Origin of the sequence: Xanthomonas maliensis (assembly GCF_009192945.1) — a bacterium.
GTDB lineage: Bacteria > Pseudomonadota > Gammaproteobacteria > Xanthomonadales > Xanthomonadaceae > Xanthomonas > Xanthomonas maliensis.
On the sequence record NZ_NSET01000004.1, the window covers coordinates 173,015 to 228,321 of the forward strand.

Annotated in this window: 39 protein-coding genes, 2 pseudogenes and 1 riboswitch (1 of these 42 cut by a window edge); of the genes and pseudogenes, 18 read left to right on the plus strand and 23 right to left on the minus strand. The window is 67.6% G+C overall.

All coding sequences use genetic code 11. The annotated features are described in order from the left end of the window. Together CKY51_RS01400 and CKY51_RS01405 are read left to right on the plus strand one after the other, a co-directional pair. Positions 1-734, plus strand: partial view of an MFS transporter gene (locus CKY51_RS01400; protein WP_022973814.1) — the 3' portion only. 511 nt of this gene lie to the left of the window's left edge; only the last 734 of its 1,245 coding nucleotides appear in the window; its start codon lies off the left edge, out of view; it ends in the stop codon at positions 732-734. A gap of 408 nt (positions 735-1,142) precedes the next feature. Then, complete coding sequence (locus CKY51_RS01405; protein WP_022973813.1) at positions 1,143-3,296, plus strand: phosphocholine-specific phospholipase C; 2,154 nt, start codon at positions 1,143-1,145, stop codon at positions 3,294-3,296. A 272-nt stretch (positions 3,297-3,568) separates the two neighbouring features. Here CKY51_RS01405 and CKY51_RS01410 read toward each other — a convergent pair whose 3' ends face one another. The 3 genes from CKY51_RS01410 to bla all read right to left on the minus strand — a co-directional run bounded on the left by CKY51_RS01410 (position 3,569) and on the right by bla (position 7,330). Then, positions 3,569-5,125 carry a glycosyltransferase family 39 protein gene (locus CKY51_RS01410; protein ID WP_022973812.1) on the minus strand — a complete coding sequence of 519 codons (1,557 nt, stop codon included), beginning with the start codon at positions 5,123-5,125 and terminating at the stop codon, positions 3,569-3,571. A gap of 209 nt (positions 5,126-5,334) precedes the next feature. Further along, positions 5,335-6,273, minus strand: coding sequence for an alpha/beta hydrolase (locus tag CKY51_RS01415; RefSeq protein ID WP_022973811.1), 939 nt, complete (start codon positions 6,271-6,273; stop codon positions 5,335-5,337). A 142-nt stretch (positions 6,274-6,415) separates the two neighbouring features. After that, complete coding sequence (bla, locus tag CKY51_RS01420) at positions 6,416-7,330, minus strand: class A beta-lactamase (RefSeq protein WP_031340536.1); 915 nt, start codon at positions 7,328-7,330, stop codon at positions 6,416-6,418. Positions 7,331-7,427: 97 nt separating this feature from the next. Here bla and ampR point away from each other — a divergent pair, with 97 nt between their 5' ends. Beyond that, on the plus strand, positions 7,428-8,303 hold the full coding sequence (gene ampR / locus CKY51_RS01425; protein ID WP_022973809.1) for a LysR family transcriptional regulator AmpR: 876 nt from the start codon (positions 7,428-7,430) through the stop codon (positions 8,301-8,303). 21 nt (positions 8,304-8,324) lie between these two features. Here the strand turns inward: ampR and CKY51_RS01430 are convergent, their stop codons facing one another. Together CKY51_RS01430 and CKY51_RS01435 are read right to left on the minus strand one after the other, a co-directional pair. Beyond that, positions 8,325-8,828: a YcxB family protein gene (locus tag CKY51_RS01430; RefSeq protein ID WP_022973808.1), complete on the minus strand. Its 504-nt coding sequence runs from the start codon at positions 8,826-8,828 to the stop codon at positions 8,325-8,327. Positions 8,829-8,871: 43 nt separating this feature from the next. Next, positions 8,872-10,731 (minus strand): ABC-F family ATP-binding cassette domain-containing protein, encoded by a 1,860-nt coding sequence (locus CKY51_RS01435; RefSeq protein WP_022973807.1) that lies wholly within the window; start codon positions 10,729-10,731, stop codon positions 8,872-8,874. 178 nt (positions 10,732-10,909) lie between these two features. Between CKY51_RS01435 and CKY51_RS01440 the strand changes: the two genes are divergently transcribed. The 12 genes and pseudogenes from CKY51_RS01440 to CKY51_RS01495 all read left to right on the plus strand — a co-directional run bounded on the left by CKY51_RS01440 (position 10,910) and on the right by CKY51_RS01495 (position 31,769). Next, positions 10,910-13,300, plus strand: coding sequence for a TonB-dependent receptor plug domain-containing protein (locus CKY51_RS01440; RefSeq protein WP_022973806.1), 2,391 nt, complete (start codon positions 10,910-10,912; stop codon positions 13,298-13,300). Positions 13,301-13,438: 138 nt separating this feature from the next. Then, positions 13,439-13,864, plus strand: a pseudogene (locus CKY51_RS01445) (VOC family protein). Positions 13,865-14,141: 277 nt separating this feature from the next. After that, a complete protein-coding gene (locus CKY51_RS01450; RefSeq protein ID WP_152248768.1) occupies positions 14,142-16,526 on the plus strand; it encodes a TonB-dependent receptor plug domain-containing protein in 2,385 nt (794 codons plus the stop codon). A 320-nt stretch (positions 16,527-16,846) separates the two neighbouring features. Beyond that, complete coding sequence (locus tag CKY51_RS01455; RefSeq protein WP_152248769.1) at positions 16,847-19,240, plus strand: TonB-dependent receptor plug domain-containing protein; 2,394 nt, start codon at positions 16,847-16,849, stop codon at positions 19,238-19,240. Positions 19,241-19,593: 353 nt separating this feature from the next. Beyond that, complete coding sequence (ybaL, locus tag CKY51_RS01460; RefSeq protein WP_022973801.1) at positions 19,594-21,291, plus strand: YbaL family putative K(+) efflux transporter; 1,698 nt, start codon at positions 19,594-19,596, stop codon at positions 21,289-21,291. Between the two features lie 196 nt (positions 21,292-21,487). Further along, positions 21,488-22,246 (plus strand): HpcH/HpaI aldolase family protein, encoded by a 759-nt coding sequence (locus tag CKY51_RS01465; RefSeq protein WP_022973800.1) that lies wholly within the window; start codon positions 21,488-21,490, stop codon positions 22,244-22,246. A gap of 1 nt (position 22,247) precedes the next feature. After that, complete coding sequence (locus CKY51_RS01470) at positions 22,248-24,368, plus strand: TonB-dependent receptor family protein (RefSeq protein WP_022973799.1); 2,121 nt, start codon at positions 22,248-22,250, stop codon at positions 24,366-24,368. A 176-nt stretch (positions 24,369-24,544) separates the two neighbouring features. Then, a complete protein-coding gene (locus tag CKY51_RS01475) occupies positions 24,545-25,771 on the plus strand; it encodes an ATP-grasp domain-containing protein (protein WP_022973798.1) in 1,227 nt (408 codons plus the stop codon). Continuing rightward, positions 25,768-27,564 (plus strand): IucA/IucC family siderophore biosynthesis protein, encoded by a 1,797-nt coding sequence (locus CKY51_RS01480; RefSeq protein WP_022973797.1) that lies wholly within the window; start codon positions 25,768-25,770, stop codon positions 27,562-27,564. The genes CKY51_RS01475 and CKY51_RS01480 overlap by 4 nt, the downstream gene beginning before the upstream one ends. Then, positions 27,561-28,730, plus strand: a complete 1,170-nt coding sequence (locus tag CKY51_RS01485; RefSeq protein WP_152248770.1) for an MFS transporter — start codon at positions 27,561-27,563, stop codon at positions 28,728-28,730. The genes CKY51_RS01480 and CKY51_RS01485 overlap by 4 nt, the downstream gene beginning before the upstream one ends. After that, the gene (locus tag CKY51_RS01490; protein WP_022971185.1) at positions 28,708-30,486 is read left to right on the plus strand and encodes an IucA/IucC family protein; all 1,779 of its coding nucleotides are present in this window, start codon (positions 28,708-28,710) and stop codon (positions 30,484-30,486) included. Before CKY51_RS01485 ends, CKY51_RS01490 begins: the two co-directional genes overlap by 23 nt. Next, positions 30,483-31,769, plus strand: a complete 1,287-nt coding sequence (locus tag CKY51_RS01495; protein ID WP_022971186.1) for a type III PLP-dependent enzyme — start codon at positions 30,483-30,485, stop codon at positions 31,767-31,769. The genes CKY51_RS01490 and CKY51_RS01495 overlap by 4 nt, the downstream gene beginning before the upstream one ends. On the opposite strand, the gene CKY51_RS01500 is transcribed toward CKY51_RS01495, so the two are convergent. The 13 genes from CKY51_RS01500 to clpB form a co-directional block, all read right to left on the minus strand. Then, positions 31,676-32,587, minus strand: coding sequence for an AraC family transcriptional regulator (locus tag CKY51_RS01500; protein WP_152248771.1), 912 nt, complete (start codon positions 32,585-32,587; stop codon positions 31,676-31,678). The genes CKY51_RS01495 and CKY51_RS01500 overlap by 94 nt on opposite strands. Positions 32,588-32,965: 378 nt before the next feature. After that, positions 32,966-33,700: an adenosylcobinamide-GDP ribazoletransferase gene (locus tag CKY51_RS01510; RefSeq protein ID WP_031338323.1), complete on the minus strand. Its 735-nt coding sequence runs from the start codon at positions 33,698-33,700 to the stop codon at positions 32,966-32,968. Then, positions 33,697-34,260: a histidine phosphatase family protein gene (locus CKY51_RS01515; protein WP_022970698.1), complete on the minus strand. Its 564-nt coding sequence runs from the start codon at positions 34,258-34,260 to the stop codon at positions 33,697-33,699. Before CKY51_RS01515 ends, CKY51_RS01510 begins: the two co-directional genes overlap by 4 nt. Next, positions 34,257-35,300: a nicotinate-nucleotide--dimethylbenzimidazole phosphoribosyltransferase gene (gene cobT, locus CKY51_RS01520; RefSeq protein ID WP_022970699.1), complete on the minus strand. Its 1,044-nt coding sequence runs from the start codon at positions 35,298-35,300 to the stop codon at positions 34,257-34,259. The genes CKY51_RS01515 and cobT overlap by 4 nt, the downstream gene beginning before the upstream one ends. Further along, a complete protein-coding gene (gene cobU / locus CKY51_RS01525; protein WP_022970700.1) occupies positions 35,300-35,818 on the minus strand; it encodes a bifunctional adenosylcobinamide kinase/adenosylcobinamide-phosphate guanylyltransferase in 519 nt (172 codons plus the stop codon). Before cobU ends, cobT begins: the two co-directional genes overlap by 1 nt. After that, positions 35,806-37,281, minus strand: coding sequence for a cobyric acid synthase (locus CKY51_RS01530; protein WP_022970701.1), 1,476 nt, complete (start codon positions 37,279-37,281; stop codon positions 35,806-35,808). Before CKY51_RS01530 ends, cobU begins: the two co-directional genes overlap by 13 nt. Further along, positions 37,278-38,261, minus strand: coding sequence for a threonine-phosphate decarboxylase CobD (gene cobD, locus CKY51_RS01535; RefSeq protein ID WP_022970702.1), 984 nt, complete (start codon positions 38,259-38,261; stop codon positions 37,278-37,280). The genes CKY51_RS01530 and cobD overlap by 4 nt, the downstream gene beginning before the upstream one ends. Before the next feature lie 83 nt (positions 38,262-38,344). Continuing rightward, positions 38,345-39,259 carry an adenosylcobinamide-phosphate synthase CbiB gene (gene cbiB / locus CKY51_RS01540; protein WP_152248773.1) on the minus strand — a complete coding sequence of 305 codons (915 nt, stop codon included), beginning with the start codon at positions 39,257-39,259 and terminating at the stop codon, positions 38,345-38,347. A 61-nt stretch (positions 39,260-39,320) separates the two neighbouring features. Next, a complete protein-coding gene (cobO, locus tag CKY51_RS01545; RefSeq protein ID WP_022970521.1) occupies positions 39,321-39,932 on the minus strand; it encodes a cob(I)yrinic acid a,c-diamide adenosyltransferase in 612 nt (203 codons plus the stop codon). Then, positions 39,929-40,540: a hypothetical protein gene (locus CKY51_RS01550; RefSeq protein WP_031338170.1), complete on the minus strand. Its 612-nt coding sequence runs from the start codon at positions 40,538-40,540 to the stop codon at positions 39,929-39,931. Before CKY51_RS01550 ends, cobO begins: the two co-directional genes overlap by 4 nt. Beyond that, a complete protein-coding gene (locus CKY51_RS01555) occupies positions 40,537-41,130 on the minus strand; it encodes a hypothetical protein (protein ID WP_022970519.1) in 594 nt (197 codons plus the stop codon). Before CKY51_RS01555 ends, CKY51_RS01550 begins: the two co-directional genes overlap by 4 nt. Positions 41,131-41,150: 20 nt before the next feature. Further along, the gene (gene btuB / locus CKY51_RS01560; RefSeq protein ID WP_022970518.1) at positions 41,151-43,028 is read right to left on the minus strand and encodes a TonB-dependent vitamin B12 receptor; all 1,878 of its coding nucleotides are present in this window, start codon (positions 43,026-43,028) and stop codon (positions 41,151-41,153) included. A gap of 114 nt (positions 43,029-43,142) precedes the next feature. Then, positions 43,143-43,367: riboswitch (cobalamin riboswitch) on the minus strand. A 159-nt stretch (positions 43,368-43,526) separates the two neighbouring features. Further along, positions 43,527-46,112, minus strand: coding sequence for an ATP-dependent chaperone ClpB (gene clpB / locus CKY51_RS01565; RefSeq protein ID WP_031338168.1), 2,586 nt, complete (start codon positions 46,110-46,112; stop codon positions 43,527-43,529). A 169-nt stretch (positions 46,113-46,281) separates the two neighbouring features. On the opposite strand from clpB, the gene CKY51_RS01570 reads away from it, so the two are divergent. After that, positions 46,282-46,590: a GIY-YIG nuclease family protein gene (locus tag CKY51_RS01570; protein ID WP_038218883.1), complete on the plus strand. Its 309-nt coding sequence runs from the start codon at positions 46,282-46,284 to the stop codon at positions 46,588-46,590. 47 nt (positions 46,591-46,637) lie between these two features. Beyond that, positions 46,638-47,345 (plus strand): glutathione S-transferase, encoded by a 708-nt coding sequence (locus CKY51_RS01575; protein WP_022970515.1) that lies wholly within the window; start codon positions 46,638-46,640, stop codon positions 47,343-47,345. A gap of 36 nt (positions 47,346-47,381) precedes the next feature. On the opposite strand, the gene CKY51_RS01580 is transcribed toward CKY51_RS01575, so the two are convergent. From CKY51_RS01580 to CKY51_RS01600, 5 genes and pseudogenes are all read right to left on the minus strand, one after another. Then, the gene (locus CKY51_RS01580; protein ID WP_022970514.1) at positions 47,382-48,200 is read right to left on the minus strand and encodes a DUF3014 domain-containing protein; all 819 of its coding nucleotides are present in this window, start codon (positions 48,198-48,200) and stop codon (positions 47,382-47,384) included. A gap of 118 nt (positions 48,201-48,318) precedes the next feature. Next, positions 48,319-49,482: a lysozyme inhibitor LprI family protein gene (locus CKY51_RS01585; protein WP_031338164.1), complete on the minus strand. Its 1,164-nt coding sequence runs from the start codon at positions 49,480-49,482 to the stop codon at positions 48,319-48,321. Beyond that, positions 49,479-51,080, minus strand: coding sequence for a hypothetical protein (locus CKY51_RS01590; protein ID WP_031338162.1), 1,602 nt, complete (start codon positions 51,078-51,080; stop codon positions 49,479-49,481). The genes CKY51_RS01585 and CKY51_RS01590 overlap by 4 nt, the downstream gene beginning before the upstream one ends. A 172-nt stretch (positions 51,081-51,252) precedes the next feature. Next, positions 51,253-52,193 (minus strand): annotated as a pseudogene (locus CKY51_RS22910) (XAC2610-related protein). Next, on the minus strand, positions 52,160-52,633 hold the full coding sequence (locus tag CKY51_RS01600) for a DUF3574 domain-containing protein (protein ID WP_031338160.1): 474 nt from the start codon (positions 52,631-52,633) through the stop codon (positions 52,160-52,162). The pseudogene CKY51_RS22910 and the gene CKY51_RS01600 overlap by 34 nt, the downstream one beginning before the upstream one ends. 201 nt (positions 52,634-52,834) lie before the next feature. Here CKY51_RS01600 and CKY51_RS01605 point away from each other — a divergent pair, with 201 nt between their 5' ends. After that, positions 52,835-55,279 carry a TonB-dependent receptor plug domain-containing protein gene (locus CKY51_RS01605; RefSeq protein WP_022970511.1) on the plus strand — a complete coding sequence of 815 codons (2,445 nt, stop codon included), beginning with the start codon at positions 52,835-52,837 and terminating at the stop codon, positions 55,277-55,279. Positions 55,280-55,307 lie beyond the last annotated feature (28 nt).

Consider the following 55,307-nt stretch of genomic DNA (forward strand, 5'->3'; position numbering starts at 1 on the left):
TGGTCACCACGCGGCTGATCCCGCCGGAGGTCCCGCAGGTCTCGCGGCTACGGCTGAAGGCACTGTATGCGCTGGCGCCGGTGGCGACCGTCGCGGCCGGCTTGTCGGGTCTGGCGATGGGCGCGTTCTGGGGCCTGCTGCCGGTGTATGCGGACCGGATCGGCCTGGATGCCGATGGCGTCGCATTGTTCATGCTCACCGCCATCGTCGGCGGAGCGGCCCTGCAGTGGCCGATCGGGCGGATCAGCGATGGCCACGATCGGCGCATCGGGCTGGTGGCGGTCAGCGTGCTGGCCGCGGCCACTGCGATCGCGATCGCGCTGCCGGTCGTGCAGGGCAACCTGCAGCTGCTGTTCGCCTTGGTATTCGTCTATGGCGGCCTGGCCTTCTCGCTGTATCCGTTCGCCGTCGCCCACATGCTCGACTACCTGCCGCGCGAGGACCTGCTGGCCGGCTCCAGCAGCCTGCTGCTGGTGCATGGGGTGGGCGCCGCACTGGGCCCTGCGCTGGCGGGTGGGGCAATGCAAAAATTTGGTCCGTTCGCGCTGCCGATGTACTTTGCCTGCATGCTGGTGTTGTTGGCGGGGTTCGTCCTGCACCGACTGCTGCGCTTCACGCGCCGCCGCCCACACCCGATCGCCTTCCGGCCGATGGTGCGCACCACCCCAGCCGCGCTGGAACTGATGCCGGAGACCCAGCAGGCGCCAGCGCCGACGCCGCGGCGCAGCTCCTGAAGCGCGCGCAGGGCCAGTACCGACTAGCGCATTGACGAAAACGCAGGGATCCCTGCACGCGTCCTCGGCATGTGGAAGCGCGACGGGGCAGTCATCCCGACGCAACGCAGGCGCAGCACACTACCGCTTTTCCGCGCATCCGCGCTGCCATGGAAACGCCGTCCGATCTGCAGTCGCGATTAATAGCGCGCGCGTTGTTGGTCACGGCCAACGCCGTGGTCAACGGCCGCGCACGCCATTCGCGCCACGCAGACAGTACTGCGGTGGACCTGGCCGCCCGATCTCCGATAGCGCTGCGTGCAGGAGATCGCCTGCAAGCAGCACGCGCCGGCATCGCCGCACATGGCGCCCTTCCCCGCTCCCAACGCGGCAAGATGACCCGCAACCGAGCCAGCCTCAGGTGACCGCATGATCAACCTTCCGCGCCGCCGCCTATTGCAGGCCGGCCTGGCATCCAGCGCTGCCAGCCTGCTCCCCAGCATCGCGCGCGCCGCCGCGATCGCCCCGGCCGTGCGCAGCGGCACGCTGGACGACCTGCAACATGTGGTGATCCTGATGCAGGAGAACCGTGCCTTCGACCATTACTTCGGCAGCCTGGCGGGTGTGCGCGGCTTCGGCGATCGCTTCCCGATCCCGGCGCCGCCACTGCCGGAGACGCCGGCACGCACGGTCTGGCTGCAACCCAGCGCCGACGGCAGCCGAATGCTGGCACCGTTCCCGCTGCACACGGCGCGCGACTTTGCCACCATGCGTGTCCAAGGCACGCCGCACACCTGGCCCAACGCGCAACAAGCCTGGGATCACGGCCGCATGGGCCAGTGGCCGGCGGCCAAGCGCGACCACGCGCTGGCGCACTACACCCGCGACGACCTGCGGTTCCAGTTCGCGCTGGCGGAAGCCTTCACCGTGTGCGACGCCTATCACTGCGCGATCCAGGCCGGCACCAATCCCAACCGAGTGTTTCTGTGGACCGGGCAGAACGATCCGCTGGCGCGCGCCGGTGGCCCGGTGATCGCCAACTCGCACGACAACTTCCCCGAGCTTGGCGGCCATCCGGACGACTATCGCTGGCCCAGCTACGTCGAGGCATTGCAGCAGGCCGGGGTGTCCTGGCAGATCTACCAGGACATGGGCGACAACTTCACCGACAACCCGCTGGCCGGCTTCGCGCCGTTTCGTGCCGCCTGGCGCGGTGCGCCCGGGCACGACCCGCAATTGCGCGAACGTGGTGTTTCCAGCCGTAGCCTCGCGCAGCTGCGCGAGGACGTGCTGGCCGCGCGACTTCCGTCGGTGAGCTTCCTCATCGCCGACGCCGCCGGCAGCGAGCATCCGGATCCATCCAGCCCGGCGCAGGGTGCGGCCTATACCGCGCGCGTGCTCGACGCCCTCACCGCCAATCCGGCGGTCTGGGCGCGCACGGCGCTGTTGCTGATGTTCGACGAGAACGATGGGTTCTTCGACCACGTGCCGCCACCGGCACCACCTTCGCCCGATTCCGCAGCCGCAAACGGCTGGGCTGGTGCCTCCAGCGTGCCGACCGATGGCGAATACCATGTGCATCCGGCGCCGGGCGACGACAAGGCCGACCTGCCGGAATGGCGCGGCTGCCCCTACGGCCTGGGCCCACGGGTGCCGTTGTACGTGATCTCGCCATGGAGCCGCGGCGGCTGGGTCGATTCGCAGGTCTACGACCATACCTCGGTGTTGCGGTTGCTGGAACGTCGCTTCGGCGTCGCCGCCAGCGGAGTGTCCCCATGGCGCCGCGCGGTCTGCGGCGATCTGGTCGATGCGTTCGATTTCCGCCAGGCCGATGCACGCACGTTCGTCGCCGCACTGCCGGATGTGCGCAGCGCCGCGACGCGTGCGGCGGCGCTGCACGAGCACACCGTCCCGCCGACGCCATCGCAGTTGCAGCCGCCGCAGCAGGCGTTTGGCGTGCGCCCTGCACGTGCCTTGCCCTATCGCCCGACGGTGCAGTTGCAGCACCTGCAGACGCGCGGCGCGGTGCAGTTGCAGATGACCAACGCCGGTGCGGCGGTCGTGCTGCACGTCTACGACCGCTACGACCTGGCAGCAATCCCGCGCCGCTACACGATCGCTGCCGGCGCGGCGCTGGACGGCATCTGGACCACCTACGACGGGCGCTACGATCTGTGGCTGCTCGGCCCCAACGGCTTCCATCGCCATTATCGCGGCGACCTGGATGCCGCGCCGCTGCTGGCCGACATCACGCAAGACGCGGACGAGGCGCAGGCGCTGTGCCTGACGTTGCGCAATCCCGGCAACCGCCCACTGCAGGTCACGCTGGAACCCGGCGCCTATACACAGGCGCAACCGCGCAAGCGCATCACCGTCGCCGCCGGCAGCGAGCACCGTGAGCGCTGGAGCGCCGCACCGACTGGCGGCTGGTACGACCTGTGGCTGGTCCAGGGCAGCGCGCGCCAGCGTCTGGCCGGACGCATGGAAACCGGCAAGCCCGGCATCAGCGACCCGGCGCTCGGCGGGCCGGCACGGCTGTATCAGGACGACCCGCCACGCATTGACGGCCCAGGACCTGCGTAAGACCGGTGGGATGGGAAAGGGGAGATTCGGGACGGAGCGGACCGATGTGCACCGTCATCGGCTCGCGATCGCCGTGCCGCCGCGCCATGCGTATCGGCGTCGCCGATGGCCTTTTTCAGCGCAAGCGACAACACGGTCTGCTGGTCTGCTGCCGCGGTTACGCACCCTGTCGAGCGGCAGCGGCCGCCCGGCAAGGACAGCCATTGATGCGCCGCCCCTGAGCGCCCTGGCCGACGCGCACACCGCGTCGCCGGCCACGCCGCTGGCGTGCACTACCGATGCAGCCAGTACCGGCAATCGCCGATCGTCTGCGGCGGCGCGCCAGCGGAATAACGCTGCACGATCGCGGCGTGCCACTGCGCCCGTTGCGGCGTGCTGCCGACCTTGTTGGGGCAATCGACCATCGCCGCCAGCGGCAGGCCACCCAGCGCAGTGTCGGTGCTGGCCAGCGACTGCAAGGCCTGATCGGACGCCCAGTCGGCAATCATCACCGCGCGGCGCCCGGACCGATACGGCAGCTCGGAGGACCAGTCATCGCCGAAAGCCACCACCACGCCCTGCTCGGGGGTCGCGGCACGGATCTGTTCGGCGATCTGCGAGATCGACGTCGGCGCACGCGCTTCCTTCATGTTCTTCAGCGAGCTCACCAGGCCAGAGCCCAGTGACAGCAGGCACAGGAACACCGCGAATGCCACGCCGCGGCCGGGTTTACCGATCGCCTGGCCACGCTGCACCACCCACCACAGCACCAAGCCGACGATCGAGGTGGCGAACACCACCTGCGCGAACTGGTAATAGGGATGCACGACCTGCAGATTGGTGAAGGCCAGCATCGGCGCCAGATAGGCGAGCAATAGCACTATCACCGCCGCGCGGATCTGGCGGATCGACAAGCCGGCGATGAGGATGATCAGGAACACCCAGTTCGAACCGACCGGTCCGGCGAAGCGCTTCTTGAAGATGGTCCCCCACCAGACGGCCGGATCCAGGCGCTGCTGCAGGGTGCCGTAATTGAAGCCCGACAGGCTGTCGGACGTGACCTGTTGGCCCAGTACCGACTGGGACTTCAAGAGATCCGCATGGTGCAGCCAGAGCAGCAGCGCCACCAGCGCCGCCACGGCCGCCACCGCGCCCCAGCCCAGCAGCTTCCAGTGCCCAACCAACCACTGCGGACGCCAGCCATGCTCGCGCAGCGCCACCCAGGCCAGGGCCATGACGGTGAAGACCGCAAAACCGAAGAAGGTGGTGATCTTGATCAGGGCTGCCAATACTGCGGCGGCAACGGCGACCACGCCATGCCAGGCCCGCGGCTGCACGTACAGCCGTGCCATCGCCCAGACAAACACCAGGCCGAAGAACACTGCGGTGGATTCCATCATCACCGAGCGTCCCCACAACTGCGCCAGCGGCGACACCGCGAACGCACCGGCGATGCACAGTGCCAACACGCGGTCGGGGCGCAGCACCAGGGTGATGCGATAACTCATCCAGATGCAGGCCAGGTGGAACAAGGTGGACAACAAACGGCCGCTATTGTCTGCACTCATGCCGGTGGCCTTGGACAGCAAGGCAGCCAGCCACTGGAACAGCGGCAGCTCGAACGGGATCGACCACGGCGCGCCGAGCACTGGCGTGAGATAAGACAGGAAGGGTCCGCCGCGCAGCATCCAGTCGATCGACAGGACGGTCTGCGTCTGCCGGAAACCGGACGCATCGATGGGTGGCATCGACCAGCTGAAGACCAGCATGATCAACAGCGCGATGGCCGAATAGCACAGCAGGATCCGGGCCGGTAGCAGGCCACGGTCGGGGGGCAGTTGCTGGTTCACGTGTCGCGCTCCTGTAGGCGCCGGCCAGCAAGCACAAGGCGGCCGGGCGCGCAGTGTCGGTTCTGCGGGCAGCGAGCGCAAGCCGTTGTCGGCGCCGGCAGCTGCCAGGAGCTCGCCGCATCTGCCGGTCCAGCACAGTGCCGCCACACCTGCGATCACCTTAGCGCGCGATGAGCGCGCTGCCGCCCCTTTTCAGCAGCGCGGACCAATCAATGCAGCACACCGATCGTATGCAGCCAGGTTTCGACCAACTGCGGCCACTTGGCGATCGGCAACCCTTTGGCGCGCAGACCGAAGGCATGGCCACCCTGGGCGTACACATGCATTTCCACCGGCACGTCGGCGTGGTTGAGCGCCACGTAGTACGCCAGCACCTGCGAAACGCCATCCACATGATCGTCCTGCGCCTGCAGCAGGAAGGTCGGCGGGGTATCGGCGACGACACGAATGTCCGGACGCAGGTCCAGATGGGTGGGATCGCGCGTGTCGTCATCCTCGTCCTCGTGCGCCCAGAGATGGCCCGGGTACACGGCGATGGCGAAATCCGGGCGACAGCTCACGCGATCGGCCGCATCCACCGATGGATAGGTACGCTCGGCGAAATGGGTGCTGGCCGCGGCCACCAGGTGGCCGCCGGCGGAAAAGCCCATGACCCCGATCTTGTGTGGGTCCACGCCCCAGGTCGCGGCCTGCTGGCGTACCAGGCTCAACGTACGCTGGGCGTCTTGCAGCGCGGTCTGTACCTTGGGGTAGTAACGGCGCCCATCCACCCAGGTCGGCCCGGAGCTCGGCACGCGGTACTTCAGCAGCACGCAGGTGATGCCGCGCGCCGCCAGCCAGTCGCAGATCTCCGTGCCCTCCAGATCCATCGCCAGCATCTGGTAGCCGCCACCGGGAAACACCACCACCGCCGCGCCAGTGTTGTGGCCCTGCGCCGGGTACACGGTCATGGTCGGCCTGCTGACGTTGTCGACCCTGGCTCCGGGCCCGGCCGATTCCGGCGTCGGATGCGGCAATGCATTCGGCACTGCGCCTGGCCAGATCGGTACCTGCACATGACCTGGCGTGGGTTCCCAGACGCGCCCCTGCGCAGCATGCGCGCACAGGCCAAGGACGATGGCAAACGTACAGCAGACGAACCGGCGCATGGCGAGCTCCAAAGGGATCGACAGGACTGCTGGGAAGGCGCGCGGCGGCCATCCGCCGCGTCGCCGCTGGATCGGCGGTGTTCTCGCCTGCCACCAAGCACGCGGCGCGCACCGTGCGGCAGGCGAGAGAGAGCAAACGCGGCTAGATGGCGCGCGTTGCGCGTGTCGGCCACCAAGCCGCCACCGCCTGCGCCACGGCCTTCAGCGCCGCATCGCGGGCGTCGGCATCGACGGTCGCCTTGTTCAAATACGTGGTCAACAGCAGCGGCGCCTGCTGCCCCGGCACCCAAACGATGCCGATGTCGTTGCGGCTGTCGGTGCCGTTGTTGCCGGTCTTGTCGCCGACCTTCCATCCCTGCGGGAAACCCGCGCGCAGGCAGTCGTCGCCGGTGCGATTGTCGATCATCCACTCGGTCAGCCGCTTGCGCGAGGCCGGCAGCAAGGCATCGCCCACCAGCACGGCGCGCATGCTGCCCAGCATCGCCGCCGGCGTGGTGGTGTCGCGCGGGTCGTCCAGGGCGAAATTGTTCATCGACGGCTCGTTGCGATCCGAGCGGGTCTGGGTGTCGCCCAGGGTTCGGATGAAGGCGGTCAAGCCGGCCGGATCGCCGACCTGGGTCAACAGCAGGTTTGCCGCCACCCCGTCGCTGAAGATCATCGCCGCCTGACACAACTCGGCGAGGCTAAGGCTCCCGCCCACATGCGGCTTGGTCGCCGGCGCATAGGACAACATGTCCTCGGCACGGATCGGCACCTGCCTGTCCAGCCGCAACTCGCCTCGGTCGACCCGCTGCAAGACCGCAGCAACCAATAAGAATTTGAAGGTGCTGCAGAGCGGGAAGCGCTCGTCCTGCCGCTGCTCGATCCGCTGGCCGGTGGCGGTATCGAGCAGGCTGATCCCCAGCCGCCCGCCGCTGCGGCCTTCGATCTCGGCCCAGCGGACACGCAGCGCGGCCTCGGCGCTTGGCTTGGACGGCTTGATTGCCAAGGCATTCCCGGATACCGCCAGGGCAATCCCGACCCCGGCTCCGCGTAGAAACTGTCGCCTGCTATGCATTGGTCACCTCCCGGAAAGCCCGCAGTATCGAGGTCCCCGGTCACAGCGACCAGCGCGATGTTTCGATCTCAGCCATGAATTGAACTAATCTCTATACATGGTCCGCCCTCGCCTTCCGCTCAATGCCCTGCGCGCCTTTGAGGCCGCCGCACGTCACCAGAACCTGACCCGCGCGGCCGACGAACTGTGCGTAAGCCAGGCCGCGCTCAGTCATCAGATCAAGGCGCTCGAGCAGCAGCTGGGCCTGCGCCTGTTCCATCGCCTGCCGCGCGGCGTGGCACTGACCGACGAGGGCGCGGCCTTGGCGCCGGTCCTGGGCGAATCGTTCGACCGCATCGCTGCGACTCTGGAACGCTTTGCCGACGGACGCTATCGCGACGTGCTCAGTGTCGGCGTGGTGGCGACCTTCGCCACCGGCTGGCTATTGCCGCGGCTGGCGGCCTTCCATGCCGCCCATCCAGGTATCGAGTTGCGCCTGCTGACCCATAACAACCGCGTCGATCTGGCCGCCGAAGGGCTGGACCTGGCGATCCGCTTCGGCGATGGCGACTGGCAGGGCGAGGTGGCGACCCCGTTGATGGAGGCCCCGTTCGCACCGGCCTGCGCGCCGGCGCTGGCGCGGCTGCTGCGCACACCCGAAGACCTGGCCAAGACGACCTTGCTGCGCTCGTATCGGCTGGACGAATGGCCGCGCTGGTTTCGCGCCGCGGGCGTGGCCGAGGTCGCCGCGCGCGGCCCGATGTTCGATTCCTCATTGGCCCTGGCCGCCGCCGCAGCCGCCGGTGCCGGCGTGGCGCTGCTGCCGCTGCCGATGTTCCACCAGGACCTGGACGCCGGACGCCTGAGTTGCCCGTTCCCGATCCGCCTGGACGCCGGGCGTTACTGGTTGACCCGGCTGCGCTCGCGCCAGGAAAGCAATGCCGAGCTGCAGTTGCGCAGCTGGTTGTTGGACGAGCAGCAACGCGCCGCGTGAAACAGGCCGGCACGCGCCGCGCTATACCGATCGCGCGCCCTTGCCGACACGCAGCGCCAGTTGGCGAAACGCCTCGTACTGCGCCTTGTCGGCGAACCAGTGCGGGGCGAACAGTTCGAACAGTTGATCGTTGTGGTACAGCAGCAGGATGCGCGCGTTCTCGCGGCAACGGAGGTAGTCCGACCACGGGCGGCGCAGATGCCCTGCCGACCAGCGGATTTCGATGCCGTCCTCGTCCCAACTGTAGGTGTAGGTGTGCCGCAACGCGACGTGCTGCGCATGCAGGCGCTTGACCCGCCACCGAATGCCCCATAGGTGCAGCACGGCGAGTGCGACCACTCCGCCGCCGCAGCCGCCGAGCAGCATCGCGCCGAAGACCTTGCCCGCCCCGCTCAGCAGCAGCCCCAGCCCGACCAGCAGCAGGACGCCCAGGAAGACGCTGGCACGTACGGCCTGATGGCGTGCATGCAGCCGCTGTGCGGCCATATGGTCTTCCAGGCTGATGCTGGCGGTGATCGTGTTCATGCTGTCCCTGTCATGGCGCGATGGCGGCATCAGCGATAGCGGCTCAGGCGCCGTCGATCAACTCCATCCACGCCTGCTCGGCCTGCGCCAGCCGCTGCGCAGTGGCCTCGCGGTCGCGGCCCAACACCGCCATCTTCTCGGCATCGGCGTAGGCTTTCGGATCGGCCATTTGCCGGTCCAGCTCTGCCAGCGCCGCCTCGAGCTCGCCCACGCGCTGCTCGGCGGCGGCCAGCTTGTGCGGGTTGGCGGCTTTCTTCTGCACCAACGGCTTGGTCGGTGGCGGCGGGGTTGGCGCGGCCTCGGCCAGCTTCTGCTTGGTGCCTTGCGCGGCGGGGCGGGTGCGCAGCCAGGCGGCGTAGTCGTCGAGGTCGCCATCGAACGGCTCGACCACGCCATCGGCCACCCGCCAGAAGGTGTCGCAGACCAGGCCGATCAGGTGGCGGTCGTGCGAGACCATCACGATCGCGCCCTCGAAATCGCTGAGCGCCTCGGCCAGCGCTTCGCGCATTTCCAGGTCCAGGTGGTTGGTGGGTTCGTCCAGCAGCAGCACGTTCGGTTGCTGCCAGGCAATCAGCGCCAGTGCCAAACGCGCACGCTCGCCACCGGAAAAACCGTCGACCGGCTCGAACGCGCGATCGCCAGGGAAGTTCCATTTACCGAGGAAATCGCGGAACGCCTGGTTGGCGCCATCCGGTGCCAGCTCGCGAAAGTGGTCCATCGGCGACTGGCCTTCGTGCAGCGACTCCACCGTGTGCTGGGCGAAGTAACCGATGCGTAGATCCGGATGCGCGGCACGCTCGCCAGCCAGCGCCGGCAGCTCACCGACCAGGGTCTTGACCAGGGTGGTCTTGCCGGCGCCATTGGGGCCGAGCAAGCCGATCCGCTGGCCGGCCTCCAGACCGAAGCCGACGTTGTGCAGCACGACCGCATCGCGGCCATAGCCGGCCTCGACGTGATTCAGGCGAATCAGCGAGAACGGCAGCTTGGCCGGGTCGGCGAACTGGATGCGGAATTCGCGCTCGGCGCGCACCGCCTCGGTGCCGGCGAGTTTTTCCAGGCGCTTCATGCGACTCTGCGCCTGCGCCGCCTTGGACGCCTTGGCCTTGAAGCGGTCGATGAAGCTCTGCAGATGGGCGCGCTCGGACTGTTCCTTTTCGTGCGCGATCTGCTGCTGGCGCAGTTGTTCGGTGCGCTGGCGCTCGAAGTCGGTGTAACCGCCCACGTACAGCTTGGCGGTGCCGCCATGCAGATGCAGGGTGTGGGTGGCGACGTTGTCGAGGAATTCGCGGTCGTGCGAGATCAGCAGCAGGGTGCCGGGATACTTGAGCAGCCACTGCTCCAGCCAGTACACCGCGTCCAGATCCAAGTGGTTGGTCGGTTCGTCCAGCAACAGCAGATCGCTTGGCATCATCAGCGCGCGCGCCAGATTCAGGCGCACCCGCCAGCCGCCGGAGAACGAGGACACCGCACGATGATGGGTGTCGGCCGGAAAGCCCAGCCCGTGCAGCAGCTTGCCGGCGCGCGCCTCGGCGTCATAGGCGCCCATTTCGGCCATCTTCTGGTGCGCGTTGGCGACCGCTTCCCAGTCTTCGCGCGCCGTCGCTGCCGCTTCTTCCTGCAGCACCGCGGCCACCTCGGTGTCGCCGCCGAGCACGAAGGACAACGCCGGGTCCGGCAGCGAGGGGGTTTCCTGCGCCACGCTGGCGATGCGCACCTTACCAGGCAATTCCACATCGCCCTTGTCCGCCTCCAGCTCCCCCTGGACCGCGGCGAACAGGCTGGACTTGCCGGCGCCGTTGCGGCCCACCACGCCGACGCGGTAGCCGGCATGCATGGTCAGGTCGACATTGGACAACAGCAGCCGCTCGCCGCGGCGCATGGAGAAGTTACGCAGGGAAATCATCGATGGACGGTCCAATAGAACGAAAAGGAATGAGCAGATGAGCAGCACTCCTGCGACACCATTCTAGCGTTAACGAATAATTAGCGCCTTCAGGTTGGACCCATGGGCCTATGCCCACGCGCGATCGCCACCTGCCTCGTCTTGCCGGTCCCGCGCGGACCCACGTTCCGGAGTTGTCATGAACATCCCCCTGTCCTCGCTTGCGACCGCCGTGGTCGCTGCACTGCTTGCCTCCCCCGCCCTGGCCCAGACCGAGGCCTCTGCGCCGGCCGCCACCGCCAACACCCTGGACACCGTCATCGTGACCGGCACCCGGGTGTCCGACCGCACCGTGGCCGAATCGCAATCGCCAATCGACATCATCAGCGCCGAGTCGCTGGCGGCGACCGGCACCCCCGAGCTGGCCACTGCGCTGGCACGTGCCCTGCCCTCGCTGAACTTCCCGCGCCCGGCGCTGAGTGATGGCACCAGCGCGATTCGCCCGGCACAGCTGCGTGGCCTGTCGCCGGACCAGGTGCTGGTGTTGGTCAACGGCAAGCGTCGCCACACCTCGTCGCTGCTCAACCTCAACGGCACCATCGGCCGCGGCGCTGCGGCGGTGGATCTCAACACGATCCCGGTGGCGGCGATCGCCCGCGTCGAGGTGCTGCGCGACGGCGCGTCGGCGCAGTACGGCTCCGACGCCATCGCCGGCGTGGTCAACATCGTGCTCAAGGGCACGGAAAAAGGCGGCAGCCTGCAGGCCGGTTTCGGGCAGTACTCGGCTGGAGACGGCAACAATTATGAGCTGTCCGGCGACACCGGCGTGGCCTACGGCGGCGACCGCGGCTGGCTGCACGTGGCCGCGCAGCTCAACCAGCAAGATCCCACCGACCGCGCACGCGGCTATGCCGGCGCTCCCAGCGCATCGCAACCGGCGGTCGGCCAGAAAGCGTTCAAAATCGGCGACCCGCAGGTCGATGCGCAGGCCGCCTCGCTCAATACCGAGTACCAGTTCAGCGACACCGTCACCGGCTACGCCTTCGCCACCGCCAGCAACCGCAACATCGACGCGTTCGCCTTCTTCCGCGCACCGGGCAACACCGCGCAGAACATCGTGTCGATCTATCCGCAGGGTTTCTTGCCGGAGATCCAGACCTATGCCAAGGACCGCGCGCTGGTCGCTGGCGTGCGCGGCGCCACGGCCGGTGGCTGGGACTGGGATGCCAGCTACAACTACGGCTACAACCGCATCGACTTCCACACCCGCAACACCCTCAACGTCAGCCTCGGGCCGACATCGCCGACGGAGTTCTACGACGGCGCGCTGGAGACCACGCAGAACATCGTCAATCTGGACGTCAAGAAGGGCTTCGACTGGGGCCTGGCGTATCCGGTGACGGTAGCCTTCGGCGCCGAGTACCGCAACGAGAAGTGGAACCAGTCGCCGGGCGAACCGGGCTCGTATTTCCAGGCCGGCACCCTGGCCGGCGGCGCGCAGGGTTTCGGCGGCTTCGCCCCCAGCGTGGCCGGACGCTATTCGCGCGACAGCTATGCGCTTTACGCCGATATCGAAGCCGACCTCACCGACAAGTTCTCCGCCGGCCTGGCCGGCCGTTACGAGGACTACAGCGATTTCGGCAACCAGACCTCCGGCAAACTGTCGGCACGCTACGCCTTCAGCGACAAGGTCGCCTTGCGCGGCACGGTGGCTTCCGGCTTCCGTGCACCGTCGTTGGCCCAGCAATACTTCCAGTCCACCAGCACCACTTTCCTGGCCGGCAATCCGAATCCCTTCGAGATCCGCACCTTCCCGGCCAACAGCACGGTGGCACGCGCATTGGGCGCCGAGCCGCTGGACGCGGAAACCTCGCTCTCCTACAGCCTGGGCCTGGTGCTACAACCGACCGACGCGCTGTACCTGACCGTGGATGCCTACCAGATCGATGTCGACGACCGCATCGTGCTGTCGTCCAACCTGACCGGCGCGGGTGTCCGCAGCCTGCTGGAAGCGCAGGGCATCTTCGGCATCAACGGCGGCCGCTATTTCACCAACGCCGTGGATACCCGCACCCGCGGCGTGGACGTGGTCGGCAGTTATCGCTGGCAATTGGCGGCCAGCAGCATCGACCTGACTGCCGGCTACAACTACTCCGAGACCGAAGTGCGCCGGGTGGCGCCGAATCCGGCCGCGTTGTCGGCCAATGGCCTGAGCCTGGAGCGCATCGATCGCACCGAACGGGGGCGGATCGAAGAAGGCTTCCCGCGCGACAAGTTCCTGCTCAACGGCAGTTGGAGCAACGCGCAGTGGACGTTGGCACTGGGAGCGACCCGCTACGGCAAGTACAGCACGCGTCCATCGGACGCGCGCAACGACCAGACCTTCGGCGCGAAGTGGGTGGTGGATGCATCGGCCAGCTACAAGATCGATCGCTGGACGCTGACGCTGGGCGCGGACAACGTGTTGGACGAGTATCCGGACGAGAACAACTTCGCCAACTCCACCAGCGGCCAATTTCCCTATAGCAATCTGTCGCCGTTCGGCTTCAACGGTGCCTACGTGTACGGGCGCATCAACTACCGCTGGTAATGCGCGCTGAGGCTCTCAAGAAGCAACGCCCCGGCTGGCCCGGGGCGTTGCGCTTGTGCTCGCCATGCGCCACGACGTGACGCGCGCATCGCGGCAGCCGTGATAGCACTGCCACTCCGATCGCCACAGGAGTGCAGCATGCAGACAGAACACCTGTTTCGCGGGCGCTTGATCGACCATCTGCATCTCGTTGTTCACGACCTGCCGGCGAGCCGGCGCTTCTATCAGTCAGTGCTCGGCGTGCTGGGCATTGCGATCGGCGGCGAAGGCGAGGGTTACTTCTGGGCCGACGAATGATTCGTGTCCGACCGCATGACGGTCGCGCAGGGACACCTGACGGGACGTCACCACCTGGCCTTCCAGACACGCGATCACGCGATGGTACAGGCCTTCCATCGAACGGCGCTCGCCCATGGCGGCCGCGACAACGGCGCGCCCGGGCTGCGGCCCTACCACCCCGACTATTACGCTGCCTTCGTGCTCGATCCGGACGGCAACAACATCGAAGCGGTTTGCCACGGGGTTGCGCAAAGCAGTGTGGAGGCGGTCCGAATTCGCGACTGATATGCAAATTTCATAGCTGCTATTGCAACAGCCGTGTTGGCACCACGACGGTGCAAATTGCGGGTGAATTGTGCATCGCACCACAGTTTACTTCCAGATGACAACGTTGCCACTAGCACAACTGCGATGACAGTTGCACGCGCAACTTTAACCAAAATTTGACTCTCGATTCCGCGCCGGTTAATGGTTGAGCTTCGCACCGCAGCTGCCGCAACGGACGCGGCCTGGGAGGGGGCCCACTGCGCTGCATCCGTTCCCCACTCGGAGTCGTTACCGCATGCCTTGCAAGACCAGCCATCTCGCTGTTGCCGTTGCTGTTGCCTTGACCCTGTCCGTGACCACCGCTACTGCGCAAGAGCAACCGGCGCAGAAAACCCTCGACACCCTGATCGTCACCGGCACGCGCGTGGCCGATCGCACCGTGGCCGAGTCGGCCTCGCCGATCGACATCATCTCCCCGCAGGCGCTCGAATCCACCGGCACCACCGAACTGGCAACCGCGCTATCGCGCGCAGTGCCGTCATTGAACTTCCCGCGCCCGGCCATTTCCGACGGCACCGATGCGATCCGTCCTGCGCAGTTGCGCGGTCTGTCGCCCGACCAAGTGCTGGTGCTGGTCAACGGCAAGCGCTATCACACCACCGCGCTGATCAATCTCAACGACACCCAGGGGCGCGGCTCGTCGCCCGCAGATCTGAACACCATCCCGATCGCCGCGGTCGAGCGCATCGAGGTGCTGCGCGATGGCGCGTCGGCGCAATACGGTTCCGATGCGATCGCCGGGGTGATCAACATCGTGCTCAAGGGCAGCGGCGAAGGCGGTAGCCTCAGCGGCCGCTATGGCAAATACAGCGCCGGCGATGGCGAGCAATACCAGCTCTCCGGCGATGCCGGCCTGAGCTTTGCCGGCACCGGCAAAGTGCATCTGGCTGCACAGGCCGGCCACCAGGATCAAACCAACCGCGCCGTGCCCTATCAGGGACGTGTCGAACAACGCTACGGCGATCCGGACATCGACCAGGGGGCAGTGTCCTTCAACGGCGAATACAGCCCCACCGACTACTTGACGTTCTACTCGTTCGGCATGCTGAGCCGCCGCGAGGTCCTGTCCAATGGCTATTTCCGTTTCGCCGGCGACAACCGCAACCGCCCTGAGATCTACCCCGATGGCTTCCTGCCGCAGATCTACAACGTCAGCAAGGACGTGTCGTGGGTGGGCGGACTGAAGACCTCCACCGAGGGCGGACTCAATATCGATCTGAGCTACAACTACGGTCAGAACAATCTCAGCTTCGATGTCCGCAACAGCTTGAACAACAGCCTGGGTCTGGCCAGCCCGACCCAGTTCCATGCCGGCACGCTGGAAGTGACCCAGAACGTGCTCAACGCCGACTTCAGCAAGAGTCTCGATTGGGGGCTGGCCTATCCGGTCACCTTGGCGTTCGGCGCGGAATGGCGCGGGGAGAAGTTCAATCAGTCGCCGGGCGATGCGGCATCGTCGGCCAACGGCGGCATCCCTTCGGCCAATGGCAGCTTGATTCCCGGCGCGCAGGTGTTCCCCGGCTTCAAGGCCTCAGATTCCGGCTACTACGACCGTAACAGCCACTCGCTCTATCTGGATCTGGAAGCAGACCTGACCGAGAAGTTTTCCGCCGGACTGGCCGGGCGCTACGAGAAGTACAGCGACTTCGGCGATACCGCGACCGGCAAGCTGTCGCTGCGCTATGCGTTCACCGACAAGATTGCGTTGCGCGCCACCGCCTCCACCGGCTTCCGCGCGCCGTCGTTGCAGCAGCAGAACTTCCAGTCGATCGCCACCCAGTTCCTCAATGTCGCCCAGCCCAATGGCACGGTCGCAGCGGTGCCGTTCGAGATCGGCACCTTCCGTACCGACAACCCGGCAGCGGTGGCGCTGGGTGCCGAGCCGCTGAAGGCCGAGGAGTCGCGTAATTACGGACTGGGCCTGGTGCTGCAGCCGATCGACAATCTCTACGTCACCGTCGATGCCTACCGCATCGAAATCGACGACCGCATCGTGCTGTCGGAGAACCTCACCTCCACCGCTGCGCGCAACTACCTGCAGGCCAATGGCTTTCCCGGTATTGGCGGCGGGCGCTATTTCACCAATGCGGTGGACACCAAGACCCAGGGCGTGGACGCAGTGGGCACCTATCGCTGGAACCTCGATGGCGCCAGCGCGGAATTGACCGCAGGCTACAACTACAACGAGACCGATGTGGAGAAGGTCGCTGCCAATCCACCGGCGTTGGAGGCGATCGATCCGGGTGCGGTGCGCATCGGCCGGGCCGAGTTGGGCCGCATCACCAAGGGCACGCCGCGCGACAAGTTCTTCCTCGGCGGGACCTGGTCGCCGGGCAACTGGTCCTTCACCGGTACCGCTACCCGCTGGGGCGAATTCACCACCTTCGGCACCAATGCCGGCAGTGACCAGACCTATAGCGCCAAGTGGACTCTGGATCTTGCGGCGAGCTACACGCTGGATCGCTGGCGCTTCACCATCGGCGGCGACAACGTGCTCGATGAGTATCCCGATCGCCAGCAGGCCGGATTGGGCACGCGCAACTATCTGCCGTACAGCGGCGCATCGCCGTTCGGCTTCAACGGTGCGCTGGCCTACGCCAACGTGAGCTACACCTGGTGATCGCACCGGCCCGCGATCGCTGCTGCAGCGCGCTGGCGGCAGTGCCGCAAGAATGCGATGGCGCGCCGACTGTAGCGCTCCGGCGTCGACGATGACCGCCTCGGGCTGACCGGGGCAGTGCGTAGCGCGCACTGCCCCGGTTGCGTTGCGTGCGCGTACCACGACAGGCGGCCAGGACGCCGCACACCATGTTCCCTCTGCACGGACCGGCGTACACAGACTGCCCGGCCATGCAGGCGCAATGGATGGCGCACCCGTTAGACCACTTCCTACATCGGCACCCTGCCGTCTTCCCCTGAATCTTTCGGACCTTCCCACCCATGCTCAACGCCAAACCCCTCTCGCTCGCGGTTTCGCTGGCACTCGCCACCAGCGCCTTCGGTGCCAGCGCGCAGGACGCTCCTCCGCAGAAGACTCTCGATACGTTGATCGTCACCGGCACGCGCGTCAGCGACCGCACGGTGGCCGAGTCGGAATCGCCGATCGACATCATCTCCGAGCAGTCGCTGCAGGCCACCGGCGCCACCGATGTCGCCACCGCGCTCGGCAAGCTGCTGCCGTCGCTGAACTTCCCGCGTCCGGCTATCGCCGACGGCAACGACGCCGCCCGTCCCGCCACCCTGCGCGGGTTGTCGCCGGACAACGTGCTGGTGCTGGTCGACGGCAAGCGGTATCACACCTCCTCGCTGGTGAACTACAACCCCTACGTGGGTCGTGGTTCGGCGCCGGCCGATCTCAACTCGCTGCCGATGTCGGCGATCGCCCGCATCGAGGTGCTGCGCGACGGCGCATCGGCGCAATACGGCTCCGATGCGATCGCTGGCGTGGTCAACATCGTGCTCAAGCACGGTGCAGCTGCCGGCAGCAACAGCATTTCGGCCAATGGCGGCATCATGGACAAGGGCGACGGCGCGCAGAACGGCATCGACGGCTCGATCGGTCTGCCGTTCGGCGCCACCGGCGGCGATACCGCACCTGGCTGGGTGCGGCTGTCGTGGAACTATCAAAACTCGATGGATACCAATCGCAGCGAAAACACCAACCGCGCCACCACGCTTGCCGGCGCCGCCAATCCCAGTGGCGTGCCTTACCAGCGTCATGGCGATCCGGATGCCAGGTTCTATCAAGGCCTGGTCGCGTTCGGCTATGACTTCACGCCCAACGTCGAACTGTATGGCCATCTGAGCGTCAGCCGCCGCGAAGTCACTTCCAACGGCTACTACCGTGCCTACGACAACAGCGACCGCAATGTGCAGGCGGTGTATCCCAACGGCTTCCTGCCGCAGATCTACAACCCGATCAACGACCGCTCGGCGGTGCTCGGCGTCAAGGGCACCACGGCCAGCGACTGGCATTGGGACGTGTCGGCCACCTACGGCAAGAACGACATGACCTTCAACATCCTCAACAGCATCAACACCAATCTGTACTGGACCACCGGCAGCTCGCCGACGGATTTCAATTCCGGCGGCTTCGAAACCGAGCAAGGCACGCTCAATGCCGACTTCAGCAAGTCCTTCGATTGGGGCCTGGCCTATCCGGTCAATCTGGCCTTCGGCGCTGAACATCGCCAGGACCGCTACGAGATCGTCGCCGGCTCGCCCGCGTCGTATTTCTTCGACCCCAACACCATCAACCCGGAGACCGGCAGTCCCTATCCTGGCGGTGCGCAGGTGTTCTCCGGCCTGGAGCCGTCGGTGGCCGGCAAGTTCGGCCGCCACAGCAATGCGGCCTACGCGGCGCTGGAAGCGGACCTGACCGACAAGCTGTCCGGCGGCATCGCCGGGCGGTACGAAAACTACAGCGATGCCGGTTCCACCCGCTCGGGCAAGCTGTCGGCGCGCTATGCGTTCACCGATACGTTCTCCATGCGTGCGACGGTTTCCAACGGCTTTCGTGCGCCCTCGCTGGCGCAGCAGAACTACGCCTCGGTGGTGACGCTGCCGCAGGACGGCCAGTTGATCCAGGTCGGTACCTACCGTACCTCCGACCCGATCGCCGTGCAGTTGGGCGCACGTCCGCTGAGTCCGGAAAAGTCCACCAACTTCGGGCTCGGCAGCGTCTGGCAGCCGACCGCAAACTTCACCTCGACGCTGGACGTGTACCAGATCCGCATCTGGGACCAGATCCTGTATTCGGACCAGATCCAGCTCGCCCAGCCGATCGGCCAGGTTGGTGCCGTGCAGTTCTTCGTCAACGGCGCCACCAGCCGCACGCGCGGGGTCGATTGGGTCAACAGCTACCTGGCCGATCTCGGTGCGGGCGGCAGCCTCAACCTGAGTGCCAGTGCCAACTACAACAAGACCAAGATCCTGGAGCTGTCCAATCCGAACTTCGGACGCGCCAGCCAGGGCTTGTTGACCGAGTCCACGCCACGCACCAAGTACATGCTGGCAGCGGACTGGACCTTGGGCGGCTTCTCGCTCAACGGCAACGCCACCCGCTATGGCGCGATCAAGCGCATCGGCGATCCGGCCGACGGCAGCCAGGACCAGACCTATTCGGCGCGCTGGATCCTCAATCTGGCGGCCAACTACACCTGGCAGGCGCTGACCTTCACCGTAGGCGCCGACAACGTCACCAACCAGTATCCGACCAAGGCGCAGTTGACCACTGGCTACGACGACCGTGCCAGCGGTCTGCAGTACTCCTCGTTGTCGCCGTTCGGCTTCAACGGTCGCTACTGGTACGGTCGTGTGACCTACCGCTTCTGATCGACCGCCCCTGCCAGGGGCGCGCAGCACCGCAGCGCAGGATGCAGCCCGGCGACCCGGGCTGCATCCGTTGCCCCGTCGACGTGGCGACGCACCGCTGCGCATACCATCCCGCACGCCGCCCGTTTCGGTTCACCGCGGCGCGGCGTGGGTCATGTGTATCTGCACCGCCGGTGTCGCGGTGCATTAATCCGTCGCTGTGTACTATGGGTGAATCGGCCAGCGGACCCGCAGCGCGGTCCGCGCCCTCGCGCCGACTCCAGCAACCCGACGCACTGCCCGCGCGCACCGCGTGCGCCGTGCTGTCTGCTGGATGCCATCCCCCCCCTGGATCCCACTGACTACGGATTGGAATGCATCACGACACCAGCCTCATCGACATCATCGCCGTCGGCCTCGCGGTCGCCTTCATCCTTGGCACGCTTGCGCAGAAGGTGAAGCTCTCGCCGCTGGTCGGCTATCTGCTGGCGGGCGTGTGCGTGGGGCCGTTTACGCCGGGGTTCGTCGCCGACCAGACCATCGCCAACCAGCTGTCCGAATTGGGCGTGATGTTGCTGATGTTCGGCGTGGGCCTGCATTTTTCGCTCGACGATTTGATGGAAGTGAAATGGATCGCGGTGCCTGGCGCATTGGCGCAGATCGTGGTGGCCACCCTGCTCGGCTGGGCGCTGGCGTGGAGCATGGGCTGGTCGCTGATTCACGGCTTGGTGTTCGGCCTGGCGCTGTCGGTAGCCAGTACGGTGGTGTTGTTGCGCGCTCTGGAAGAACGCCGTTTGCTGGACACCCAGCGCGGCCGCATCGCGGTGGGCTGGCTGATTGTCGAAGACCTGGTGATGGTGCTGGCATTGGTGTTGCTCCCGGCGCTGGCGGATGTGCTCGGTACCGGCACACCAGCCACGGCGCACGACGCACAATCGCCATCGCTGCTAGCCGCGCTCGGCGTGACCTTGCTCAAGATGGTGGCGTTTGTCGCGGCGATGCTGGTCATCGGCCGGCGCGTGATTCCCTGGTCGCTGGAAAAAGTGGCGGCTACCGGCTCGCGCGAACTGTTCACCCTGGCCGTCCTCGGCATCGCGCTGGGCGTGGCATTCGTGTCGGCCACGTTGTTTGGTGTGTCGTTCGCGCTGGGCGCGTTCTTCGCCGGCATGCTGCTGAAGGAATCCGAACTCAGCCACAAGGCCGCCAACGATTCGCTGCCGTTGCGCGACGCGTTCGCGGTGCTGTTCTTCGTGTCGGTCGGCATGCTGTTCGATCCGATGATCCTGGTCGCCCATCCCTGGCAGGTGCTGGCTACCTTCCTGACCATTACGGTCGGCAAGTCGCTGGCGGCGTTCCTGATCGTGCGGGCCTTCGGCCATGCCACCGGCACCGCGCTGACCATTTCCACCAGCCTGGCGCAGATCGGCGAGTTCTCTTTCATCCTCGCCGGTCTGGGCGTGCAGTTGGCGATCCTGCCGGAAACCGGGCGCGACCTGATCCTGGCCGGTGCGCTGTTGTCGATCATCGCCAATCCATTCCTGTTTTCCTGGCTGGATCGCTGGCAGGCCAAACATGCACAGGAAGCGCCCGCGTTGGTGGAGCCAGAGCTGCCGCCAGGCCCGCCGCTGGAACTGGAAAGCCATGCCATCGTGATCGGCTACGGCCGCGTCGGCAGCGCGCTGGCGCAGTTGCTGCGTGGGCGCGGCGTGCCGGTGCTGGTGATCGACGACAACGGCGACCACGTCGCCAAGGCGCATGCGGCCGGCATTCCCGGCATTCGTGGCAGTGCGGCGGCCGATCGCGTGTTGGCCGAAGCGCGACCGGAGCACGCCAAGATCGCCATCCTGGCCATCCCGCAGCCGCTGGAAGCCGGCGAGGCGTTGTCCAAGCTGCGCGCGATCAATCCGTCGCTGACGCTGCTGGCGCGCGCGCACAGCGATGCCGAGGTCAAGCATCTGCTGGAACATGGCGCCGACGGCGCGGTGCTGGCCGAGCGCGAGCTGGCCTATTCGCTGGCGGAGATGGTCATGGCCACCCCTCCGTATCGGGGCTTGAACGTGCCGGCATCCTGAGCGAGGCCCATCCCCGCCCTGAGCGGCATCCTCTGCACGGCATGGCCGTGATGGCGTCTGCGCCCCGGAAACCACTGGGCGCCTGGGAGACGATTTGACGCAATGAGACCGTGACCAACGCCGCCCTTCCCAGACACACTTGATAATCATTCCCATCAAGTGCAGGATGAGCGCCCGTTTCACTCCGGTCTCATCCATGTCGCCCGTGGTCGGTGTCCTCAATGCCTTGCCGAGCGTCCAGCTGTGCGAGCTGCTGGGCCGCATCGGCTATGGTTTCGTGGTGCTTGATCTGGAACACGTGCTGCACGCGCCCGAGCAACTCGAACATGCGATCCGCGCGCTGGAGCTGTCCGGCTGCGAGGCGTGGGTGCGGGTGCCGGACGTCGATGAAAAGTTGATCGGCCGCGTGCTCGACGGCGGTGCGCGCGGAATCGTGGTGCCGCGTTGCGAATCGGCCGAGCAGATCGCCGCAGCCATCGCGGCCGCGCGGTTCCCGCCGCTGGGGCGTCGCGGCATCACCGGCGGCCGGGTCACCGGCTTCGGCAATATCGGCCTGACGTCCTACATCGCCCAGGCCAACGCCGACATCCGCATCGTGCCGATGATCGAGAGCGCCGCCGGGCTGGCCGCGCTGCCGCAGATCCTCGCCGTGCCCGGCGTCGCGCTGGTGATGGAAGGCGCGCTCGATCTGGCGCTGGACCTCGGCCTGGGACCGGAGCCCACCCATCCGCAGGTCTGGGCCGCGCTGCAACGGATGCATGCCCACTGCCTGGCCGCCGCGGTGCCGTTCTGCCCGAATCCCCGCACCGACGCGCAACGCGCGCATTGGCTGCAGACCCCCGACCTGCGCTGGCTGTTGGCCGGCGAGGATCGTTCGCTGATCCAGCGCGCGTTGCGTGGCCATCTCGCCGCCTACGCCGCCCCTTCCCCATCCGCCTGCAGGAGCACGCCGTAAGATGCGCAGTGTCCGTTTTCATATCCTGGCCGTTGCGCTGGCAACGCTGATCGTCGGCGTGCCGCCGCTGCATGCCGGCGAGCCCCAGGTCGACGATGACGCACCGCCGATCCGCGCGCTGGATGCCATCCAGGTGCAGGGCAGCCTGCTCGGCCGCTCGCAGCCGGACGATGTACAGCGGTATGCCGGCAGTCGGCAGGTGATCGACCGCGAACAATTACGCAATGGCGGCAATCGCTCGCTGGACGATGCCTTGCAACGCGTACCCGGCATCAAGATCTTCGACGAGACCGGCACCGGTGCGCTGCCGCAGCTGATGCTGCGCGGCTTGTACGAAAGCCGCAGCGGCCGCGTGCAGGTGCTGGAAGACGGCATTCCGCTTGCGCTGGCGCCCTACGGCCAGACCAGCCTGTCGTTGTTCCCGGTGGGGTTGAACCAGATCGACCGCATCGACATCGTCCGTGGCGGTGCCGCCGTGCAGTACGGCCCCAACAACGTCGGCGGGGTGATCAACCTGGTCAGCAAGGAGATCCCCAGCACCTGGAGCACCACGCTGGCGCAGAAGGTCACTGCCGGTGGCGCCGGCCACTTCCTGTACGACAGTGCAGTCAGCAGCGGCGGCTATCTCAGCGATAACTTCGGCCTGCAGGTCGATGCCAACCGCACCTGGGGCGAGTACTGGCGTGCGCACAGCGACACCGACATCAGCAACCTGCGCGTGCGCGCGGAGTGGTGGCTGGATGAGCACAAGCTGCTCAAGGCCAGCGTGCAACGCTACCTGGTGGACATGGACCTGGCCGGTGCGCTGAGTCCGGACGACTACCGCCGCGATCCGCGCCAGTCCACGCGTCCGTTGGACAGCTTCAACGGCCGCACCACGCGCGCTTCGCTGGGCTACCAACAACTGTTCGGCGATGTCGGGCCGTTGCAGGATCTGCGCCTGGACTGGAACAGCTTCAGCGCGCACAGCAGCCGCAACTTCATCGTCGGCCTGCGCCAGGCGTCCACTGAAACCTGGCGGCCGGACTTGCCGCCGCAACTGCGGCAGACCGCTCCGCGCGATTTCCGCGTGGTCGGCACCGAGCCACGCCTGAGCTGGACCATGGGTGACACTGGCGGCGTGCGTCAGCAGTGGACCGCCGGCGTGCGCGCGGTCAATGAGGACATCGATTTCCTGGTCGGCAATCTGCGCTTGCGCGATGGCGTCTCCACCACCGTGCGCGATTGGCAGTTCGAAGACCGCGCATTGGCTGCCTACGTCAGCAACGCGATCAGCCTGGCCGACGAGCGCGTCACCATCACCCCGGGATTGCGCTACGAGCGGCTGGACTCGCACTATCTCAACCGTGCCACCGGCCAGCGTACGCTCAATCAGACACGCGACCTGCTGCCCGGCCTGACGCTCGGTTTCCAGGCCACCGAACAGTGGTATCTGTACGCGGACGGGCAGCGCTCGCTGCGCGCGCCGCAGGTCACCCAGATCATCTTCGGCAACAACCTCGACGCCGAGCTGGCCTGGAACTACGAGGCCGGTGCGCGCTACCAGCCCAATGCGCGCACCCGCATCCAGTTCGGCGGCTATCTGATCGACTTCGATCAGCAGATCCAGCTGGACAACACCACACGCGTGTTCCGCAACCTCGGCAAGACCCGCCATCAGGGTGGCGAGGTGCAACTGCAATGGAGTCCGCTGTCGGTGCCGGCACTCACGCTCGATGCCGGCTACGCCTATCTGGATGCCAGCCAGGAATCGGGGCAGTTCCGCGGTCTGCGCGTGCCGTATACCTCGCGCAACCAGATCACCCTCGGCGGCAACTACGCCATCGGTCATACCACTGTCGCCTTGTCCAGCTACTACTTCAGCAAGGCCTTCAGCGATGCGGCCAACACCGTACAGGAGAACGCCATCGCCTCGGTTGGCCAGCTGCCCGCGTACTGGGTGTGGAATGCGCAAGTGAGCCACACCTTGCTGCAACGTGATGGGCAGAAGTTGAGCGCGTCGCTGGCGATCAACAACCTGTTCGATCGCCAGTACTGGTTCCGCGGCGTCGATACCAGTCCGTGGGGTCGCCAGGCGGCACCGGGACGCACGCTGACCGCGGGACTGGAATACACCTTCTGAGTTTGTGTTGAAACGGCGGCCCTCGTGGCCGCCAGCGACCGACGCGCAGTCCGCGCGTCATTGCCGCAGCCGCGGCGTTGCGATGCATGCATCGCAGGCCACCCAGCGCCTATCGGCGTCAGGCAGCCCGTTTCCACATCGGTGTGTCCTTACCGTCCTGTCGAACGAGAGCTGCCATGAACGTCCTCCCCACTGTACCGCTGGTGATCCTTGCCCACGTCTGCCACCCGGCCGTCACCGACGGCTTCCTGCCCGCCGCCCACCGGCTGGGCGTGCCGGTCTGGTTGCTGACCGACCATCGCCACGACCATCTGGCTTACTTCCGCAATCAGCCAGCGCATGCGCCGCAGCGGGTGATCGAGTGCGATGTGTTCAATCCGCTCGGCGTGCTGGATCTGCTGCACGACAGCGGCATCCGGCCCGCGGGGGTGTTCAGCAACAGCGATCATCTGCAGACCAGTACCGCGCTGGTCGCCGCCGGCCTGGGCCTGCCCGGCAAGGACTGGCAGGTCTGCCATGCGGCCAAGAACAAGGCGGCGATGCGGCAGCGGCTGCGGGCACGGGGTCTGCCGGCGCCCTGGTTCTGCAGCGTAACGCCCGACAGCGGATTGCCCGCCGACATTCCGTGGCCGGTGGTGGCCAAGCCGCGCGAAGGCGTCGCCAGTCTGGACGTGCGCTACTGCGCCGACGCAGCACAGCTGCGCACCTATTTGGATGACTTCTGGCAACGCCAGCCGCAACGCACGGTGCTGCTGGAAGGCATGCTCGAGGGTCCGTTGTTCACCCTGGAGACGCTGGGCGATGGCGAACGCCTGCATGCGCTGGGCGGCTTCCGGGTGCAGCTGTCGCCGCCACCGCACTTCATCGAGTGCGAAGCGCGCTGGGATGGGGGCACCGACACCCCGGTGGTGGCGCAGGCGCTGGCGCAGCTGCGCGCCTTCGGCGTCGGCTTCGGGCTTTGCCACAGCGAATTCATCCTGACCGCCGACGGGCCGGTGCTGGTGGAGATCAACTACCGCAGCATCGGCGACCGTCGCGAATTCCTGCTCGATGCGATGTTTGGCCAGCACTGGTTCGCCGCCGCACTGGCGCCGCATCTGGGGCTGCCATTGCCGACCTTGCAGCCTACGCGCGCGCAGGCCGTGCTGCGCTACTACGTGGCCGACCGCGAAGGCGAACTGGTCGCGGCCAGCAGCGACGGTCAGTTGCACGACGCGCACAGCGTGGCGCAGTACCGGCGCCTGCGGGCGCCCGGCGAACAGATCCGGCTCAGCCACTCCAACAAGGACTATCTGGGCGCGCTCAGCGTGCTGGCCAACGATGTCTCGGCATTGGATCAGGCACTGGCGCAGGCCGAGGCCGGCCTGCATTGGCGCATCGACAGCGCGGAGCTGCGCGCATGAGCCTGCCCGAGGATCGTCGCTATATCGCCATCCGCATCATCGATGCCTGTCTGCGCGAAGACCTGCGCGGCATCGTCAGCCGCGGTCGCGCCGCCGTTCCCGACAGCGAGGTCCTGGCGCAGTGGCCGCAACCACATCCGCACGATGGCTGGTGGCGGATCGACCACGTGCCCGGTGGCACCGTGTGGCTGCCGGTACGCTGGCAAGGTTGCCTGCAGCCGCTCAGTGCCTGCGACGACCGCTGGCTGGTCCAGCACGCCGATCGGATCGAGCGTGAACAAGGGACGGCAGCCTGGCTGCAGCGCATGGCCACTGGCCTGGACACAGACACCCAACAGCTGCATCGCGCTTACGCCGACGAAGCCGACTGCGCAGCCGTGCATCGCGCACTCGCACGCGAGGCCTTCGCAGCACAGTCGCCGGCGCTGATGCAGGCGCTGACCCATCCCGATGCCGCCGAGCGCGCGTACCGCTGCGATCAGTTGGCAAGTTACCGCGATCATCCGTTCTACCCCACCGCGCGCGCCAAGGCCGGCCTGGAAGCGGAGGCAGTCCGCCGCTATGCGCCCGAATTCGCACCGAGCTTCGCCCTGCAGTGGCTGGCGATCCCACGCCAGCACGCCAGCCTCACCTCGCCGATCGAACCGTCGCTATGGCCGGATTTCACCCGCCTGGGCCTGCCGGCGTCGTTGGCCGATAGCCATATCGCCTGGCCGGTGCATCCGCTGGTGTGGGCGCGCCTGCAGCAGCCGGAGTTCGCGCTGCCGGACGGTAGCTGGCAGGCACCGCGCAGCTACCTGGAGGTGCGCCCCACGCTGTCGGTACGCACCGTCGTGCCGCTGCAGCATCCGCAGCTGCACCTGAAACTGCCGATTCCGATGCGCACCCTGGGCGCGCTCAACCTGCGCCTGATCAAGCCGTCGACGCTGTACGACGGCCATTGGCTGGAGCGCGTGCTGCGCCTGATCGATGCACAGGACCCCGCGCTGCGCGGCCGCTGCCTGCATGCCGACGAAGCGCACGGCGGCCATGTCGCGCAGGCACGTCACCTGGCGTATTTACTGCGCCGCTATCCGCCGTTGGACGGCCTCACCCTGGTGCCGGTGGCCGCGTTGTGTGCGCCGATGCCCGACGGCCGGCCGCTAGCGTTGCATCTGGCCGATCGCGTCACCGGCGGCGACCTGCTGGCCTGGTGGGGCGACTATTGCGCGCTGCTGCTGGGCGTGCATCTACGCCTGTGGCTGCGCTACGGCATCGCCCTGGAAGCCAATCAGCAAAACAGCGTGCTGGTGTACGCCGATGGCCAGCCACCACGCCTGTTGATGAAGGACAACGACGCCGCCCGCGTGCACTTGCCGCAACTCCGCGCGCAAGTGCCTGCGGTGGAGGCGCTGGGTCCGCTGCACGACGCGCGCATCGCGGTGGACGAACAACAGGCGCTGGCGCGGATGTTCTGCACCATCATCCTGCAGCTGGACCTGCAAGCGGTGCTCGAAGGCCTGGCCGACTGGCAACCTGCACTGCGCGGGCCGTTACAGGCACAGCTACAGGCACAGCTGGCAACGGCGATCCAGGCACTGGAGGCAGAGGGCGTGGACACCACGCCTGCGCGCACAGTGCTGTCGGCGCCGCGCTTGCCGGTGAAATACCTGCTCAGCGCTGGCAGCTTGCTCAGCAAGGCGCAGACCGGCGCCGCCGACATCAACAAGTTCTACGGCGACAGCGCGCCGAATCCCTTTGGCGAGACGTTCGCCACACGCATGCCGCGCCGCCAGGCCGGAGCGGGACGATGAGGCGTGTTCTCGGCCCAGTGCTCGCGGCGCACTATCTGGCGGCGTTCACCGCGCTCGGCATGCCGTTGTTCCTGCCGCAGGTCCTGGCCGAACTGGCACCGTCGGCGGCGGTGGGCTGGAGTGGGGTGTTGTATGTATTGCCTACCTTGTGCACAGCGTTGACGGCCAGCAGTTGGGGGCGGCTGGCCGACCGCTATGGACGCAAGCGCTCGCTGCTGCGCGCACAGCTCGGGCTGGCGCTGGGCTTTGTGATCGCCGGTTATGCGCCGTCGTTGGGCTGGCTGGTGCTGGGCCTGGTCGTGCAAGGCGCCTGCGGCGGCTCGCTGGCGGCGGCCAATGCCTATCTGGCCAGCCAGCCGCAGGCGGGCCCATTGGCGCGTGCGCTCGACTGGACCCAGTACTCGGCTCGGTTGGCGATGGTCACCGCACCGGCGCTGCTGGGACTGGCTCTGGCCTTCGGGCCGGCACAGGCACTGTATCGCGTACTGGCACTGCTGCCGCTGCTGGCATTCGCGCTGACCTGGTGGTTGCCGTCCGATCCGCCGCGCCCACGGTCCACCCCTGACGGCCATGCCGCGGACAAGGGGGCATCTGTTGCCACTGGCAGCGCCTGGCCTGCGCTGCTGCTGGCGCAGTTTCTGTTCTGCTTCGCGATGGTGGTGACCTTCCCCTATTTCATTCCCTACGCGCTTGCCCGCGGCGCCGGCCATGACGCACTGGCCGGCCTGCTCTACAGCCTGCCGCATCTGGTCTATCTGGTGGTGCTGCCCTGGTGGCGGCGTGGCGATGGCGAAGCGTGGTTGCTGCCCGGATTGCTGCTGTTCGCTGCGGCCAGTCTCTGGCAGGCGCAGCTGCATGACACCGGCGCGCTGGCGCTGGCACGCCTGGCCTTCGGCCTGGGCATGTTGGCCGGCTTGCGCGGGCTCAACGGCCGCTTGGCCGCAGTCGCCAGCGGCAGCGGTGCCGGACGCCTGTTCGGCCGCTTCGATGCCTGCGGCAAGTGGGCCGGCGTGCTCGCCGGCGCCGTCGCCGGCGCGCTGGCACAAGCCGCCGGCCCTGCCACCGCGTTCCTGGCCGCCGCGCTGGCCGCGGCCGCGGCCGCACTGACCGTCCTGCTGTCCTTTCCGTCGAGGAGATCCGCCGATGTCGTCGCCCACGATGCTTGACGCCTGGTGTCACAGCCTGGCCGACGCGCAGGCCTGCAGTTGCTGGTTGAACTGCTACCTGCGCGAATTCGCCCTGCCGGCCGCCGCCGCCGACCTGGACTACCGCGGGCGCGATCGCCCTGGCGCTGCGCTCGGCGAACAGCGCTGGGCGCGGATCGTGCTGGACGACGGCAATCTGCTCTGCGTGCGCATCGCCCATGCCGATCGCCTGGGCCGCTGCCGGTTCGCCTCAGCGCCGTTCCTGAAGCGCCCTGGCCAGGCCTGGCACAGCCTGGATGCGCAGGCGCTGGCGCGTTGCCTGCTGCAGGCACTGGGCGGCGCGACCCAGACGGTCAACCCCGAGTTGCTGGCGCAAAGCGCCAACAGCGTGGCCATCACCGCCGCGCTGCTGCGCCAGGCGCAGGCCAGCACGCCGACCGGCGATCCCTTGATCGATGCCGAGCAATCGCTGCTATGGGGGCACGCCCTGCATCCCACGCCCAAGAGCCGCGAAGGCGTGGATCTGGCGCAGGTGCTGGCCTGCGCGCCGGAAGCGCGTGCTGAATTCCCGCTGTTCTGGTTCCGCATCGATCCGCGCCTGTTGCGCGTGCAAGGCCGCGACGTGCGGGCAAGCCTGCAGCAATTGTCCGGCGCCACCGACCTCTACCCCTGCCATCCGTGGGAAGCACCGCGTCTGCTCGCCGACCCGCTGCTGCAACAGTTGCAGGCACGTGGCCTGATCGAACCGCTCGGCACGCTGGGGCAGGCGCTGCGGCCGACCTCGTCGGTCCGCACGCTGTACCACACGCAGTTGGATTACTTCCTCAAGTGCTCGGTGCATGTCCGGCTGACCAACTGCGTGCGTAAGAACGCCTGGTACGAACTGGAAAGCGCAGTGGCCCTGACCACCTTGCTGGCACCAAGCTGGCAGGCGTTGGCGGCGCAGGTTCCCGGCTTCGACGTGATGCTGGAGCCAGCGGCCACCTCGCTGGAGGTGGCTCAGGTCGATCCGGCGCTGCACGCGGCCCATCCGCAGGCCGCGCGCGCGCTCACCGAGAGCTTCGGCATCCTGTATCGACAAGCGCTGCCAGCGGCGCTGCGGACGCGTTGGCAACCGCAGGTGGCAGCTGCCCTGTTCACCAGCGATGGCGAAGGGCGTAGCGTCTGTGCCGCCGCGATCGGGCGGCTATGCCGAGGACAGATGGAGTACGCCAGCGCAACCGTGCTGTGGTTTCGCGCCTATGCCGCGCTGCTGCTCGATGGGGTCTGGAGCGCGCTGTTCCTGCACGGGATCGCGCTGGAGCCGCATCTGCAGAACACCGTCATGGGTTTTGCCGACGGCTGGCCGACGCGCGTGTGGATCCGCGATCTGGAAGGCACCAAGCTGCTGCCGCAGCACTGGCCACCCACAAGGCTGCGCGGCGTGGGCGAGCGTGTGCGGCAATCGCTGTACTACACGCCCGAACAGGCCTGGAACCGAGTGGCGTACTGCGCACTGGTCAACAATCTGGCCGAGGCGATCTTTCATCTGGCCGAGGGCGATGCCGTATTGGAAGCACGGCTGTGGCAATGCGTGAGCGAGCTGGCGATGCGTTGGCAGCAGCGCCACGGCGTGCAGCCGGCATTGCAAGGCCTGCTCGACGGTGCGCCATTGCCCGGCAAGAACAACCTGGGCACACGCCTGTGGCAACGCGCCGACCGCCAGGCCGACTACACCGCCCTGCCCAACCCGCTCGCCAGTGCCGCGCCCAGCGTCCGCACGCAGGTGGCGGCATGAGCCTGCGCATCGATGCCGACGTTCTGCCGCAGGCGCTCGCCCGACTGCGTGCCGGCAGCGATGCGCCGGTCTGCGCCTATGTCTACGATCTGCACGCGCTGGACAGGCAGGCGGCGTGGATGCGTGCCTGCCTGCCGAGAGAGTGCGCGCTGTACTACGCGGCCAAGGCCAATGCCGAATCTGCTGTGCTACAGACGCTGGCGCCGCATGTCGACGGCTTCGAGGCCGCTTCTGGCGGCGAGCTGGCCTGGCTGCACCGCCAGCAACCGCAGGCGCCGTTGCTGTTCGGCGGCCCAGGCAAACTGGACAGCGAACTCGCCCAGGCCGTTGCGCTGCCGGCCTGCACGCTGCACGTGGAAAGCCTGGGCGAATTGCAGCGACTGGCGGCCATTGCGGCTCAGGCGCAGCGCACGGTGCCGGTGTTCCTGCGCATGAACATCGCCGTCCCGGGGACACAACGTACGCGTTTGATGATGGGCGGACAGCCCTCGCCGTTCGGCTTGGATGCAGCCGATCTGGACGCTGCGATACAGCTGCTGCGTGGCAGCCCGTCGCTGCGCCTGGAAGGCTTCCACTTCCACCTGCTGTCGCACCAGCGCGATGCCGCCGCCCAGTTGGAGTTGATCGCCGCCTATCTGCGGACGGTGCAGCAATGGCGGCAGCACTACCGGCTTGGTCCGCTGCACGTGAATGCCGGCGGCGGCTTCGGCGTGGACTACCTGGCGCCGGCGGCGTCGTTCGACTGGGCGCAGTTCTGCACCGGATTGCCGGCGCTATTGCATGCGCACGGCGAGGGCCTGCGGCTGCGGCTGGAGCCGGGCCGCTATGTCAGCGCCAGCTGCGGCTGGTATCTGATGGAGGTGCTGGATCTCAAGCGCAGCCATGGCGAATGGTTCGCGATCGGGCGTGGCGGCACGCATCACTTTCGCACCCCGGCCGCACAGGGCCACGATCATCCCTTCCTGGTACTGCGTGGTACGCAGGCGCCGGTACTGCGCGATGCGCGCGTGACCCTGGTCGGCCAGTTGTGTACGCCGAAGGATGTGCTGGCACGGGCGCAGCCGGTGGCGGCACTGGCGCCGGGCGATTGCCTGGCGTTTCCGTTGGCTGGCGCCTATGCCTGGAACATCTCGCATCAGCAGTTTCTGATGCACCCGCCACCGCAGATGCTGTTCCTGCCCGTGCGCGATCACGCCGATGCAGCGCTGGAGCTGGGCGCGATGGGAACACGAATATCGGCACGCAGATCCGCTTCGGCCACCACCTCCGGATCGTCCAGGTAGAGGTAGTGCAACGGCGCGGCACGCAGGACGTAGCCGCTGGCCGGCAGCCAGTCGGCCAGCAGGCGGTCGAGCGCGTCCTCCAACAGCGCATAGCTGCCGGTATGGCGTAACACCGCGTGCGCGCCGCCGTCGAGCACGCGGAGTTGCAGCGGCGCCGGCGGCGCGACCTCGGTGGCAAAGGCCATGCCGCATTCGAACAGGTGCTGCGATGGCGGCACATCCCGGTGGTCGCTCAAGGGCACGCCGATCAAGGCCTGCAGATGCGCCATCGCACCGGCCCGCTCGGCCCAGCCGGCGATGCGGCCGAAGCCGCGATCCAGTGCATCGAACGGCCCGCGCTGCTGCAGTACGACCACCTGCAAGGGATCGAGCATCTGCACGCTCACCCGCAACGGCACGTCTGCGGTGCGTGGCAGTGCCGGCATCGCCAGCTGCCGCAATTTTTCCGCGCGCAGGGCCGGCGTGCGCCGCAGCTGGCTGGGGCTGGCCTGCACCGCGGCGCGGAATGCGCGCGCCAGCGCCTGTGGCGTCTGGTAGCCCACCGCCAGCGCGATCTCGGTGACGCTGCGGTCCGGCTCGCCCAGCAGATGCAACGCCTGGCTCAGCCGCAGACGGGCAATCGTCTGTCCCAGGGTTTCTCCCGCCAGTGCGCGATAGACCCGATGGAAGTGATGCGGCGACTGATGCGCCACCGCCGCCAAGCTGGCCAGGTCGGGCACGGCCGCGCCGGCACGCAGGCTGTCCTGCAGATGCGCGATCACCCGCGCAACGACGCTGTGGTGATGATGGTCTGGGCGAGCGGTAGCGGCAGCGGGCATGGAGGGCTCCTGGTCGAGGATACTAGAGCGTGTTATGCACTTTGAGGTGAGTGCGAGGCGTCCTGCGGCGCGTCGAGACAAGGCGTGCGCCGCGGCCCAGGCTGGCCGCCTGGGCAAGGCGCGCAACGCGGTATCGGCGTGCCGCAGGGCGCTTCCCGGAGGGTTGGCCGTCAGCGGCACGGAGCGGGCGCCGCGCGGCTTGCCTTGGCGCCAGCCACGCCGGCGCCACCCAGCACCCGCTCCGCACCGCTGACGGCCAACGCATCTCATCTCAAAGTACATAACCCGCTCTAGCGTAGGCGCGCCTGCACGCCGGTGCGGTCCCGATCTTGCGCAATTGCGCTGCGCGCGCCCATCCGCGCGGCCCACCGCAATCGCTCAGTCCGTTGCCAACGCCAGCCCCACCAGCACCGCCGTCTCGCTCAATTCCACCAACGCACCGCAGGTATCGCCGGTGATGCCGCCGAGCCGGCGCAGGCAAGCGCGTCGCCAGAGCGCAAACACCAAAGCCACCAGCACGGCGGCCAATAGCGCGCGGCGTGGACCGGCGACGACGGCGATCGCCAGCGCGCCCAGCACGGCCAGCCATGCCGGCCCGCGCCCGGCAGCCGCCAGCGCAATACCGAGGCCACCGGCGCGCACGTAGGGCGTGCTCTGGAAGGCGGCGACCACCGCCGCGCGCGCCAGCAGCGGCGCCAGCCATAGCGCGGCGAGCGTATGCGGCAGCAAGCTGGCCAATGCGGCGCACTTGAGCAATAGCAGCAGCACGACCGCGGCCACTGCCATCGGGCCGCTGGCAGGGTCCTTCATGATCGCCAGCGTGCGTGCGCGGTCGCCCAGGCCACCGACCCAGGCATCGGTCATGTCGGCCAAGCCGTCCACATGCAGCGCGCCGGTCAGCCAGACCCAGGCGCTGAGCACCAACGCGGCCGCGAGCAACGGCGTCGTTCCGCGCAGGCACCACGCCAACGCCAGCAGCAACAGGCCCAGCAGCAGACCGACCAGTGGATACCAGGGCAGTGCGCGGGCGGCCGCGCCGGAACGGGCAAACGCCCAGCCCGGCACCGGGATGCGGGTCAGAAAGCCGATTGCGACCAGCAGGCCGTCGATCACGTCGCCGCGCGTGGCAGCGGCGGCCACGCCAACGGATGCAGCGACGCATGCGGCACCGCCAGCTCGGTCATGCTGCCGAAGTGGCGCCGTTCGACCATGCAGCGCAGCGCGCGAATGGCACCGCCGTGGGTGACCACCAACACGTGTTGACCCGGATGGGCGGCGACCAGGTCGTCGAGCGCGGCCGCCAGGCGCGCGCAGAAATCCGCGAATGGTTCGGCCTGCGGCGGCGGATGCGCGACCGGATCGGCCCAGAAGCGGCCTAGCGCGGGGCCTTCGTCGCGATCGATCTCGGCGATCGGTACGCCCTGCCAGCGACCGAAGTGATATTCGCGTAGGCGTGGATCGCGCCGCAGCGGCAATCCACGCGCCTGCGCCAGTTCCTCTGCGAACAAGGCGCAACGCTGCAAGCTTGACGTTGCCACTGCCTCCCAGCTGCCGCCAGCGGTGGCGGCGCGCAGCTGCTGCCAGCCCAGCGGAGTCAGCGGATCGTCGAGTTGACCGCGGTAACTGCGCTGACCGGTGTCGCCATGGCGCAGCAACGTGATGCGAGTACTCATGCGTCGCGCACCCCGGCCTCGGCAAAGGTGGCCATGCCGGCGTGCAGCGCGCAGGCCAGTCGCAGCAGCGGGATCGCGACCGCCGCACCGCTGGCTTCGCCCAGCCGCAGCTCCAGCTGCAGCAAGGGTTCGGCATCGAGCGCGCGCAGCAGCGCCGCATGGCCGCGCTCGCGCGAGCGATGACCGAACAGCAACCACTCGCGCACGCCGGGATTGAGTTGGGTCGCCACCAGTGCCGCGGCGGTGCTGATGAACCCATCCACCAGCACCGGAATGCCCGCCTGGGCGGCCGCGATGTAGGCACCGACCAGCGCCGCGATCTCGAAACCGCCCAGACAGCGCAAGCGCTCCAGTGGCGTCGCCGCGTTGGCATGCACGGCGAGTGCGCGCGCCACCACGGTGGCCTTGTGGCTGATCCCCTCGGCATCCAGTCCGGTGCCGGCCCCGACCAGCCCCTGCGGCAGCTGCGCCAACAGCGCACAGCCCAGCGCTGCTGCCGCGGTGGTATTGCCGATGCCCATCTCGCCGCCGACGAACAACTGGCTGCGGCTGGCACGCGCTTGCGCGACGCTGGCCGCACCGGCCGCCAAGGCCTCGCGCAACTGCGCCGGCGTCATCGCCGGCTGCTCGCAGAAATTGGCGGTGCTGGCGGCGATCCACGCGCGCCGTACCTGCGGCAGGTCGCCAGGGTCGTTGACCACGCCCAGGTTCACCACTTCCAGGTGCGCCTGCAGCGTGCGCGCGAGCACCGCGATCGCTGCGCCGCCGGTGGCGAAGTTGCGCACCATCTCGCCGGTGACGGCTTGCGGAAACGCCGACACCCCTTCGGCGGCCACGCCGTGATCGGCGGCATACACGGCGATCCAGATTCGCTCCAGGGTCGGCCGCACCTGGCCCTGCAAGGCCGCCAGTTGCACCGCCAGCTGTTCGAGCCGGCCCAGCGCGCCGTGCGGCTTGGTCAACTCGGCCTGCCGCGCCAGCGCGGCCTGTTGCGCGCGCAGGTCTGGCGCGGCGCACGGCCCATGGATCCACTCGCTCATTACGGCGCTCCTTTCAACACCATCGGCAACCCAGCCACCACGAAGAGTACCCGCTCGCACTGCTGCGCCAATACCTGATGCAGGCGGCCGGCCTCGTCGACGAACTGGCGGGTCAGTTCGCCCAGCGGAACGATGCCGTGGCCGACCTCGTTGCTGACCAGCAGTACCTGGCCTGGCAGGCTTGGCAAGGTCGCCAGCAAGGCCACGCGCTCGCGATGGAAGAGCGTCGGGTCTGCGTGTCCAAGCAGGTTGCTCAACCACAGCGTCAGGCAATCGACCAGCACGCAGCGTTCCGGTGCGGCGATGGCCTGCAACGCCGCCGCCAGCGCGATCGGCTCCTCCACGCAGCGCCACTGCGCAGGACGCTGGTCGCGATGGTGGGCGATGCGTGTGGCCATTTCGGCATCCAGCGCCTGTGCGGTGGCCAGGTACACCACCTCCAGGCCGGAGTCGGCGGCCAGGCGTTCGGCCAACGCGCTCTTGCCGGAGCGGGCACCGCCCAGGATCAGGTGTCGCATGGGAATTCCTTACAGAGCAGGCCGCGCAATGCGGCGGTATCCAGGTGGGCGTCCACCGCATCGGCCAGCCGCTCGAAACTGGCCTCGCGCAGCGCAGCCAGATCCAACGGCGCGGCCTGCGCCAAGCCGGCCCAGTCCAGCAATGTCGCCAGGGCAGCGGGATGATCGAACAGCCCATGCAGATAGGTGCCCAACACCTGTCCATCGACAGACATGGCACCGTCGTGGCGGCCGTCGTCCAGCTGCAGCAGCGGCCGCGCCAGCGCCGGGCCCTCGCTGCGCCCGCAGTGGATCTCATACCCCTCCACCGCGGCCTCGCCCACCAGCAGGCGGCCACGCACGCGACGCAGTTGCTTGACCGGCAATAGCACGGTCTGCAAGTCCAACCAGCCCAGGCCCGCGCTGCTGCCGGCATCGCCTTCGATGCCCTGTGGGTCATCGATGCGCGTGCCGAGCATCTGCAGGCCGCCGCAGATGCCGAGCAGCTTGCCGCCGTAGCGCAGATGGCGCGCGATCGTCGCCTCCCAACCTTGCGCCCGCAGCCACTGCAGATCCTGGCGGGTGGACTTGCTGCCGGGCAGCACGATCAGGTCACAGGGGAGCGGCACCTGCCCCGGCCCGACCAGATGGACCTGCACCTGCGGATGCGCCAGCAACGCATCCAGGTCGGTGTGGTTGCTGATCCGCGGCAAGACCGGCACCACGATCTGCAAGCGTGCCTGCGGCTTGACCAGCGGCGTGCGCGGCACCGCGTCCTCGGCATCGAGTTGCAAGCCGTGCAGATACGGCAGTACACCCAGCACCGGCTTGCCGGTTTCGCGCTGCAGCCACTCCAGCCCGGGTTGCAGCAGCGCCAGGTCGCCGCGAAAACGGTTGATCACCAGCCCGACCACGCGCGCACGTTCGCTCACCGACAGCAGCGCCAAGGTGCCGACCAGATGCGCGAACACGCCGCCACGGTCGATATCGGCGACCAGGATCACCGGGCAATCCACCGCCTCGGCGTAGCCCATGTTGGCGATGTCGTGCGCACGCAGGTTGATCTCCGCCGGGCTGCCGGCCCCTTCCACCAGCACCGCCGCGTAGCGTTCCACCAGGCGCGCATGCGAAGCCAGCACCGCGCGCATCGCAGTGGGCTTGTAGCCGTGGTAATCCACCGCATCCAGGGTGGCGACCGGATGGCCGTGCACGATGACCTGCGCGCCGGTATCGCTATTGGGCTTGAGCAACACCGGGTTGAAGTCGATCAACGGTGACAGGCCGCAGGCCTGCGCCTGCACCGCCTGGGCACGACCGATCTCGCCGCCGTCGACGGTGACCGCGGCATTGAGCGCCATGTTCTGCGGTTTGAACGGTGCCACCGCCACGCCCTGGCGATACAGCCAGCGACACAGCGCGGCGACCAGCGTGCTCTTGCCGGCATCGGAGGTGCAGCCCTGCACCATCAGCACACGCGCGCTCATGCCATCACCTCGGTCAATGCAGCCGCTAGCCGTGCCTCGCCGACAGCATCGGCGGGCAGGCCGATGCGCAGGCTGGATGGTGTGGCGAACAGCCGGGTGAGGATGCCGTGCTGCGCCAGCGCGTGATGCAGCGCGGCGGCGTCTGCGCGCTGGCACCATTGGAAGAAGGCGGTACCGGCCGTGGGCGTCAATCCTTGCGCCTGTAGCAGATACGCCAACCGCTGCGCAGCGGCGTGCAGGCGTGGGCGTGCCTGCGCTTGCCAATCGCGATCGGCCAATGCCTGCCGCAGCACCCAGCGGGTTGGGCCGCTGAGCGTCCAGGGCCCGAGCTGGGCATGCAGCGCCTGCAGCAGCGACGGCCAGGCGCAGACCACGCCGGCACGCGCGCCGGCAAGGCCGAAGAATTTGCCCACCGAGCGCAGCACCACCAGTCCCTCGACACCGGCATGCGGACACAGACTGTGCTCTGGCGTCGCATCGATGAAAGCTTCGTCCACCACCAGCCAGCCGCCGCGGTCGACCAGCTGCGCGTGCAGCGCCAGCAAGTGGTCGATGGCGAAGCGGGCGCCGGTGGGATTATTGGGATGGATCAGCACCACGACATCCAGTTCGCCAGCCGCCTGCGGCACCGCATCGGCGGCCAGCGGCCGCACGTCGTGTCCGGCACGACGCCACCCATGCGCATGCTCGGCGTAGCCCGGTGTCAGCACACCCACCTTGGCCGGCGCGCGCAGCAGCGGCAATGCCTGGATCGCTGCCTGCGAACCGGCCACCGGCAGCAGGTGGGCGGCACCGTAGTAATCGGCCGCGATGGCGCTCAGGCCATCGTCGTCCTCCGGCAAGCGCAGCCACGCCTCGGGCGGGACCGGCGGCACCGGCCAGCCAAATGGGCTGACGCCGGTGGACAGGTCCAGCCATTGCGCCACCGGCCGGCCATAGGTGTGTGCGGCGCGGCGCAGCCGTCCGCCATGCTCGAGCATGGCGGTCTGCTGGTGTCGATGAGGAGGCGTCACATCGGGGCGATCGACTGCGTGGGATGGCGGGAACTTGCCCGCATCATGGCTCATGGCGTCACCGGCACGCTAACGAGCAGTCCCAGCAACAGCCACAGCAGCACCCCGGCGCGCACCAGCCGCAGCGCCTGGCCGATGCTGGCGGCACTGGCCGGCGCGCCTTCGCCTAGCGGCGGCCGCGGCTGCCACTGGCCGTGATACGGCGCCGCGCCACCCAGGCGCACCTGCAGCGCACCGGCACCGGCGGCCATCACCGGGCCGGCATTGGGGCTCTTCCAGCGCCCCCCCTGCTGCCAACCGCAGCGCACCCCGGCACGCGTGTGTCCGAGCAGTGCGTAGGTCAGCGCGGTCAAGCGCGCCGGCAGCCAGTTGAGGGCATCGTCGATGCGCGCTGCTGCCCAGCCGAAACGCGCATGCCGCGGCGTGCGATAGCCCCACATCGCATCGAGCGTATTGGACAGCCGATACAGCACCGCACCGGGCGCGCCCAGCAGCACGCCCCAGCACAGCGCGGCGAACACCGCATCGCTGCCGTTTTCCAGCACCGATTCGGTGGCCGCAGCGGCCACCTGGGTGGCATCCAGCGCAGCGGTGTCGCGGCTGACGATGTGGCCCACGGCCAGGCGTGCAGCCGCCAGATCGGCGTGCTGCAAGGCCGCGATCACCGGTCGTGCGTGCTCGCCCAGGCTGCGCAGGCCGAGCGCGGCATACAAGGCGAGCGCGGCAAACGCGGCCGCTGCCCACGGCGACCACCACCACAGACCGAGCTGCACCGCCGCGGCCAACAGCGTCCACGGCAGCACCGCCGCAGACCAGGCCAGCACGCCGGCAGTGCGCGTGTTCTGCCACAGGCGCCGTTCCAGCCCGTTCGCCCAGTGCCCGAACAGCACCAAGGGATGCCACCGTCGCGGCTCGCCGAGCACCAGATCCAGCAGGACCGCCGCAATCGCGATCAGACTCAGCATCGCGCGCATCGACAGCACCGACGCGGATGCATGGGCCGCAACGCCGGCGCCCTGCGCATCGCTACAGCTCCACGCCCAGTTGCGCCTTGATGCCGGCATTGAAGGCATGTTTGACCAGTCGCATCTCGGTGACGGTATCGGCGGCCTCGATCAGCGCCTGCGGCGCACCGCGCCCGGTGATCACCACGTGCTGGCGCGGCGGCCGCGCGGCCAGCGCGGCCAGCACCTCGTCCAGCGCGACGTAGTCCTTGGCCAGCGCGATGTTGAGCTCGTCCAGCAGCACGAAATCGTATTGCGCATCGGCCAGCATGGCGGCGGCACGCTGCCAGGCCGCCTGCGCCGCGGCAACGTCGCGTTCGCGGTCCTGGGTCTCCCAGGTGAAGCCCTCGCCCATCACGTAATAGTCGAGCTGGTCGGGAAAGCGCCGGAAGAACGCTTCTTCGCCGGTGGAGAACGTACCTTTGATGAATTGCACCACCCCGCAGCGCAGCTCATGGCCCAACGAACGCGCCAGCATGCCGAAGCCGGACGAGCTCTTGCCCTTGCCGTTGCCGGTGTTGACCAGCAGCACGCCGCGATCGATCACCGCACGCGCGATGCGCCGGTCGACCAGTTCCTTCTTGCGCTGCGAGCGCTCGCGGTGATGCTCGGGATCATGATTCTGCGTGCTCATGCGCGTACTCCAGACGGCGAAAACGGGCTGCGCGACCGCGCAGCCGCCAGGATCGTCAGCACCGCGCCGACGTAGCCCAGCAACGGCAGCATCGCGCGTGGATAGTGGACCGGCATACGCGCCAGGAAACCCGCCACGGTCGGCTCCAGGTAACGTCCCGAGAAGAAATAGAAGCTGCCCTTGGACAGCAGATAGGCCGCGCTGCCGCTGAGCAGGATCGCCAGCAGCAACCGCGGCGCAGCGCGCCAACCGCCATGCTGCAGGCGCCTGGCGTAGACCCGACCGCCGGACCACAGCGCGGTATAGGCCAGTGCCAATGCCCAATAGGCCGGCGACAGGCACCAATCGCCGATGCTGCCACTGGCCAGGCCCAGCAGATCCAGGGCCGAAGCCAGCGCGAACAGCAACGGCAGCACCCATGCCGGTCGCAACAAGGCGCCCGCCAGGAAGAACACCGCCCAGGACGCACTGGGCAAGCCGTCGATGCCGGCCAGGTGTTGGCCACGCGTACACACCATCAGCAGCGCCAACAGGCCGGCGGTGGCCCAGGCGGCCATCCCGCGCATCATCAGGGGAGACGCAACGGGCAATCGCCGCGGCGTGCTCATGACAGCTCCAGCGGCGTGGCGACGCGCGCCTGTCGACGCAGTGCAGGCCAACGCACCACGCAGCCGCCAACCACCAACGCCACTGCCAGATAGGCAGAGGTGGTGCGCACGAACAGCGGCCCCCATTGCCATGCACGTTGCAGGTACTGCGCCCAGTACGGATCGGGATAGCGCCCTCCCCACCAGTAGAACGCGCCATTGGAAATCAGGAAGGACAGCGCAGCCGCCGCGCTGCCCACCAACCAGGCGCCCAGCAGGCTGCCGGCGCTGGCGCGCAACCGCGTTTGCAGCGCGCGGCCCACCGCCCACAGCACTCCATAGGCCAATGGCAGTGCCGCATAGGCGACGGTGATGCAGAAGTCGCTGACGCCGGCCAGGCGCACCGCCGCCCAGTCGATCACCACTGCCAACGCCAGCAACACCGCAAAGCCGTGCAGCCGGCGCAGCAGCAGTCCACCCAGGAAGAACACCGCCATCGATGCATCCGGCAACTGCAGCCAATCGCCCGCGTGATGGAAACGGGTGGCGGTCATGGCCAACATCAGCGCGATCAACAGTGCACGTTCGGCAGGACGGGACAGGGGGGCCATTGCGGTTTCTCCAATGCGCCTTACTGCGCGGCCTGGTAGCGGAAGGTCAGCAGGTAGTTGCGACCGGGCTGGTTGTACCAGCGCGCGGTTTCATAACGACGGTCGAACACGTTGCTGGCGCTGAGCAGGATCCGCCAGTCCGGTGTCAGCACGTAGCCGACACGCAGATCGAACAGCCCATAGCCGCCCAGCCGCTCGGTATTGGCCAGATCGTCGTAGCGCGCGCCCGAACCGAACAGGCTGGCACCGACAGTGAAGTCACCGAAGCGTCGATCGGCATCGACACGGCCGCTCTGGCGCGCGCGTCGGGGCAACCAGTTGCCGCGGTCGACGCCGCCATCGGCTTGCGGGGCCAGCCAAGTCAGTGCCCCGCGCAGCGTCCAGCCGGCCAGTTCGGTGTCGTAGCCGGCTTCGGCGCCGCGGATACGCGCACGATCGATATTGTTCGGCTGACCGAACGGATGCGCCGCATCCACCAGCGCGGCATCGTAGGCAATCAAGTCGTCGATGCGGGTCTGGAAGGCGCTCAACGTCCAGTTGCCCCAGGCGTGGGTGCCACGCACGCCCAACTCCACGCTCTTGGAATTTTCCGGCCCAAGCCGCGGGTTCCCATAGCCGGGGTAGTACAACTCATTGAAGGTCGGCGCCTTGAAGGCGGTGCCGTAGCTGGCGGTCAGGCGTAACTGCTCGGCGACATCCCAGCCCCACAGCACGCTGCCGGTGGTCTTGCCACCGAACTGGCTGTTGTCGTTGCGACGCAGGCTGGCCTGCAGCGACTGCGCGCCCAGGGTCTGCTGCCACTGCGCGAACACCGCGCGATCGATCCGGCGATCGGCATCGTAGGTATCGCTGCTGGCGATGGCGTCGCGTTGCCAATCCGCGCCGACGGTGAGCAGACCGGGAGCGGTGGAGACATCGGCCTGCAGCGACCCCTGCTTGCGCCGGGTATCATAGGTCGATAGGTAGGCGCCGTCGTAGTACGTATCGCTCAGGTCCGAACTGCTGCCCAGACTGGCCGTGAGTTTGACCGCATCGGAGGGCGCATAGCGCACGCGGCCGCCCACCGCCTGCTGCACGCCCTTGCCGAGATTGCCGCCAAAGGGCGAGCCGTCGTACGCGTTGCGGCTCTGCGCACGCAGCGCATGCGCGTCGGCCTCCCATTGGCGATTGAAGCGCCAACCACCTTGCACGCTGGCCGAATCGTTGCGGTAGCCGTCGCGATCGGGGTCGTAGGCGCTGGAACTGGTATCCAGGTAGGCATTGATGCCATCGGTCTGGTCATGCACCGCGGTGACCGAGTACCAGCCGCCGGCTCCGTCCACGTCGCCCTGGCTGCGCCCGGCCAGGCCGGCACTGTAGCGACGCGCGTTGTCGCTGCCGGCAGCAGCGCTGAAGGTCGGGGTGAATGCGCCTTGCGGACGACGGGTGAAGATCTGGATCACCCCGCCCAGCGCATCGGAGCCATAGAGACTGGAGAACGGGCCGCGCACGATCTCGATGCGTTCGATCTGCTCGATCGGCAGATCCTGCAGCGCCGCGCCGCCCGAGGTGGCAGACCCGATCCGCACGCCATCGACCAGCACCACCAGGTGGTCCGCTTCGGTCCCCCGCAGGAACAGCGACGTCGCCTTGCCAGGGCCGCCGTTATTGGCCAGCGAGATGCCTGCCTCGCCACGCAGCAGATCCTGCAAGGAGGCCGCCTGGCGACGCTCGATCTGTTCGCGGTCGACCACCGTGACCGGCGCCAGCGTCTGGTCCTGGGTCTGCGCAGTGCGCGAAGCGGTCACCACCAGTTGGTCGAGATCGACGGCGGCCTCGGCGTGGGCGAGGTGGGCCACGCACAGCGACAGGCACGCGGCCAGCATGGCGCGAGGCATGACAACGGATGAAACGGACATCGACGACTGCTCCTGGAACCGCGCCTACCTGCGCGGGCAATGGGGGCGGCAGGCAGCAACGGGCCAGACGCCCGGCGCGACAGCGTCGGACGATCGAGGCCACGCCCACCGCGTGCCGGGTCACACCCTCAGGCCGGTCTCCGGGCTTGCGAGTGGAAGCAGACGCTTCCGGTGCCGCGCCTTCCCATGCGATGCGCACAGTGGCGTGTTGCGACACCTGACCTCGCCCACCGTTGCGGGGGCAGCTCCGGACTTGCGCCGCGCCTGGGCGATGCGCGCACCGGATTCCCGTTTAAACCACCGGCGCGCCGGCAGTCACCTCAGGGGCGCGCATGGTAACAGGATTAGGGCACCGCGCCGCCGCGATCTGCGGCAACCGGCCAGCCGCAGGTTCCAGCACGACGTAGGAGCGCACCTGGGCGCGATGGGCGCTCCCGGTAAAGCCATCGCGCTCAGGTGCGCTCCTACGCCGTACGGGTGTCGCGCAGCCGTGCGCGCTCAGCCCTTGGTAAACACCAGCCGTCCGCCGTCGGCACGCACGCGCACGCTATCGCCACTGACGTACTGGCCAGAGAGGATCTGCTGCGCCAGCGGATTCTCGACCTGGGATTGCACCGCACGCTTGAGCGGGCGCGCGCCATAGACCGGGTCGAAGCCGACATTGCCCAACAGCTCCAGCGCCGCGTCGTCCAGGTCCAGCTTCAGCCCGCGCTCGCCCAGCCGCTTCTCCAGCCCCTGCAGCTGGATGCGCGCGATCGACTTGATCTGCGCCTTGTCCAGCGGGTGGAACACCACGATGTCGTCAAGCCGGTTGATGAACTCCGGGCGGAAGTGCGCCTGCACCACGCCCATCACCGCTGCCTTCATCTGCGTATAGGCCTCGGCGCTGCCGTCGCCGGACAGCTCCTGGATCTGGTGCGAACCCAGGTTGGAGGTCATCACGATCACGGTGTTGCGGAAGTCCACAGTGCGGCCCTGGCCATCGGTCAGGCGGCCATCGTCGAGCACCTGCAACAGGATGTTGAAGACATCGGCATGCGCCTTCTCCACCTCGTCGAGCAGGATCAACGAATACGGCCGCCGGCGCACCGCCTCGGTCAGGTAGCCGCCCTCTTCGTAGCCGACATAGCCCGGAGGCGCACCGATCAGCCGTGCCACCGAGTGCTTCTCCATGAACTCGCTCATGTCAATGCGGATCATCGCGTCGGTGCTGTCGAACAGGAAATCCGCCAGCGCCTTGCACAGCTCGGTCTTGCCGACGCCGGTGGGACCGAGGAATAGGAACGAGCCGCTGGGACGATTGGGATCGGATAGCCCCGCGCGCGAACGGCGCACGGCGTCGGAAACCACCTTGATCGCCTCGTTCTGCCCCACGACGCGATGATGCAGCTCCTCTTCCATGCGCAGCAGCTTGTCGCGCTCGCCCTCGAGCATCTTGTTGACCGGAATGCCGGTCCAGCGCGACACCACCTCGGCGATTTCCTCGGCGGTCACGCGGTCCTGTACCAGCTTGAAGTCGTGCTGCTCGGCCTCGTTGGCCAGTGCCATCTGCTTTTCCAGCTGCGGCAGCAGGCCGTACTGGATCTCGCTCATCTTGGCGTAGTCCTGGCGGCGCTGCGCGGCTTCCAGCTCCAGCTTGGCGTGCTCGATCTGCTCCTTGATCTTGGTCGCGCCCTGCAGCGCGGCCTTTTCCGACTTCCACACTTCATTGAGGTCGGAGAACTCGCGTTCCAGTGCCTCGATGTCGCGCTCCAGATCGGCAAGCCGCTGGCGGGAGGCCTCGTCCTTTTCCTTCTTGAGCATTTCGCGCTGGATCTTGAGCTGGATCAGGCGACGCTCCAGCCGATCGAGCTCCTCCGGCTTGGAATCGATCTCCATGCGGATGCGCGAAGCGGCCTCGTCCATCAGGTCGATCGCCTTGTCCGGCAGCTGGCGGTCGGTGATGTAGCGGTTGGACAAGGTGGCGGCGGCGACGATGGCCGGGTCGGTGATCTCCACCCCGTGATGCACCGCGTAGCGCTCCTTGAGTCCACGCAGGATGGCGATGGTGTCTTCCACTGTCGGCTCGCCCACGAACACCTTCTGGAAGCGGCGTTCCAACGCGGCATCCTTTTCGATGTACTTGCGGTATTCGTCCAGCGTGGTGGCGCCGATGCAATGCAGCTCGCCGCGCGCCAGCGCCGGCTTGAGCATGTTGCCGGCATCCATCGCGCCGTCCGCCTTGCCGGCACCGACCATGGTGTGCAGCTCGTCGATGAACAGGATGATCTGGCCTTCGTTCTTGGCCAGATCGCTGAGCACGGCCTTCAGCCGCTCCTCGAACTCGCCGCGGAACTTGGCACCGGCGATCAACGCGCCCATGTCCAGCGACAGTACGCGCTTGCCGCGCAATCCTTCCGGCACCTCGCCGTTGATGATGCGCTGGGCCAGGCCTTCGACGATGGCGGTCTTGCCCACGCCGGGTTCGCCGATCAGGACCGGATTGTTCTTGGTGCGGCGCTGCAGCACCTGGATGGTGCGACGGATTTCCTCGTCGCGGCCGATCACCGGGTCGAGCTTGCCGCTCTCGGCGCGTGCGGTCAAATCGATGGTGTACTTCTCCAACGCCTGCCGCTGCTCCTCGGCATTCTCCGACTGCACGGTCTCGCCACCACGCAACTTGTCGATGGCCGCTTCGAGCTTCTTCTTGTCGCCGCCAGCCGCGCGCAACGCCACGCCCAGCGCGCTGGCGTCATCGGCGGCCGCCAGCACGAACCACTCGCTGGCGATAAAGGCATCGCCATGCTGCTGGGCCAGCTTGTCGGTCTGGTTGAGCAGGCGATTGAGATCGTTGCCGATCGACAGGCTGCCGGCCTGTCCGGAGACCTTGGGCAGCGCGTCCAGCGCCTCGCCCAGGCGCTCGCGCAGCACCGGCACGTTCACCCCGGCCTGGGCCAGCAGCGGCCGCGTACTGCCGCCGCTCTGGTCGAGCAGCGCGGTGAGCACGTGCACCGGCTCGATGATGGTGTGATCGCGGCCCACGGCCAGCGACTGCGCGTCGGCCAGGGCCTGTTGGAACCGCGAGGTGAGCTTGTCCATCCGCATCGTGGAATCCTCTGAACTGGTGGCCGGCGTCGCCGGCGATACCGTGCAGATGCGGCTGCCACGCGGGGTTTCAAGGCCAACCGGCTGCACGACAGGCGGCGCCGACAGCAGGTGGCAGCCACCCGACATGCGCTCCCATCCCATCGCGGCTGCCGCCATAATGACGGCGATGGAGACCTCCGCGCCCTGGCATCTGTACCTGCTGCTCTGCCGCAACGGGAGTTATTACGCCGGCATCACCAACGATCTGGAGCGGCGTTTCCAGGCCCATCTCCGCGGCGCCGGCGCCCGCTACACCCGCGCCAATCCGCCGCTGCAACTGCTTGCCAGCCGCCGCTACCCCGACCGCTCCAGCGCATCGCGAGCCGAATGGGCGCTCAAGCGACAGCCGCGTGCACGCAAGCTGGCCTGGCTGTTGGCACAGCCGGAAGCCATCAATGGCTTACACAGCCCTGACACCCCGCTCACGCCTCGCTAGCCGCCAACGGACTAGCCTGCTACGCGATCTCGATCACGGAGCAGCGCATGCATTACCAGCTTTATTACTGGACCGGACTGCAGGGGCGCGGCGAGTTCGTCCGTCTTGCGCTGGAAGATGCCGGCGCCGATTACACCGACGTCGCACGCAGCGAAGGCGATGCGGCGATGGACCGCTTCCTGGACGGCGAGGCAGACGGCACACAACCGTTTGCGCCGCCCTTCCTCCAGGCCGGCTCGGTGGTCGTGGCGCAGGTGGCGGCGATCCTGCACTTCCTGGGTCCGCCGCTACAACTGGTACCGCAGGACGAAGCCCGCCGGCTCCAGGCACTGCAACTGCAGTTGACCATCGCCGACCTGGTCGCCGAGATGCACGACACCCATCACCCGATCGCCAGCGCTGCCTACTACGAGGATCAAAAGGCGGAAGCGGCCAAGCGTGCCGCCGATCTGCGCGCCAATCGCCTGCCCAAGTTCCTGGGCTATTTCGAACAGGTGCTGCAGCAGGCCGGCGGTGTGCACTGCCTGGGTGAGCATTCCTACGTGGACCTGTCGCTGTTCCAACTGCTCAGCGGGCTGGACTATATGTTCCCGCAGCGCATGCGCACGCTGCGCGCGGGCCTTCCGGGCCTGCGTGCATTGCAGCAGCAGATCGCGCAGCGGCCGCGCATCGCCGCCTACCTCGCCTCCGAGCGCCGCGTGCCGTTCAATACCAACGGCATCTTCCGCCACTACCCGGAACTGGATGCGGCGTAAGGCTCCGGCTGCGTCGTTGCAGACGGCCCTGACCGCTCAGCGCCCCTGCACCAGCGCGGCACGTACCTGCTGCAATTGCGCGGCGACCGCCGCCTGTTGGGTCGGTCCCAGCCGCAGCAAGGCCTTCTGGCCGACCGAGAGCGACTCCAGCGCCGGATCGGCGAAGCGATAACGGCCACGTCCATCGGCGACCACCACGATCGGTTGCTGCGGCGTCGGCGTGCGCAGCAAGTGGTCGATCACATCGATCAAACGATCGTTGAAATAGCGGTCCGGCGCACCGAGCTCGGCGTAGGCCTGCTGGATCAAGGGGTAGAAACGCCGATAGCTGCGCACCAGCGCCTGTGGATCGACATCAGTGAATGCAGCGACGTACGGCGCGTAGCGAGCGGCGTTGTCGTTTCCGATGACGGTGTGGCCGGCGGCCTGGCTGCCCTGTAACTCACCCGGTACCGGCTGCAACATCAGCGCGCGCCGGCTGATGCTGGGTTGGGTGAGATTGTCGATCATCACCACCGCCCGTTGGATCAGGTGCTCACGCAGCACAAGCGCCAACGCGGTGTCATCGTGCAGCAGGTCCTGCAACGCCTGCAACGCGGCCTCGTCGCTCTTGCCCAGCGTGGGAATGGCCGCATCGGCGGCGTCCGTCGATGCCGCTGGCAGGGGGTGACGGGGCTCGGCATCGGCGGCCGGCGGCTTGCCGGTAGTGAGCGCCGCCACTGCAGCGGCGGCACGCTTGGCCGGGGCAGGCGTCGCATCCGGCCCCTGAGAGTCGGGACCAAACAACCACCAGGCGGCGCCCAACAGCAGCGGAATGGCCAGCAACCAGGGCCATAGCGGGGATTGGCGTTGCATCCAGGAGCTCCTTACAGCGACAGCACACCCAGGATGTGACCATGCGATTGTCCGGGGGTTCCCCAGCCAGCGAGATCCGCCTTCCCTGCCCGCTGCGCGGGCAATCCTCGCCGGCGGCTCAGCCCTCGAATCCCAATCGGGCATTCACCCACGCCGCCACGATCGCTGCCGCAGCCTGCTGGGCCTGGTCGGCAGGCAGCTGCTTTTCGCGGACCAGCCAGGCCGCGGTTTGCTTGCGCGCCTCCGGCAGCAAGGCCGCGGCCGCCTTGCGCTGCGCCAACGGCCATTGCACGTCGTCCTCGCCCGCATCCCAGTTCAGAATGCCCTGGTCGGGATCGTCGCCATAGCGCTCGCGCAATGCCGGCGTCAGATACAGCAGCGGCGAAACCGTTGCGCGCAGATCGATCACCCGCCACTCGGCGAAGCTGGCAAAGCGCATCGTGCCGGCATCAGCACCCACGGCCTCGATCATCGGCGCAAATGCCGCACCCAGGCGGGTCCAGACCGGCAGTTCGAACAGTCCGCCCTGCGGCGCGCAGATCGGCGCGAAGCTGTCGCGCGTGGAGCCGTAGAGCGGCCCGAACGCCTCGTACGCCAGCTCGCCCTGCGCAGCGAAGACGAAGCAATGCACCTCCGATGCATCGCCCTCAGTGCGCTCGATCCACATCCGCAACAAGGTCAGCGCACGCGCCGCCGAATCCTTGTCGCCGAGATCGTCGAGCACCGAAGCAGCGTAGGCGTCCTGCTGGCCAAGCGCGGACCGTGCGCTCGCATAGCGGGTGCGTGCCAGCGCTGCATCGACACCGGCCGCCGGGACGAATTGCTGCAGATAGACCAGCCAGGCCGATGCCAACGGCGTGTCGTAGTCCCGCAACTGCCGCGCAGCAGCAGCCGGCGTCTGTGGAATGCGCGCGACGATGCGGTCCAGGGCCTGCCGCTGGCTGGCGAGTGCGGTGGTCAGCTCCTTTTCCCGCGATTGCTGGCTGCGCCGCAGGCAGTCGTCCAGCGTGGCGTCCGGCGCGCAGGCATTGCGCTGCCGCAACCAGGCGCGTTGTTGCTCGCGCAGATCCGCCAACGCCGCACGCGGCGTGAGCTGCCGCACGGCCTGGTACGCCTCGTCCACCTGCTCGTCCAGCCGACCGAGCGCAGGCACCGCGCACAGGCGCTGTTCCACCGCCGTGCGCGCCTGTTTGCAGTCGAACGAGGCCGCGACCGCCGCGCTCGCCGTCAGCGCCACTGCGCTGCCCAGCAGCAGCGCGGTGCTCCATGGCCGGCGGCTCATGGGTGCACCGGCTTGCGCGCCGGCAACAACGACAACAGCAGCAGGGTCACCGCCAGCGCGACATACGCGCCGACGAACTGCCAGCTGATCACCCGCGCCAGTCCATGCAGCGACCACGGCAGGTAGATGCCGCCGCGCGGATCCACCGAATGGATCAGCCCGAACAGCGCCAACCCGGCGGCGACCAGCAGGAAGCCAGCCGCCCGCCGCAATTGGCCATCGATCATCGCCACGACGGTGGCGATCCACAGCATGGCGGTGATGATGAAACCGTTGCCCAGCGCGAACACTACTGCCAGTTCCGGCAGGCCGTGGCCATCGACCGTGGTGGTCAGCGCGGCCAGTTGCTCCGGCGTCATCCAGCCCGGTGCCTTGATCGTCAACAGATAGGCGACCGACGGCAGGAATCCCAACACCATCGCGCCCGCATGCTGGCGCGGAGTGGCCTGGAAGGCCTGGGTAGTGATGTCGATGGACACGTAGACGATGATCGGTGCCAGCACCGCCAACGGCAGCCACTGCACCAGGCCGCTGATCACCCCCAGCATGCCGCCGATGCCGACGAACAGCCCGGTCAGCAAGGTATAACCGGCGCGCGCGCCCATGTGCTTGTAGGCGGGCTGGCCGATGTACGGCGTGGTCTGCGCCACGCCGCCGCAGACGCCGGCGACCAGGGTGGCGAACGCTTCCACCAGCAGGATGTCGCGGGTGCGGTAGTCGTCGCCGGCCGCGCGCGCGCTTTCGCTGACGTTGATGCCGCCCACCACCATCAACAGGCCGAACGGCAGCAGCAACGGCAGATAGGCCACGGTATCGGGCAAGCCATCGATGAAGCCCAGGTTGGGCAGCGGCAGCACGATGCGCGGCGGCGTCCACGCCGGCACGGCGAACCCCGGCGCCCCCAGCCCGGCCAGCCCCAGACCGTAGTACAGCGCGGTACCGACCAGAAAGGCGACCAGCACTCCGGGCAGGCGAATCGGCAGGTGGCCCTTGGCCAGCAACACGTACAGCAGCAACCCCAGGGTGACGAAGCCAGCCACCGGCGCGCGTAGTGTCTCCAGCAGCGGCAGCAGCCCCATCAGCACCAGCGCGATACCGGCGATGGACCCCAGCAACGCCGCACGCGGCAGCGCGCGGGTGACGGCCTCGCCAACGAAGGACAGCACCAGCTTGAGCAGTCCCATCACCACCAGCGAGGCCATGCCCAGCTTCCAGGTGGCAATGGCCGCGGCTTGCGGGTCCAGTCCCTGCGCCTTGTAGGCAACGAAGGCCGGTCCCAGCACCAGCAACGCCATGCCGATGCTGGTCGGTGCATCCAGTCCCAGCGGCATGGCGGTGACATCGTCGCGGCCGCTGCGCGCGGCCAGCCGCCGCGCCATCAAGGTATAGAGCAGATTGCCGACCAGCACGCCGAACGCGGTGCCGGGGAACATCCGCCCGAACACCACCTCGGCGGGAAACTGGAACAGCCCGACCAAGGCCATCGCGATGAAACCGAGGATGGACAGATTGTCGACCACCAGGCCGAAGAAACCATTGAGGTCGCCGGCGACGAACCAGCGCGGCGCGGCCGCAGGACGCGAGGAGGGATCGGACATGGCGATCTGCAAACGGGGGGACAGGCGATGGTAGCCGCTGCACCCTGCCCGCGACAGCGGCCGGGTGGAACACAACGCGGCACGCTTGGAATGCAGCGCGGCTGGCGCATCCTGGATCGATAGGCGTCCGCGACCAGCACCCTGCAGCGCTGTTGCGATCCAGCGCGTGATGTCAGGGCTTGGCAGCGTCCACGTCCGCCCAGCCGATCAGCTCGCCCGCAGTGGCGCTGTGGTAACGCAGCTTGATCCGGCGCCCATCGGCGCTGACATCCAGCGCATCGGCGCGATCGCCTTGCACCAGATAACGCCGCGTGCCGACGGCGGTGTCGCTGGCATAGAGCGGTAAACGTGCCACGCGGACGTACAGCGGCACCGGCATCGGCGAGTCCTCGGTCCGACCGATGGCCGTGGCGATCACGTTGCCTTGCGGGCCATAGGTAGACCAGACCGACAGCGGGAAAGACGCTGCTTCCTCCGAGCCGAGCAGCGACTGGATGTCGTCCGCATCGATCTTCCGCTGCGAGCGATAGACGTAGAGGCGGCCATCGTCGGCATAGCGATACACATCGGTATACAGCATCGGCCCACCGTGGCAGCTGCTGGTGAGCTGGTGAGCTGGCGTGTCTGCGGCTCCGCCGCCAGATTCCAGAATCCGCTGCACTGCACCGGCGCCGCGGCAGGCGCACTGAGTTCGCCGAATCGGCCTTGCTGCCGATCGAACAGGAACACCTGGCTCGCAGCGTCGACGCGCCCCATCAGCGCGCTCACCACCAGATCCGGATACCCATCGAAGTTGTCGTCCTGGCTGTAGAGGCTGGCCTCGCTCTCGCCATCACCGACGTCTACGTCCAGCCATTGCTCGCGGCCACCGGGCGACACCACCACGTGCAGCTGCTGGCCGACCAAGGCTGCGGTCGCCTGCGTGTGCGCATCGAGACGCAGCTGCATCTGCGTATGCTCGGCGGCCGCGCCGGCAGGCGAGCAGACCCAGAGCGCTGCCAGCAGCACACAGCGCGCGCCGCTGCCGCTGGCGCGCCACCAGCGCCCCACACGCGACGCGACGCGGGCATTCAACCTCTTCAGAACGACACTTCGACCGGCTGCCGCGACCACAGCACCGATTGATGTCCGGTCGCCTGCTTCCACGCCAACCGGATCGCCTCGATATCGCGGCGCCGCTGCGGGGTGTCCTCGTGCAGGACGACCAGCACCTTGGTCGCCAGCCGGTTGGGCTCCTTGGCACCGCGGAACAACCATTGGCCATAGGCATCGAACACCGTCAGCCCATCGGGGAAGCGCGGCGTCACCTCCTTGTCGAGGAAGGCACGCCATTGCTGCTCGCTGATGGCGCGGGTCTGCGGACGATCGGCCGTGCCGCTTTCCTCGCCCACGCCGAAGTACAACTCGCTGCGCACCCAACCGGTAGCCGCCGCTGGCCGTGCCGCATCACCTTGCAGACTGGCGGTGGCCGCGTTCGGGGCGGCGCCCGGGGTCGTGGCGCAGGCCGACAGGGCCAGGACGGTGGCAAGCAGGCAGGACGGCAGCAACTTCATCGACATCTCCAACGGTGGGGGCAGGCTCATGCAGGCACGGCATCAGTTCATGCCCGCGAGCGCGCACTGTGCCAGCTCGCGCCAGGCTGAACAACGCGATAATATCTCTCCATCCGGATGAATGTTGAACCCGTCCGTCCCTTCGCGCAGCCCGCCGGCCCGATGCCGGTGGCGCGCGCGTGCCGTTGCAGGAGAAACCGCATGATTCGCCCCATCCTTTCGACCCTCAGCCTGGCCGTGGCTGCTGCCCTGAGCCTGCCAGCGCAGGCACAACAGGCATCGCAGGGCGACAGCGGTGCCACCACGCTGGACACCGTGATCGTCACCGGCACCCGCGCCAGCGACCGCACCGTGCTCGAATCCACCGCGCCGGTGGACGTGCTCACCGCCGAGGACATTCGCAAGGCCGGCGTGGTCAACGGCGAACTCGGCAGTGCACTGCAGGCGCTGCTGCCGTCGTTCAACTTCCCTCGCCAGTCCAATTCCGGTGGCGCCGACCATATCCGCGCCGCGCAGCTGCGCGGGCTGTCGCCGGATCAGGTACTGGTGCTGATCAACGGCAAGCGCCGCCATACCTCGGCGCTGGTCAATACCGATAGCAAGATCGGCAAGGGCACCACGCCGGTGGACTTCAACTCCATCCCGATCAATGCGATCAAGCGCATCGAAGTGCTGCGTGATGGCGCCGGTGCGCAATACGGCTCGGATGCGATCGCCGGGGTGATCAACGTGATCCTCGACGACAACGCCGAACGCGGCGAGTTGGAAGCCAGCTTCGGCGCCTACAACACCGACGTCAAACCCATCGATCGCCGCGTCACCGACGGCCAGACCAGCTATGCCAGCGCCAAGGTCGGCACGCTGCTGGGCGACGATGGCGGCTTCTTCAAAGTGGGCCTGGAGCTGAAAAACCGCGAAGGCACCAACCGCGCCGGGTTCGACCAGATTCCGCCATTCGAAGAACAGACGCCGGCCAATCTTGCGCTGGCCGGCAAGCGCAATTACGTGCTGGGCGATGGCGCCAGCAAGGGACTCAACGCCTGGCTCAACACCAAGGTCCCCTTCAGCGACAACAACGAGTTCTATGCGTTCGCCACCTACAACCAGCGCGACACCGAAGGCGCCAACTATTTCCGCTATCCGGACAGCAGCGCCAATTGGCGCGAGATCTATCCCAATGGCTATCGGCCGATCTCCGAAGGCGAGAACAGCGACCTGCAGATCGTCACCGGCGCCCGTGGGCAATGGGGCGACTGGGACTACGACGCCAGCATCAACTATGGCCGTAACGATTTCACCTACCGCCTGCGCGACACGCTCAATGCCTCGCTCGGCCCGGGTAGCCCTACCCGCTTCAAGACCGGCGACTTCGCCTTTGCGCAGTCTGTTGGCAACCTCGATCTGACCCGCGTGTTCGATGCCGCCGGCGCCACTCACACCTTCGGCACCGGTGCCGAATTCCGCCGCGAGCAGTACCGCACCCACGCTGGCGACCCGGCCAGCTATGCCGCCGGGCCGTTCACCGATCGCCCGACCGGCTCGCAGGCCGGTGGCGGGCTCACTCCGCAGGACGAGGCAGATCTGTCACGCAACGTCGCCAGCGCCTATGCCAGCGTCTCCAGCCAATTTGGCGACAAGTTCTCCACCGACCTGGCGGGCCGCTACGAGCATTACCAGGATTTCGGCAGCCAGTGGAGCGGCAAGCTGGCGGCGCGTTATGCCTTCTCGCCCGCGTTCGCGCTACGCGGCGCCGTTTCCAACAACGTGCGCGCTCCCTCGCTCAGCCAGATCGGCTACGAAGCCACCTCCACCGGCTACGATGCATCCGGGCGACTGGTGCAGGGACGGCTGTTGTCGGTCAACAACCCCATCGCACGCGGACTGGGCGCGACCGATCTGAAGCCGGAAAAATCGGTCAATTACAGCCTGGGCTTCACCAGCAAGCTGGGCGACCACTTCGACCTGTCGCTGGATTTTTTCCAGATCGACATCGACGACCGCATCGCCTTGTCCGAAGACATCACCGGCGAGGCACTGACCAACTTCGTGCAGCAGACCTATGGCGTCACCGGCATCCAGAGCGCCAGCTATTTCCTCAATGCCGCCGATACCCGCACCCGCGGCGCCGAGCTGGTCGCCAACTGGCGTCAGTACGTCCTCGGCGGTGAGTTGCTGCTGACCGGCACTTATAGCTACGCCAAGACCGAGTTGAAGAACATCACGGCCACGCCGGCACAACTGCTGGCGCTGGATCCGGACTATGTGCTGTTCGGCGTGGAGGAGAGCAATACGCTCACCGACGCCGCACCGCGCACCCGCGCCGCGCTCGCCGCCAACTGGAGCGACCAGCGCTGGAACCTGCAGGCGCGGGTCAACCGCTATGGCAGCGCGACGCGCGTGTTCGACTTCGGCGATGGCTTCGTCCCGCGCCAGACCTATGGCGCCGAATGGCAGCTGGATCTGGAAGCGGAACTGCGCCTGGGCGAACAATGGACGCTGGCGATCGGCGGCCAGAATGTACTGGACAACTACCCCGACCGATCGATCGACGACATCGCCTACTTCGGCAACCTGCCCTACGACGTGCTGTCGCCGATCGGCAGCAATGGCGCGTATTGGTATGGGCGCGTGCGCTACACGTTCTAGTCGGACGTGGGGGTCGGGGGTCGGGGGC

Coding starts and splice junctions, on each gene's coding strand:
- CKY51_RS01405 (WP_022973813.1), top strand. CDS start 1,143: ATGATCAACCTTCCGCGCCGCCGCCTATTGCAGGCCGGCCTGGCATCC.
- CKY51_RS01415 (WP_022973811.1), bottom strand. CDS start 6,273: ATGCGCCGGTTCGTCTGCTGTACGTTTGCCATCGTCCTTGGCCTGTGC.
- bla (WP_031340536.1), bottom strand. CDS start 7,330: ATGCATAGCAGGCGACAGTTTCTACGCGGAGCCGGGGTCGGGATTGCC.
- ampR (WP_022973809.1), top strand. CDS start 7,428: ATGGTCCGCCCTCGCCTTCCGCTCAATGCCCTGCGCGCCTTTGAGGCC.
- CKY51_RS01430 (WP_022973808.1), bottom strand. CDS start 8,828: ATGAACACGATCACCGCCAGCATCAGCCTGGAAGACCATATGGCCGCA.
- CKY51_RS01435 (WP_022973807.1), bottom strand. CDS start 10,731: ATGATTTCCCTGCGTAACTTCTCCATGCGCCGCGGCGAGCGGCTGCTG.
- CKY51_RS01440 (WP_022973806.1), top strand. CDS start 10,910: ATGAACATCCCCCTGTCCTCGCTTGCGACCGCCGTGGTCGCTGCACTG.
- CKY51_RS01450 (WP_152248768.1), top strand. CDS start 14,142: ATGCCTTGCAAGACCAGCCATCTCGCTGTTGCCGTTGCTGTTGCCTTG.
- CKY51_RS01455 (WP_152248769.1), top strand. CDS start 16,847: ATGCTCAACGCCAAACCCCTCTCGCTCGCGGTTTCGCTGGCACTCGCC.
- ybaL (WP_022973801.1), top strand. CDS start 19,594: ATGCATCACGACACCAGCCTCATCGACATCATCGCCGTCGGCCTCGCG.
- CKY51_RS01465 (WP_022973800.1), top strand. CDS start 21,488: ATGTCGCCCGTGGTCGGTGTCCTCAATGCCTTGCCGAGCGTCCAGCTG.
- CKY51_RS01470 (WP_022973799.1), top strand. CDS start 22,248: ATGCGCAGTGTCCGTTTTCATATCCTGGCCGTTGCGCTGGCAACGCTG.
- CKY51_RS01475 (WP_022973798.1), top strand. CDS start 24,545: ATGAACGTCCTCCCCACTGTACCGCTGGTGATCCTTGCCCACGTCTGC.
- CKY51_RS01480 (WP_022973797.1), top strand. CDS start 25,768: ATGAGCCTGCCCGAGGATCGTCGCTATATCGCCATCCGCATCATCGAT.
- CKY51_RS01485 (WP_152248770.1), top strand. CDS start 27,561: ATGAGGCGTGTTCTCGGCCCAGTGCTCGCGGCGCACTATCTGGCGGCG.
- CKY51_RS01490 (WP_022971185.1), top strand. CDS start 28,708: ATGTCGTCGCCCACGATGCTTGACGCCTGGTGTCACAGCCTGGCCGAC.
- CKY51_RS01495 (WP_022971186.1), top strand. CDS start 30,483: ATGAGCCTGCGCATCGATGCCGACGTTCTGCCGCAGGCGCTCGCCCGA.
- CKY51_RS01500 (WP_152248771.1), bottom strand. CDS start 32,587: ATGCCCGCTGCCGCTACCGCTCGCCCAGACCATCATCACCACAGCGTC.
- CKY51_RS01515 (WP_022970698.1), bottom strand. CDS start 34,260: ATGAGTACTCGCATCACGTTGCTGCGCCATGGCGACACCGGTCAGCGC.
- cobT (WP_022970699.1), bottom strand. CDS start 35,300: ATGAGCGAGTGGATCCATGGGCCGTGCGCCGCGCCAGACCTGCGCGCG.
- cobU (WP_022970700.1), bottom strand. CDS start 35,818: ATGCGACACCTGATCCTGGGCGGTGCCCGCTCCGGCAAGAGCGCGTTG.
- CKY51_RS01530 (WP_022970701.1), bottom strand. CDS start 37,281: ATGAGCGCGCGTGTGCTGATGGTGCAGGGCTGCACCTCCGATGCCGGC.
- cobD (WP_022970702.1), bottom strand. CDS start 38,261: ATGCTCGAGCATGGCGGACGGCTGCGCCGCGCCGCACACACCTATGGC.
- cbiB (WP_152248773.1), bottom strand. CDS start 39,259: ATGCTGAGTCTGATCGCGATTGCGGCGGTCCTGCTGGATCTGGTGCTC.
- cobO (WP_022970521.1), bottom strand. CDS start 39,932: ATGAGCACGCAGAATCATGATCCCGAGCATCACCGCGAGCGCTCGCAG.
- CKY51_RS01550 (WP_031338170.1), bottom strand. CDS start 40,540: ATGAGCACGCCGCGGCGATTGCCCGTTGCGTCTCCCCTGATGATGCGC.
- CKY51_RS01555 (WP_022970519.1), bottom strand. CDS start 41,130: ATGGCCCCCCTGTCCCGTCCTGCCGAACGTGCACTGTTGATCGCGCTG.
- btuB (WP_022970518.1), bottom strand. CDS start 43,028: ATGTCCGTTTCATCCGTTGTCATGCCTCGCGCCATGCTGGCCGCGTGC.
- clpB (WP_031338168.1), bottom strand. CDS start 46,112: ATGCGGATGGACAAGCTCACCTCGCGGTTCCAACAGGCCCTGGCCGAC.
- CKY51_RS01570 (WP_038218883.1), top strand. CDS start 46,282: ATGGAGACCTCCGCGCCCTGGCATCTGTACCTGCTGCTCTGCCGCAAC.
- CKY51_RS01575 (WP_022970515.1), top strand. CDS start 46,638: ATGCATTACCAGCTTTATTACTGGACCGGACTGCAGGGGCGCGGCGAG.
- CKY51_RS01580 (WP_022970514.1), bottom strand. CDS start 48,200: ATGCAACGCCAATCCCCGCTATGGCCCTGGTTGCTGGCCATTCCGCTG.
- CKY51_RS01585 (WP_031338164.1), bottom strand. CDS start 49,482: ATGAGCCGCCGGCCATGGAGCACCGCGCTGCTGCTGGGCAGCGCAGTG.
- CKY51_RS01590 (WP_031338162.1), bottom strand. CDS start 51,080: ATGTCCGATCCCTCCTCGCGTCCTGCGGCCGCGCCGCGCTGGTTCGTC.
- CKY51_RS01600 (WP_031338160.1), bottom strand. CDS start 52,633: ATGAAGTTGCTGCCGTCCTGCCTGCTTGCCACCGTCCTGGCCCTGTCG.
- CKY51_RS01605 (WP_022970511.1), top strand. CDS start 52,835: ATGATTCGCCCCATCCTTTCGACCCTCAGCCTGGCCGTGGCTGCTGCC.